This is a genomic window from Pannonibacter phragmitetus DSM 14782, from assembly GCF_000382365.1.
Lineage (GTDB): Bacteria > Pseudomonadota > Alphaproteobacteria > Rhizobiales > Stappiaceae > Pannonibacter > Pannonibacter phragmitetus.
This window is the reverse complement of the sequence record NZ_KB908215.1, coordinates 1020494-1064432: the sequence shown is the minus strand read 5'-3', so window position 1 is coordinate 1064432 and position 43939 is coordinate 1020494. Positions and strand designations below refer to the sequence as shown.

Annotated in this window: 42 protein-coding genes and 1 pseudogene (1 of these 43 only partly in view); 17 read left to right on the top strand and 26 right to left on the bottom strand. The window is 63.9% G+C overall.

All coding sequences use genetic code 11. The features are described 5' to 3' along the window. The 8 genes and pseudogenes from H163_RS0104925 to H163_RS22230 all read right to left on the bottom strand — a co-directional run. Window positions 1-300, bottom strand: a pseudogene (locus tag H163_RS0104925) (hypothetical protein); the annotation flags it as partial. A 115-nt stretch (window positions 301-415) separates the two neighbouring features. Further along, on the bottom strand, window positions 416-1447 hold the full coding sequence (locus H163_RS0104920) for a histone deacetylase family protein (RefSeq protein ID WP_019963441.1): 1032 nt from the start codon (window positions 1445-1447) through the stop codon (window positions 416-418). 10 nt (window positions 1448-1457) lie between these two features. Then, a complete protein-coding gene (locus H163_RS0104915; protein WP_019963440.1) occupies window positions 1458-2462 on the bottom strand; it encodes an aldose epimerase family protein in 1005 nt (334 codons plus the stop codon). Between the two features lie 31 nt (window positions 2463-2493). Continuing rightward, complete coding sequence (locus H163_RS0104910; protein ID WP_019963439.1) at window positions 2494-3993, bottom strand: phosphomannomutase/phosphoglucomutase; 1500 nt, start codon at window positions 3991-3993, stop codon at window positions 2494-2496. Between the two features lie 67 nt (window positions 3994-4060). Further along, the gene (locus H163_RS0104905; protein ID WP_040678113.1) at window positions 4061-4558 is read right to left on the bottom strand and encodes a retropepsin-like aspartic protease family protein; all 498 of its coding nucleotides are present in this window, start codon (window positions 4556-4558) and stop codon (window positions 4061-4063) included. A 71-nt stretch (window positions 4559-4629) separates the two neighbouring features. Then, complete coding sequence (locus H163_RS0104900) at window positions 4630-5553, bottom strand: ribokinase (protein WP_019963437.1); 924 nt, start codon at window positions 5551-5553, stop codon at window positions 4630-4632. A 27-nt stretch (window positions 5554-5580) separates the two neighbouring features. After that, the gene (gene upp / locus H163_RS0104895; RefSeq protein ID WP_019963436.1) at window positions 5581-6210 is read right to left on the bottom strand and encodes a uracil phosphoribosyltransferase; all 630 of its coding nucleotides are present in this window, start codon (window positions 6208-6210) and stop codon (window positions 5581-5583) included. An 81-nt stretch (window positions 6211-6291) separates the two neighbouring features. Further along, complete coding sequence (locus H163_RS22230; protein WP_019963435.1) at window positions 6292-7515, bottom strand: DUF1688 family protein; 1224 nt, start codon at window positions 7513-7515, stop codon at window positions 6292-6294. A 358-nt stretch (window positions 7516-7873) separates the two neighbouring features. Here H163_RS22230 and H163_RS0104885 point away from each other — a divergent pair, with 358 nt between their 5' ends. Beyond that, the gene (locus tag H163_RS0104885) at window positions 7874-9136 is read left to right on the top strand and encodes an MFS transporter (protein ID WP_019963434.1); all 1263 of its coding nucleotides are present in this window, start codon (window positions 7874-7876) and stop codon (window positions 9134-9136) included. Window positions 9137-9189: 53 nt separating this feature from the next. On the opposite strand, the gene H163_RS0104880 is transcribed toward H163_RS0104885, so the two are convergent. The 12 genes from H163_RS0104880 to H163_RS24295 all read right to left on the bottom strand — a co-directional run bounded on the left by H163_RS0104880 (window position 9190) and on the right by H163_RS24295 (window position 21745). After that, entirely contained in the window at window positions 9190-10185 is a 996-nt protein-coding gene (locus H163_RS0104880) for an adenosine deaminase (RefSeq protein WP_019963433.1), read from the bottom strand. Window positions 10186-10321: 136 nt separating this feature from the next. Further along, entirely contained in the window at window positions 10322-11548 is a 1227-nt protein-coding gene (locus H163_RS0104875) for a phosphopentomutase (protein ID WP_019963432.1), read from the bottom strand. Between the two features lie 509 nt (window positions 11549-12057). Next, the gene (gene deoA, locus H163_RS0104870) at window positions 12058-13374 is read right to left on the bottom strand and encodes a thymidine phosphorylase (RefSeq protein ID WP_019963431.1); all 1317 of its coding nucleotides are present in this window, start codon (window positions 13372-13374) and stop codon (window positions 12058-12060) included. 1 nt (window position 13375) lies between these two features. Continuing rightward, a complete protein-coding gene (deoC, locus tag H163_RS0104865) occupies window positions 13376-14161 on the bottom strand; it encodes a deoxyribose-phosphate aldolase (protein ID WP_019963430.1) in 786 nt (261 codons plus the stop codon). Beyond that, the gene (locus H163_RS0104860; protein ID WP_019963429.1) at window positions 14154-14966 is read right to left on the bottom strand and encodes a purine-nucleoside phosphorylase; all 813 of its coding nucleotides are present in this window, start codon (window positions 14964-14966) and stop codon (window positions 14154-14156) included. The genes deoC and H163_RS0104860 overlap by 8 nt, the downstream gene beginning before the upstream one ends. A gap of 46 nt (window positions 14967-15012) precedes the next feature. Next, the gene (gene cdd / locus H163_RS0104855; RefSeq protein ID WP_019963428.1) at window positions 15013-15402 is read right to left on the bottom strand and encodes a cytidine deaminase; all 390 of its coding nucleotides are present in this window, start codon (window positions 15400-15402) and stop codon (window positions 15013-15015) included. Then, window positions 15399-16367 carry an ABC transporter permease gene (locus H163_RS0104850; protein WP_019963427.1) on the bottom strand — a complete coding sequence of 323 codons (969 nt, stop codon included), beginning with the start codon at window positions 16365-16367 and terminating at the stop codon, window positions 15399-15401. Before H163_RS0104850 ends, cdd begins: the two co-directional genes overlap by 4 nt. A 14-nt stretch (window positions 16368-16381) precedes the next feature. Beyond that, window positions 16382-17497: an ABC transporter permease gene (locus H163_RS0104845; RefSeq protein ID WP_019963426.1), complete on the bottom strand. Its 1116-nt coding sequence runs from the start codon at window positions 17495-17497 to the stop codon at window positions 16382-16384. Continuing rightward, complete coding sequence (locus tag H163_RS22225) at window positions 17494-19047, bottom strand: ABC transporter ATP-binding protein (protein WP_019963425.1); 1554 nt, start codon at window positions 19045-19047, stop codon at window positions 17494-17496. The genes H163_RS0104845 and H163_RS22225 overlap by 4 nt, the downstream gene beginning before the upstream one ends. 134 nt (window positions 19048-19181) lie before the next feature. Continuing rightward, the gene (locus H163_RS0104835; RefSeq protein ID WP_019963424.1) at window positions 19182-20162 is read right to left on the bottom strand and encodes a BMP family lipoprotein; all 981 of its coding nucleotides are present in this window, start codon (window positions 20160-20162) and stop codon (window positions 19182-19184) included. 61 nt (window positions 20163-20223) lie between these two features. Continuing rightward, window positions 20224-21153: a sugar-binding transcriptional regulator gene (locus H163_RS24685; protein WP_247643335.1), complete on the bottom strand. Its 930-nt coding sequence runs from the start codon at window positions 21151-21153 to the stop codon at window positions 20224-20226. A 151-nt stretch (window positions 21154-21304) separates the two neighbouring features. Continuing rightward, a complete protein-coding gene (locus H163_RS24295; protein ID WP_147290384.1) occupies window positions 21305-21745 on the bottom strand; it encodes a hypothetical protein in 441 nt (146 codons plus the stop codon). Between the two features lie 10 nt (window positions 21746-21755). On the opposite strand from H163_RS24295, the gene H163_RS0104825 reads away from it, so the two are divergent. The 7 genes from H163_RS0104825 to H163_RS0104795 all read left to right on the top strand — a co-directional run bounded on the left by H163_RS0104825 (window position 21756) and on the right by H163_RS0104795 (window position 30106). Further along, on the top strand, window positions 21756-22592 hold the full coding sequence (locus H163_RS0104825; protein ID WP_081625959.1) for a DUF1194 domain-containing protein: 837 nt from the start codon (window positions 21756-21758) through the stop codon (window positions 22590-22592). A gap of 280 nt (window positions 22593-22872) precedes the next feature. Beyond that, complete coding sequence (locus H163_RS0104820; RefSeq protein WP_019963421.1) at window positions 22873-23745, top strand: DUF1194 domain-containing protein; 873 nt, start codon at window positions 22873-22875, stop codon at window positions 23743-23745. A gap of 129 nt (window positions 23746-23874) precedes the next feature. Then, window positions 23875-24318 (top strand): methylglyoxal synthase, encoded by a 444-nt coding sequence (locus tag H163_RS0104815; protein ID WP_019963420.1) that lies wholly within the window; start codon window positions 23875-23877, stop codon window positions 24316-24318. Beyond that, on the top strand, window positions 24315-25343 hold the full coding sequence (gene glk, locus H163_RS0104810) for a glucokinase (protein WP_019963419.1): 1029 nt from the start codon (window positions 24315-24317) through the stop codon (window positions 25341-25343). Before H163_RS0104815 ends, glk begins: the two co-directional genes overlap by 4 nt. Window positions 25344-25610: 267 nt before the next feature. Beyond that, window positions 25611-28097, top strand: a complete 2487-nt coding sequence (gene hrpB, locus H163_RS0104805; RefSeq protein WP_019963418.1) for an ATP-dependent helicase HrpB — start codon at window positions 25611-25613, stop codon at window positions 28095-28097. A 142-nt stretch (window positions 28098-28239) separates the two neighbouring features. Next, entirely contained in the window at window positions 28240-29100 is an 861-nt protein-coding gene (locus tag H163_RS0104800) for a DUF1186 domain-containing protein (protein ID WP_019963417.1), read from the top strand. Further along, window positions 29030-30106: a phosphate/phosphite/phosphonate ABC transporter substrate-binding protein gene (locus H163_RS0104795; protein ID WP_160118246.1), complete on the top strand. Its 1077-nt coding sequence runs from the start codon at window positions 29030-29032 to the stop codon at window positions 30104-30106. Before H163_RS0104800 ends, H163_RS0104795 begins: the two co-directional genes overlap by 71 nt. 13 nt (window positions 30107-30119) lie before the next feature. Here H163_RS0104795 and H163_RS0104790 read toward each other — a convergent pair whose 3' ends face one another. The 5 genes from H163_RS0104790 to H163_RS0104765 all read right to left on the bottom strand — a co-directional run bounded on the left by H163_RS0104790 (window position 30120) and on the right by H163_RS0104765 (window position 34617). Beyond that, complete coding sequence (locus H163_RS0104790; protein WP_019963415.1) at window positions 30120-31319, bottom strand: acetate/propionate family kinase; 1200 nt, start codon at window positions 31317-31319, stop codon at window positions 30120-30122. Then, window positions 31316-32728, bottom strand: a complete 1413-nt coding sequence (locus tag H163_RS0104785) for a bifunctional enoyl-CoA hydratase/phosphate acetyltransferase (RefSeq protein WP_019963414.1) — start codon at window positions 32726-32728, stop codon at window positions 31316-31318. Before H163_RS0104785 ends, H163_RS0104790 begins: the two co-directional genes overlap by 4 nt. Window positions 32729-32848: 120 nt before the next feature. Then, entirely contained in the window at window positions 32849-33454 is a 606-nt protein-coding gene (locus H163_RS0104780) for a TadE/TadG family type IV pilus assembly protein (RefSeq protein ID WP_019963413.1), read from the bottom strand. Continuing rightward, window positions 33448-33960 carry a TadE/TadG family type IV pilus assembly protein gene (locus H163_RS0104775; RefSeq protein WP_208975303.1) on the bottom strand — a complete coding sequence of 171 codons (513 nt, stop codon included), beginning with the start codon at window positions 33958-33960 and terminating at the stop codon, window positions 33448-33450. Before H163_RS0104775 ends, H163_RS0104780 begins: the two co-directional genes overlap by 7 nt. Window positions 33961-34116: 156 nt before the next feature. After that, window positions 34117-34617, bottom strand: a complete 501-nt coding sequence (locus tag H163_RS0104765) for a pilus assembly protein N-terminal domain-containing protein (protein WP_019963410.1) — start codon at window positions 34615-34617, stop codon at window positions 34117-34119. A gap of 333 nt (window positions 34618-34950) precedes the next feature. On the opposite strand from H163_RS0104765, the gene H163_RS0104760 reads away from it, so the two are divergent. The 9 genes from H163_RS0104760 (at window position 34951) to H163_RS0104720 (ending at window position 43797) form a co-directional block, all read left to right on the top strand. After that, a complete protein-coding gene (locus H163_RS0104760) occupies window positions 34951-35133 on the top strand; it encodes a Flp family type IVb pilin (protein ID WP_019963409.1) in 183 nt (60 codons plus the stop codon). 152 nt (window positions 35134-35285) lie between these two features. After that, a complete protein-coding gene (locus H163_RS0104755) occupies window positions 35286-35792 on the top strand; it encodes an A24 family peptidase (RefSeq protein ID WP_019963408.1) in 507 nt (168 codons plus the stop codon). Between the two features lie 184 nt (window positions 35793-35976). After that, window positions 35977-36759 (top strand): Flp pilus assembly protein CpaB, encoded by a 783-nt coding sequence (gene cpaB, locus H163_RS0104750; protein WP_019963407.1) that lies wholly within the window; start codon window positions 35977-35979, stop codon window positions 36757-36759. 49 nt (window positions 36760-36808) lie between these two features. Beyond that, window positions 36809-38239, top strand: a complete 1431-nt coding sequence (locus H163_RS0104745; protein WP_115336526.1) for a type II and III secretion system protein family protein — start codon at window positions 36809-36811, stop codon at window positions 38237-38239. Beyond that, entirely contained in the window at window positions 38232-38948 is a 717-nt protein-coding gene (locus H163_RS0104740; protein ID WP_081625954.1) for a CpaD family pilus assembly protein, read from the top strand. Before H163_RS0104745 ends, H163_RS0104740 begins: the two co-directional genes overlap by 8 nt. Before the next feature lie 21 nt (window positions 38949-38969). Beyond that, window positions 38970-40262 (top strand): CpaE/TadZ family protein, encoded by a 1293-nt coding sequence (locus H163_RS0104735; RefSeq protein WP_019963404.1) that lies wholly within the window; start codon window positions 38970-38972, stop codon window positions 40260-40262. Between the two features lie 32 nt (window positions 40263-40294). After that, entirely contained in the window at window positions 40295-41785 is a 1491-nt protein-coding gene (locus tag H163_RS0104730) for a TadA family conjugal transfer-associated ATPase (protein WP_026355462.1), read from the top strand. After that, window positions 41785-42807, top strand: coding sequence for a type II secretion system F family protein (locus H163_RS0104725; RefSeq protein ID WP_019963402.1), 1023 nt, complete (start codon window positions 41785-41787; stop codon window positions 42805-42807). Before H163_RS0104730 ends, H163_RS0104725 begins: the two co-directional genes overlap by 1 nt. Window positions 42808-42816: 9 nt before the next feature. After that, the gene (locus tag H163_RS0104720; RefSeq protein WP_019963401.1) at window positions 42817-43797 is read left to right on the top strand and encodes a type II secretion system F family protein; all 981 of its coding nucleotides are present in this window, start codon (window positions 42817-42819) and stop codon (window positions 43795-43797) included. Window positions 43798-43809: 12 nt separating this feature from the next. Here H163_RS0104720 and H163_RS0104715 read toward each other — a convergent pair whose 3' ends face one another. After that, a protein-coding gene (locus tag H163_RS0104715; protein ID WP_115336392.1) for a tetratricopeptide repeat protein crosses the window boundary here: on the bottom strand, window positions 43810-43939 show its 3' portion. 677 nt of this gene lie beyond the right edge of the window; the window shows 130 of its 807 coding nt (coding positions 678-807); the start codon falls outside the window, past its right edge; its stop codon occupies window positions 43810-43812.

The window sequence follows — 43939 nt, the reverse complement described above, 5'->3', positions numbered from 1 at the left end:
CTGGGTGAAGAGGGCCTTGCCTGCCTCTCCGGTTCTGGAGGCGGTGCCGCCCTTCTGTGCCGTGAGGATTTCCTGCAGCTTGTCGGCCACTTCCTTGTCGGAGCCCATCCGGGACAGGGCTTCCTGTGCCTGCCGGGACAGGTCGACAATGGCGGCCGGGTTGCCGGCGGCGCCGCCAGCCTGTTCTGTGCCAGAGCGCCCGCCCGGCTGCCGCCCTTCCGCCTCCGCCGCGCCGGACTTGCGCAGCGAACTCAGCAGATCTGACCCCGAACGCGGGAGACCGGAAGCAATCTGTGTCATGGTATCACCTTGTTGAGGTGTTGGGGAGAATCGTAATCACAGGTTGCATATTGGGGCGGCAAAAGTTAACAGCTGATTAACATTTACCGGGAAAGCGCGGGCCGCAGATCCCCCCTCACCCCCCGAGAAATCCTTCGAGCACGTTGACGCAGTTGGAGCCGAGGGCGTCGACGGCGTAGCCGCCTTCCATGACGAAGAGGGTGGGCTTGCCGAGGCGGGCGAGCCTGGCGCCGAGGCGCAGGAAGTCTTCCGGCACGAAGCGGAATTGGGAGATCGGGTCCTTCTCGTAGGTGTCGAGACCCAGCGAGACGATCAGCACGTCCGGGGAGTAGACCGTCAGCCAGCGGCAGGCTTCTTCCAGCGCTTGGGCGTAACGGGCCCAATCGGTGCCGGGCGGCAGCGGCCAGTTCTGGGTGAAGCCCTTGCCTGCCTTTTCGCCCGTCTCGTCCGCATGGCCGAGGAAATAGGGGTATTCTTCCTTTGGGTCGGCGTGGATGGACAGGAACATCACATCGGCGCGCTCGTAGAAGATCGCCTGCGTGCCGTTGCCGTGGTGATAGTCCACGTCAAGGATGGCGACGCGCGCGGTGCCCTGATCACGCAGCCACTGGGCGGCGATGGCGGCATTGTTGAGGAAACAATAGCCGCCGAAGTAATCGGCTGCCGCGTGGTGCCCCGGCGGGCGGCAGAGGGCGAAGGCCGAGCGGTCGCCCTCGCGCAGGAAGCGGGCGGCGGTCAGCGCCGAATTGGCGCTGGCGGTGGCTGCAGCCCATGTGTGCTCGCCCAGCGGCGTGCCCGCATCAAAGGAGAAGCGGCCCAGCAGCCCGTCGATGTGGGTGGGTGTGGGCGAGGAACGCAGCTGGCGCACGGGCCAGACGAAGGGGAAAGCCTCGCCCTGCCGCCCGGCAGCCGTCCAGCGGCTCCAGAAGCTTTCGAGGAAGTCGAGATATTCGCCTGTGTGCACCCGTTCCAGCGGGGCGCGGCCAAAGTCCTGCGGAGTCCACAGCGGGCCGATCTTGCGGGCAAGGATTTCGTTGCGGACCATCTCGGCCCGGCTGGGAATTTCCACGGCGGGTTTCAGCATCCCGTCCGAGATTTCCATCTTCGGGTCATGGGTCAGCTGGACGGGCGAAAAAACGGTCTTCATGCGGTGCGGCTCACGGCTGGAAGCGGAACTCGGTCACCTGACTATAGGTTGTTCCGGGCCGCAGCACAGCCCCCGCAAACTCCGTATGGTTAGGGCTGTCGGGCCAGCGCTGCGGCTCGAGGCACAGCCCGGCATGCGGGCCGTAGCGGCGCCCCTCCAGCCCCTCGTAAGGCAGGCCCAGGCCGGAGGCATCATAGAACTGGACGCCCGGTTCGGTGGTCCAGAGTTCCATGGAAATGCCGGAGGTCTCGCCTTCCAGCACGGCCGCAAGGCGCAAGGCTTCCGAGGGTGTGTCCGCCACGCAGAAATTGTGGTCGTACAGCACCCGTGCATGGTCCGCGCCGGTCTGGCGGATCGGCCGCTTGGTGCGGAAATCAAAGGCGGTGCCCTCGACAGGCAGGATCTCGCCGGTGGGGATGCAGTCTGCATCGACCGGCAGATAGCGGCCGGCAAGGATCTGCAGCCGGTGGCCGCTGATATCGCCGGAACTGTCGAGATTGAAATAGCTGTGGTGGGCAAGGTTGACCAGCGTCGGCTGGTCCGTCTCTGCGTTCATCTCAAGGCGCAGCGTGCCGTTTTCCAGCAGCGTATAGCGGCAGCGCAGATCCACGTTGCCCGGATAGCCTTCCTCGCCATCGGGCGAGGTCAGCGTCAGAAGCAGGCTGGAGGCGGAGAGTTCGGCAATCTGCCAAAGCTTCTTGTCATAGCCGCACTGGCCGCCATGCAGATGATTGCGGCCTTTCTCGTTGCAGGTGACCTGACGGGAAACGCCATCCAGCGTGAAGCGGCCAGCGGCGATGCGGTTGGCATAGCGCCCGCAGGTTCCGCCGAAATAGGCACCGTGGGCCTGATAGTCCTCAAGCGTGTTGAGCCCGAGAACCAGCGGGCGGCCATGCAGGCGCAGATCCCGGAGGGTTGCGCCGTAGGTCAGGACGGCGGCTTCGAGGGAACCGGCCCTCAGCGTGACTTCATTGACGGTTTCACCGCCGGGAAGGGTGCCAAAGGGCCGGATCATGTTGTTGCCGTCCGTTCAGATCTGGTCAGGGTTAGAGGGTCTGGTTGTAAGCACCCACTTCCGGGTTCTCGCGCAGCACCGCATCCACGGCCTTGAACATCTCGTGCAGGCGGGCTTCGGAAGCGGGGCTTTCCACCACCACCACAAGCTCCGGCTTGTTGGAGGAGGCGCGGACGAGGCCCCAGGTGCCGTCTTCCGTGACGACGCGCACGCCATTGACGGTGATGAGATCGGTGATGGCCTGTCCGGCCACCTTCTCACCTGCGGCCTGCATGGCCTGGAAGCGGGCGACCACCTTGTCGACGATGCCGTATTTGATCTCGTCCTCGCAGTGCGGCGCCATGGTGGGCGAGCCCCAGGTCTTCGGCAGGGCACGGCGCAGGTCGGCCATGGACTTGCCGGGGTTGCGGTCCATCATGTCGAGGATGGCGATGGCCGAGACGAGGCCGTCGTCATAGCCGCGGCCAATCGGGGCGTTGAAGAAATAGTGGCCGGACTTTTCAAAGCCGACGATGGCTCCCAGCTCCGTCACGCGGCGCTTGATGTAGGAGTGGCCGGTCTTGTAGTAGTCGGTCACCGCGCCATTGGCCTTCAGCACCGGGTCGGTGTGGAACAGGCCGGTGGACTTCACGTCCACCACGAACTTCGAGTTCGGGTAGAGCGAGGAAATGTCGCGGGCGAGCATCACGCCCACCTTGTCGGCGAAGATCTCTTCACCCTCGTTGTCCACCACGCCGCAGCGGTCGCCGTCGCCGTCAAAGCCGAGGCCAACGTCTGCACCGGTTTCCAGAACCTTGTCGCGCAGGGCATGAAGCATCTTCATGTCCTCCGGGTTCGGATTGTAGTTCGGGAAGGTGTGGTCGAGTTCGGCGTCGAGCGGAATGACTTCCGCGCCCAGCATTTCCAGAACGCGCGGGGCGAAGGCGCCGGCTGTGCCGTTGCCGCAGGCGGCCACAACCTTGATCGGGCGCTTCAGCTTGGCACGGTCCGTCAGGTCCTTGATGTAGACATCCGCGAAATTGTCGACATAGCGGTAGGAGCCGGAGCCCTTGGCGACAAAGGCGGAGTTCAGTACGATGTCCTTCAGGCGGCCCATTTCTTCCGGGCCGAAGGTCAGCGGGCGGTTGACGCCCATCTTCACGCCGGTCCAGCCATTGTCATTGTGCGAGGCGGTGATCATGGCAACGGCCGGCACGTCCAGTGCGAACTGGGCGAAATAGGCCATCGGCGACAGGGCAAGGCCGATGTCATGCACGTTGATGCCCACAGCCATCAGCCCGTTGATGACCGCCATCTTGATGGAAGCGGAATAGCCGCGGAAGTCATGGCCGACGACGATATCCGGACGGATGCCGCGCTCATGCATCAGGGTGCCGATCCCCATGCCGAGGGCCTGCATGCCCATCAGGTTGATTTCCTTCTCGAACAGCCAGCGCGCGTCATACTCGCGGAAACCGGTGGGCTTGACCATCGGCTTGGATTCGTAGGCGTAGGTATTCGACTTCAGAAATGCTTCGGGTTTGGGAAACATGAGCAACCTCACAAGAGCTTTTGCCGGAAAAGACTAACGAAATGAGCGGTATCCGAGCGGCTGGACATTATTGAACCAGAAGCATCGTGTCACCAGAAATATCAAATCGTTTGAACCGGCGCAGCGCTGACATGCCAAGCAGTGGTGTCGACAATGAGGCATCCGGAATGACCACTGCATCCACATCCCGAAGATAGAGAGGGCCCAGCTCCAGGGTTTCGATCTTCACCGGTGCAGCGGCAATGATGCCATTGGCGGTGTTGACCCGGGCGGTGAAGTCCTTGTCCTCCGGCTGGATACCGGCGCGGCGGGCGTCAGACTGAGGCAGGGCGACGAGCGTTGCGCCCGTGTCCACCATCATCTTCAACGTTCTGCCGTTGATGCGGGTTCCCGCGATAAAGTGGCCGTTCTGCTCCGCCTTCAGTTTCAGGCTGCCACCTGTGGCTTGTGCGGCTTGCTCTGCTGTGGGGGAGAGGTCTTGCGCTTCCGTCCAGCGCTCCACCAGCCCCGGCACGAAAGGCACCAGAGCTGCAAGCAGAACGAGGATGACGAGATAACGCAGCATGACCTTGCCGGACACACGGAGGATGGACGGGAAATCCTTGTCACATCCGGCTTAGCATCCGGTGAACGGGATCAGCTTCGGGTGGTGGGGAGCGTTGCGGCAAGCTGGCTGATGGCAGCGGCATCCGGTGCGCTGCCCTGCGCGCCATTGGCCGTGCAGGCAAGGCTTCCGGCGGCAACACCAAAGGCCAGCGCTGCCCCCAGTTCGTCCCCCCGGTCGAGTGCGGCTGCGAATGCCCCGCAGAAGGCATCGCCCGCACCGGTGGTATCCACCACGTTCACCTTCGGCACCGGCACACTGTAGAGCGCCTTGCCGTCATGGGCGATGACGCCCTTTGCGCCCAGCGTCACGACGGCGAGACGTGCAGTGCCCAAGCGGCCTTTCGCAACTGTGCGCACGAAGGCCTCGGGTTCACCCGGCAGGCCAAGCTTTCCGGCAATTTCCATCGCCTCGCTCTCATTGGCGATGACGATATCGCTGAGGCTGGCAAGCTCGCTGACGGCCGGGTCTCCGGCCGGGGCGGTGTTGAGGATCACCGTTGCGCCAGCCTCACGTGCAGCGGCGATGGCTGCGCGGATCTCAGCGGCAAGCGTTTCCATCTGCATCAGCAGGATCGAGCCCTTGGGCAGCTTGCCCTTGAGCCAGTTGGCAGATACGCGGGCATTGACGCCGCTGGCGACGATGATGAGGTTCTCGCCGCTGGCCTCGACGCCGATCATGGCAATGCCGGTCGCCCCATCGAGGCGGCGCACGCCGGACAGATCGACACCGGCGGCTTCCAGATTGGCAAGGGCAGGGGCGGCGAAGACATCCGTTCCCACCGCAGCGGTCATGGCCACGTCCGCTCCAGCGCGGCGGGCGGCCAGCGCCTGGTTGGCGCCCTTGCCGCCGGGAAAGTTCTGATGGTCCGGCCCGGCTGCGGTCTCACCCGGCAGGGGCAGGCGCTCGACCGCCGCCACGAGATCAAGATTGATGGACCCGAAGACGGTGATCATGCGGGGCTGCTCCTGCCGGTGTCTGTCTTACTTCGTGCCGTACATGCGGTCGCCCGCATCGCCAAGGCCGGGGACGATGTAGCCGTGGTCGTTCAGCTTGGCATCGATGGAGGCGGTGTAGACCGGAACGTCCGGATGGGCGGCATTGAACTTGGCAACGCCTTCCGGGGCTGCCAGCAGGCAGAGGAAGCGGATGTTGTTGGCGCCGCGCCCCTTGAGCTTCTCGATTGCGGCAATGGCCGAATTGGCGGTGGCCAGCATCGGGTCGACGACGATCACGAGGCGCTCGCCCAGATCTTCCGGGGCCTTGAAGTAGTATTCCACCGGCGTCAGGGTTTCCGGGTCGCGGTAGAGGCCGACATGGGCAACGCGGGCGGAGGGCACCAGATCCAGCATGCCTTCCAGCAGGCCGTTGCCGGCGCGCAGGATCGAGGCAAAGACCAGCTTCTTGCCCGCCAGCGTCGGGGCCTGCATCTCGCAGATCGGCGTTTCGATGGTGATCTGCGTCAGCGGCAGGTCGCGGGTCACCTCATAGCACAGCAGGGTCGAGATTTCGCGCAGCAGGCGGCGAAAGCCCTGGGTGGAGGTGGCCTTGTTGCGCATGATCGTGAGCTTGTGCTGGACCAGCGGATGATCAACTACGATGGCTCCGGACATGTCTGCCTGTCTCCTGTTCTTGCGGCTTTTGGCCGTTATGTCTTCTGGTATCTCTGTCTTTTCCTATGCACCGAAGAGCGCTCAAAAAACAGTCCCGGCGGCGGCAATTTTGCCGAAGTCCTCAACAGCTGCCGGGTTTTCCCGCAAAAGCATGGCAGCAAGCGGCAAGGTGCCCGCTTCCTCGATGCAGGTCAGCGGCAGGTCTCCGGCCTCCGTTTCCAGAATGTCCCGGACCTTGTTTGCCAGCTCAAGCGTCAGCGCTCCGGCAAGGCCGCGCAGCATGGCCGCCTGCACCCGGGCATCGCCGTCCTGCAGGGCGAAGGAAATAACGCCGCCTGCCAGCATCAGCTGCACATGCGCGGTGTCCGTCGGCCCGCCGGGGCCATCAAGGTCCAGCGGGGCAATGCCGGCCCAGGCCAGCGGCTCGACGAGGGAGAGCGCCAGAAACCTTGCCCGCTCATGCAGCGGCAGCAGAGGCTCGCCAGCCACGCAGCCCTCGAGCGCCGGCACGCGAACCGTATCGCCCAGCGGCACACCGTTGAGGCTTTCGGAGCCCTCCCACAGCGGCACCAGCCCTTCCAGCACGAGCGCGAAAATCCGCGCGAGGCTCAGGCTGCCGTCTTCCTGCCCTTCATCGAACAGCACGTCGAACAGCCCGCCGGGCCTTGGTTCGTCATCACGGGCAAAGAGATCGGGCCGCATGCCTGCGAGTTCCCCCAGCCGGTGCAGGCGGGCGGCGAGAGTAGCCGCATGGTCCTCATCCACCTGTAGGGCCCGGGCAAGCTCTTCCGTTTCCACCCGGATCAGCGCATGGGCATCGGCGCGGATGGGATCGGCGGGCACGGCGGAGAAAAGCCCGCTGGCGAAAGCGGACAGGGTGGCTGCCGTCATGCCTTCAGCGCCTGCAAGCCTCTCCCCGGCGAAAGGGTCATCGAACCGCCAGCCCGGATCCGCAGGCGGCGTCATCAGCACTGTGGTTATGGCCGCATCAAAGGCGGCGCGTCCCATCATCCGCACATCGGGAAAGGCACGGGCACCGGCAATCATGCCCCAGCGGTCTTCTCCGCCTGCCTCTGCCAGCCGCCACAGGGTGTGCGGGGCAAGCCCGGCTTCCGGCGCCGCAGCGCGCAGGATCGAAGCCACCTGCTGGGCCAGCGGCTCCAGCTTGCCCTCATCCAGACGGATGCCGGCAAGCGCAGTCTGCCTGGCGAGATCCAGCAGGCGGGCGGCACCTTCGCGCAAGGCTTGCGCAGTAAGCAGGCTGATGGCCTCGGAGGGTGTTTCGGTGGCGGCGGGCGTTGTCATCGGCTTTGCGTCCTTTCAGTGGAACGCACTGCTCATACCAGTTCCCGATGAGATTTGCTTATCGGGAACTGGTCAAGCCCGAGCGGTGTTTGAGCATTTTCAAGGCGTGATGCGTCAGCATCAAAAGCCTTGGTATCATGATGCCGTTGGACCTTCAGGTCATGTCAGATTGTGCGGGAGGGGGGCTGCCATGTTGCTGCCGTGAAATCATGAACGGTTGATAAACCAGCATCATGCACGATCCGTGGCAAGCTTGTCCTGTTGTCTGATGTCCGTTTCGGGCAGCATGAGTTGCGTCCTTCATGCAATACGTGCTGCTGCGCCATAACAAAATCACTGCTGCTTTCCGGGTTTTTTCATGTCGACCGTCTTCTCCATCGCCGCCCTTCTTCTCGGTTCCGGCCTGCTGCTGATGGCAGGCGGGCTGCATGGCCTGCTGCTGCCGGTGCGCGGCCTTGCCGAAGGGTTTTCCGATACGTCCCTCGGCATGCTGGGGGCAGGATGGGCGGTGGGCTATATCGCCGGCTGCCTGCTGGTGCCGATGATCGTGAAGCGCGTCGGGCATATCCGCACCTTTGGCGTGATGGCTTCCATAGCCGCCATCTCCATGCTGCTGAACCTGTTGTTCATGATGCCGGAAGTCTGGATTCCGCTGCGCGCGCTCACCGGCTTCTGCTTCGCAGGCGGCGCCATGATCGTGGAAAGCTGGCTCAACGAGCGCGCCAACAACAAGACGCGCGGCCGCGTGTTCGGCATCTACACCATGATCAACCTGGGCTCGACCACCATCGGCCAGATGCTGCTGACGCTGGGCGATCCCACCGGCTTCGTCTTCTTCGTGGTGGGCTCCATCATCTATTCCCTGTCGCTGCTGCCCACGGCCCTTTCCACCGCCGCGACTCCCACGCCCCTGACGCAGGCAAGGCTGGACCCGCGCCAGCTCTGGAAGAATTCGCCGGTCGCAGTGGTCGCCGTGGTTCTCACCGGCATTTCCAACGGCGCCTTCGGCACGCTGGGCGCAGTTTATGGACGGCGCATCGGCCTTGAGGTGGGGGATGTCGCCATCATGATGTCGCTGTCGCTGCTGATCGGGGCTCTCATTCAGGTGCCGGTGGGCATGATCTCCGACCGCATCGACCGCCGCCTCGTGCTGATCGGCATGGGACTGGTCGCCATGGTGGTGGAAATTGTCCTGTCGCTGCTCTCCGCCCCCGGCAGCACCACGGTGATCATCTTTGTCTCGCTGTTCGGCGGCATGATCTATTCCATGTATCCGGTCATCGTCGCCCATGCCAATGACCATGCGGCACAGGGGGAGTTCCTGAAAACCAGCGGCGGGCTGTTGTTGCTATATGGTGCCGGCACCATGATCGGACCGATCGCGGCGGCGGCTCTGATGACGGCCAGCTCACCCTCCGCCCTGTTCCAGGTGACAGCGGCGTCGCATCTGCTGATGGTGCTGTTCACCATCTGGCGCATGACCCAGCGGGCCAGCCTCAGTGTTGCGGAGAAGTCGGACTTCGTGCCGGTTCTGACCACCGGCCGCCTGTCCACCCCGGAAACCGCCGCCATGGACCCGCGCTCGGACGAAGAGCAGCAGAAAAAGGAAGCTGCGGCCTGAGGGGGAAGGCCGCAGTTTGTTTTCCGGCTGCAATCCCCTATGCCCGCAATCAATTAGCTGAGCTTCTGGTTGTCCACTTTGGCCAGCAGCCGTTCCTTGGTCGCCTTGTCGCAGAAGGCGGCTTCGATGGCGGTGCGGGTGAAGACGCGCTGGTCTTCCTGCGTCCAGTTGAAGGTCTTGGCGGTCAGGCTGTATTCCCGGCCCAGCGTGGTGCGGAAGAAGGGGGGATCATCCGAATTGAGGGTGATGCGCACGCCCGCCCGGCGCAACAGGTTGACCGGGTGGAAGCGCAGCACCGGGTAAAGCCCCAGCGCCGCATTCGAGCCGGGGCAGACCTCCAGCACGATCCGCTCTGCCGCCAGCCGGTCCACCAGTGCCGGGCTTTCGATGGCCCGCACCCCATGGCCGATGCGCCGCACGCGCAGGAAATCGAGGGCAGCGCTGATGCTCTCCGGCCCGCCGAACTCGCCCGCATGGGCGGTCAGGCCCAGCCCGGCCTCGCCCGCCATGCGGAAGGCGCGGGCGAAATTGGCCGGATGGCCCTCGCGCTCGTCGCCAGCAAGGCCAAAGCCGGTGACCAGCGGATGCGGATTGGAGACAACCTCTTTCGCGGCCCGCTCCACCGAGGCCGCACCGAAGTGGCGCACGCCAACGGCGATCATCCGGCCTTCGATGCCGGTCTCCGCCTTGGCCCGCTCAAGGCCTGCCGCCAATCCTTCCACATAGGAGCGGTAGGAGAGGCCCGCCGATGTGGCATGATCGGGAGAGATGAAGATCTCGCCGTAAATGGCCCCTTCGGCGGCCAGCATGCGGAAGTAGGTTTCGCTCAGCTGCGCATAGTCGCCGGGGCGGCGGAAGACGGAACTGGCAAGGTCATAGGCCGAGAGGAATGTGGTGAAGTCGCTCCAGCGGTACTGGCCCTTGGCGTCGATGATCGACGAAACGTCGATCTCCTCGCGCTTTGCGATCTTCTGAACCAGTGCGGGCGGGGCTGCCCCTTCGATATGGCAGTGCAATTCCGCCTTGAGCACCTGCTCCTGCACTGCCATGGGCCGCCCGTCCTTCCTTGAAAGCTGCCTGCCGGGTCCATTTCATGACCCGGCTCAATCACTGACAAAGTTGTTCCCGCCGCCGCACGCTGCGTCAAGAAGAAGCGGCGCATGGAGGCCGCTTCCCGGTGGAAAGTCAGGCGCTCAGGAAGCTGCGGCCATGGCGCCCGGCGGCAATGCCCAGATGCTCGGCGATGGTCTCGCCGATATCCGCATAGGTGCTGCGTCCGCCGATGCTGCGGCCAGCGATGCCAGGAGCAAAGCCCAGAACCGGCACATGCTCGCGCGTGTGGTCCGTACCGCGCCAGGTGGGGTCGCAGCCATGGTCGGCAGTCAGCAGCAGCAGGTCGCCGGGCTTGAGCTTCGCCATCAGCTCCGGCAGGCGCCGGTCAAATTCTTCCAGCGCCGCCGCATAGCCCGGCACATCGCGCCGGTGGCCATAAAGGGAATCGAAGTCGATCAGGTTGGTGAACACGAGATCGCCGTCTTCCGCCATGTCCATGGCTTCCAGCGTCTTGTCGAGAAGCTGGCCGTTGCCGGCGCCCTTCAGCACCCTGGTGACGCCCTGATGGGCGAAGATGTCGGAGATCTTGCCAACACCGATGACCTTGCGCCCTTCGGCGGTCAGCCGGTCCAGAAGGGTGGGCTCGGGCGGCAGCACCGAGTAGTCGCGCCGGTTGGCGGTGCGCACAAAGTCTGCCGCAGTCTTGCCCGTGAAAGGCCGGGCGATGACGCGCCCGATGTTGTAAGGGTCCGCATGCTTGCGGGCGGCTTCGCACAGGGCATAGAGCTTTTCGAGGCCGAAGGCCTCCTCATGAGCTGCGATCTGCACGACGGAATCTGCTGATGTGTAGAAGATCGGCTTGCCGGTGCGCAGGTGCTCCTCACCCAGTTCTGCAATCACTTCGGTGCCGGAGGCATGCTTGTCGCCGATGATGCCGGGAATGCCCGTCTCCGCCACGATGGCGGCGATCATCTCCGCCGGGAAGGTGGGGATGGTGGCCGGGAAATAGCCCCAGTCGAACGCGACGGGCACGCCCGCGATTTCCCAGTGGCCGGACGGCGTGTCCTTGCCGTTGGACACTTCCGCCGCATAGCCCCAGAGGCCCGTGGGGGCAGGATCCGGCGCAAGGCCGGGCAGGGTCTTGCCGGTGGAAAGCGTGGCGGCGGCGCCAAGGCCGAGGCGGTTCATGTTGGGCAGATGCAGTGGCCCGCTGCGCAGGCCTGGCTTGTCACCTTCTCCTGCCGCGCAGTGTTCCGCGATATGGCCCAGCGTGTCGGAGCCCTCATCGCCGAAGCGCGCGGCATCCTGCGCACCGCCGATGCCAAAACTGTCGAGCACAACGAGAATGGCGCGAGGCATGCTCTGTTTCCTTTTGTCCCGAGGCCAAAGCCTCTCATCTCATTTCACGGCAGCTCTTGCGGCTGCTTGTCGTTTGGCTTGAGGGAGGTGATGATCCGTAGCAAGTATCCGGCGCTTCAGCCTCACCCCCACCCCTAACCCCTCCCCACGAGGGGGAGGGGGACTTTGCTTCCGAACCGGCCCCGGTTCCTCTCCCCCCTTGAGGGGGAGATGCCCCCGGAAGGGGGCAGAGGGGGGTATGCAGCCTCTCCAGTCTGCCTAGAGGCTGTCATGTGTGGTGGCGCTGACACCCCCCTCTGTCTGCTGACGCAGACATCTCCCCCTCAAGGGGGGAGAGGGGCGCTGCGGCCACTATGAAACACCTCAGACGAACCAGTCCGGATCTTCCACTCACACCGCCCCTTACGGCGCGATCCCATTTTCGCCCTGTATCGCGCCTCATGGCGCGATGTCATTCTTGCCCTGTATCGCGCCTCATGGCGCGATGTCATTCATGCTTTGTATCGCGCTCAAGGCGCAATACGGGCAGCCACGATCGGGTGGTCCTCGACGCTGCCGGAATCGCCGGTGCGATAGGCGGCGTTGAGGGCCTCGGTTGCGCGGCGGGCGGCGTCTTCGGTGGCGGCATGGACGATGGCGAGCGGCGCATCGGCATCCACCCGGTGACCAATACCGGCCAGTTCCGTGAAGCCAACCGACGGGTCGATCACATCGGCAGCGACACGGCGGCCGCCGCCCAGTTCCACCACGGCAACGCCGATGGCGCGGGCGTCAACGCCGGTGACCACGCCCGGCTCTTTCGCATAGACCGGAGCAATGACGGGCGCCTTGGCGAGATAGAGCTCGCTCTTTTCCATGAAGTCCGCCGGGCCGCCGAGGGCGGTGACCATTTCAGCGAATTTCTCTGCCGCACGGCCGCTTTCAAAGGCGGCGCGCATCAGATTGCAGCCTTCCTGGGCGCTTTCGGCAATGCCGCCGGTCGCCAGCAGCTCGCCGCCCTGCGCCACGGTCACGTCCCACAGGCGGCTGTCGATGGAGGCGCCCTTCAGGAAGTCCACGGCATTCTGCATTTCCACCGCATTGCCTGCGGCAGAGGCGAGGGATTCGTTCATGTCCGTCAGCAGGGCGGTGGTTTTGAGGCCGGCGCCATTGGCGACGCGCACGAGGCTTTCGGCGAGCGCCTTGGCGTCCTCGAAGCTCTGCATGAAGGCGCCCGTGCCCCACTTCACGTCGAGCACGAGGCCCTGCAGACCCGCCGCCAGCTTCTTGGACAGGATCGAGGCGGTGATGAGGTCGATGCTCTCCACCGTGCCCGTCACATCGCGGATGGCGTAGAAGCGCTTGTCGGCAGGAGCAAGGTCACTGGTCTGGCCGATGACGGCGCAGCCCACTTCCTTCACCACCTTGCGGAACAGGGCATTGTCCGGCTGGGTCTTGTAGCCGGGGATGCTGTCGAACTTGTCGAGCGTGCCGCCGGTGTGGCCAAGGCCGCGTCCGGAGATCATCGGCACGGCCGCGCCGCAGGCGGCAAGGGCAGGGGCCAGCATCAGCGAGACGTTGTCGCCAACGCCGCCAGTAGAGTGCTTGTCCAGCACCGGTGCGTCCACATCGGACCAGTCCAGCACGGTGCCGCTGTCACGCATGGCCAGCGTCAGGGAGACGCGCTCGTCAATGGTCAGGCGGCGGAAGAAGATGGCCATGGCCAGCGCCGAAACCTGCCCCTCGCTGACGCTGCCATCGGCAAGGCCCTTGACGAAGAAGGCGATTTCTTCCCGCGTCAGCTGGCCGCCGTCCCGCTTTTTGCGGATGAGTTCCTGTGCCAGCATGTCAGTATCCCTCGCGTGCGCTGCCTGCGCCGCCCTTGATGACGTCGATAAGCGCATCCAGCAGCCCGCTGGCGCCAAAGCGGAACGTGGCCGCCGATGCCCAGTTGTGCCCCAGAATCCGGTCGGCCAGCGCCAGATAGGCAGCAGCCTCGTCCAGCGTGCGGATGCCTCCGGCAGGCTTGAAACCCACCTGACGGCCGGGCTGTTCGGTGCGCACTTCGTCGATCACCGTCAGCATGATTTCGGCAGCTTCCAGCGTGGCGTTGACCTTCACCTTGCCGGTGGAGGTCTTGATGAAATCGGCACCGGCGGCAATGGCCACGAGCGAGGCCTGATGAATCAGCAGCGGATCGCCGATCTCGCCGGTTTCCAGAATGACCTTCAGCTGGGCCGGCGCCGGAATGGCGGCCTTGACGCGGATGATCATCTCTTCGGCAAAGCCGCGGCGGCCTTCCACGAAGGCGCGGTAGGGCATCACGAGGTCGATCTCGTCCGCGCCATCGGCAATGGCCCGGGCTGTCTCTTCCACCACGGCGCGGGTGTCCACGCCGCCTGCGGGGAAGTTGACGACAGTTGCGACCTTCACCGGCGTTCCAGCCAGCTTTGCCTTCGCCTGCGCCACGAAGGCGGGATAGACGCAGACGGCGGCCACATGGCCATGCTCCGTCACGGCGCGGGCGCAGAGCGCATCGATGTCGGCGGCGGTGCAGCCGTCATTCAGGTTCGTCAGATCGACAAGGGCGAGAGCACGGGCAGCAAGTTCCGCCCTGGTGGCTGCATCAGCCATGGGAAATCTCCTTCACGAAGCCGCGCACAAGTTGCTTCATGCGCGCAAGGCCGAGTTTGGCGACGGACTTGGTCTCGTCGTGGGACAGGCCATGGGCCTGCATGCCTGCGCCCAGATTGGTGATGATCGACATGGCGGCCACGCGCATGCCGAGGAACCGTGCAAGGATCACCTCCGGCACAGTGGACATGCCGACGGCATCAGCACCCAGAATGCGCGCCATGCGGATCTCTGCCGGGGTCTCGAAAGACGGGCCGGAGAACCACATGTAGACGCCCTCTGCCAGCGCATGACCATCGGCCTTCGCGGCGCGGTGCATGGCGGCCTGCAGGTCCTTGTCATAGGCGGCGGTCATGTCGAGGAAGCGCTTTTCGTCTTCCTCGCCGATCAGCGGATTGAGGCCGGACCAGTTGATGTGGTCGGTGATCAGCATCGGGCTGCCCGGCTGCACCTCTTCGCGCAGGGACCCGGCGGCGTTGGTCGCCAGCAGGATCTCGCAGCCTAGCGCCTTCAGCGTTTCGACCGGCGTGCGCATGATGGAGGGATTGCCGCTCTCATAATAGTGGGCGCGGCCCGAGAGGATCACCACCGGCACGCCTTCCAGCTCGCCCGCCACCAGCTCGCTGCCGTGGGAGGAAACGGTGGAGACTGGAAAGCCCGGAAGCTTGCTGTAGGGAATGCGCACCGCATTCTCCATTTCGCCCGCCAGTTCACCGAGCCCGGAGCCCAGGATCATGCCGATGCGGTAGCTGCCCGGACGGGCGGCGCGGACGATTTCCGCGCAGTCATTGCCATAGCTGCTCATGGCGTTCGTCCCTTGTGTTGTTCTGTTTCAGCCTCAACGGTCCGCTTCAGTCGAGAAGCTGGAAACCGGCGGGCAGCAATTCGTCGATGGTGAAGGTGCGGCGGATGCCGTCGAGATTGGCGATATGGACCTTGACGGAACCGGCCGCGAATTCCTTCAGCTTCTGCCGGCAGCCGCCGCAGGGAGTGCAGAGGGCGGCGTCGGCGATGACGACCACTTCCTCGATCTGCTGCTGACCGGCCAGAACCATGGCGGAGATGGCGCCGGCTTCGGCGCAGACGCCCTGCGGATAGGCAGCGTTTTCCACGTTGCAGCCCGGATAGATCTTGCCATCGGCGGCAAGGATCGCCGCGCCGACCTTGAAGTCCGAGTACCGGGCATAGGCGTTTTCGCGGGCAGCTTTTGCCGCCTCGAAGAGCTTGTCCACCGCGCTCATGTGCGCTCCTTCAGATAGGGGATGCCGCTGGCCTTGGGCGGAATGGCCTTGCCGATGAAGCCCGCCAGCAGGATGACAGTGAGAATGTAGGGAAGGGCCTGGAACACCTGCACCGGCACCTCACCGATGCCCGGAACCTGCTGGCCCTGAAGCCGGATGGCCATGGCATCGAGGAAGCCGAAGAGGAGGCAGGCGTAGAGTGCGTTCACCGGCTTCCACTTGGCAAAGATCAGGGCCGCCAGCGCGATGTAGCCGCGCCCGGCGGTCATGTCCTTGATGAAGCCGGAGGACTGGGCAATCGCCAGATAGCTGCCAGCCAGGCCGCAGAGAATGCCGCACATGATCACGGCACGGTAGCGCAGGAAGGTGACGGAGATGCCCGCCGTATCCACCGCCGCCGGGTTCTCGCCAACGGCGCGCAGACGCAGGCCGAAGCGGGTGCGGTAGAGCACCCACCATGTGGCCGGAACGGCAAGGAAGGCGAGGTAGACGAGAATGTTGTGGCCCGAAATCAGCTCGAAATAGAGATAGCCGATGACCGGCACGTCCTTGAGGGCGGCGGCAAAGGGCAGTTCGATGTCGAGAAAACGCCCGCCAGCCGACAGGGACGGTGTGCGTCCGCCCTGATTGAACCAGGCTTGCCCCAGAAGGGCGGTCAGCCCGGCCGCCAGGAAGTTGATGGCAACGCCGGAGACGATCTGGTTGCCCCGGTTGGTGATCGAGGCAAAGCCGTGGATCAGCGCAAGGCCGACCGCGACCACAATGCCCGCGCCAAGCCCGGCCCATGCATTGCCGGTGATGAAGGCAACGGAGGCTGCGCCAAAGGCGGCGCCCAGCATCTTGCCCTCAAGGCCGATGTCGACGATGCCCGAGCGTTCCGAATAAAGTCCGGCAAGGCAGGCCAGCAGCAGCGGCGCTGACAGGCGGACGGTGGAGTCGAGGATGAGGATCAGGGTCTCGAACATGGCTCGTTCTCCCGTCAGGCCGTCTTGCCGGCAGCAGCGGCCGGCTTGGCGGAGAAGCTGAACAGACGCACCAGCGCCGGGCGGAACATGTATTCCAGCGCCCCGGCGAACAGGATGACGAGGCCCTGGATGACCACGATCATGTCACGGGTGATGGCCGGCATTTCGAAGGCGAGTTCTGCCCCGCCCTGATAGAGCATGCCGAACAGGATGGCTGCCAGCATGATGCCCACCGGATGCGCCCTGCCCATCAGCGCCACGGCGATGCCGACAAAGCCGTAGCCGGCAACATATTCGATCAGCAGCCGGTGCTGCGAGCCGACAAGCTCGTTGATGGCCATCAGCCCGGCGAGCCCGCCGGAAATCAGCATGGTGATGATGGTGATGCGCACCGGCGAAATGCCGGCATAGACGGCGGCAGCGGGATTGGCACCGAAGGTGCGGATCTCATAGCCAAGCCGCGTGCGCCAGATCAGCAGCCACACCAGCACAAGGGCCGCCAGCGCCAGAAAGACCGCAAGGTTGACCTGCGACGAGCCGAAGAAGCTGGTGCCGAAAAAATCCCCCAGCAGCGGCAGCTGCCCGCCTTCAGCAAAGGTGCGGGTTTCCGGCTGCATGGAGCCGGACTTGTTGATCACCTTCACCAGCAGATAACCCATCAGCGCGGTGCCGATGAAGTTGAACATGATGGTGGTGATGACGATATGGCTGCCGCGCTTGGCCTGCAGCCATGCTGGGATGGATGCCCAGGCTGCGCCAAAGAAGGCTGCCGCCAGCACCGCGACCGGAACAGTGATCCACCACGGCGCATACTGGTCCAGCGCAAGGCAGGCAAGGGCAGCGCCGAGGCCGCCGAGATAGGCCTGACCCTCGCCGCCAATGTTGAAGAGCCCCGCATGGAAGGCCACGGCCACGGCAAGACCGGTGAAAATGAAGTTCGTGGCATAAAACAGGGTGAAGCCAATCCCCTCGCCATAGCCGATCGAGCCCCAGATCAGCACTTGAACCGCATCCAGCGGGTTCTCGCCGATCAGCAGCACCACAAGGCCGGAGACGAGGAAGGCTGCAGTGAGGTTGAGAAGCGGGATCAGGCCAAAGTCGATCCAGCGCGGCAGGGAACCGGCACTCATGCTCTGCCTCCATGCGCGGCGCGGGCGGGTACGTCATCCGTGACACCGGCCATCAGCAGGCCGCATTCGTTTTCGGTGGCATCCGGTCCGCGCTCGCCGACAAGGCGGCCGTCGAACATGACCAGGATGCGGTCGGAGAGGGAGCGGATCTCGTCCAGCTCCACGGAGACGAGCAGCAGGCCCTTGCCCGCATCACGCAGCTCGATCAGCCGCTTGTGAATGAATTCGATGGCGCCGATATCGACGCCGCGCGTCGGCTGGCCGACCAGCAGCACATTCGGGTCCCGCTCGATCTCGCGGGCCAGAACCACCTTTTGCTGGTTGCCGCCGGAGAAATTGGCCGTTTTCAGCAGCGGATTGGGCGGGCGGATGTCGTATTTGGCGATTTCCGCTTCGGCCGCCTTGCGGATGGCCCGCATGTCGAGCAGGGGGCCCTTCGAATAGGCCGGATCGTTGTGATAGCCCAGGATGGCGTTCTCATATTCGGCAAAGGACGTGACAAGCCCCATGCGGTGCCGGTCTTCGGGCACATGGCCCATGCTCATTGCACGGATTTCCGCCGGATTTTTCGGATTGGCCGCAAGATCGATGGTTTCGCCATTCAGCCACATGCGGCCCTTGCGGGCACGGCGGATCCCCGCCAGCGTCTCCAGCAGCTCCGACTGGCCGTTGCCCGAGACACCGGCAATGCCGACGATCTCGCCGGCGCGGATCTCGAAGGACACGTCCTTCACCACATCGACGCCCCGGCTGTCGGTGACGGTGAGGTTCTCGACGGCCAGCACCCGCTCGCCGGGCCTGGCAGCCTGCTTGTTGACCTTCAGCAGCACGCTGCGGCCCACCATCAGCTCGGCCAGTTCCTCCATGGAGGTGTCTGCCGTCTTGCGGGTCGCCACCATTTCGCCGCGGCGCATGACGGACACCGTGTCGGTGATGGCCATGATCTCGCGCAGCTTGTGGGTGATGAGCAGGACCGTCTTGCCCTGCGCCTTCAGAACTTTCAGAATTTCAAAGAGATGGTCGGCCTCCGCCGGGGTCAGTACGCCCGTCGGCTCATCGAGGATGAGCACCTCTGCGCCACGGCAGAGTGCCTTCAGGATCTCGACACGCTGCTGCAGGCCGACCGGCAGGTCACCGACAACCGCATCCGGATCGATCTTCAGATCATATTCGCGCTCCAGCCGGGCAAGTTCCGCCCGCACCTTGCCCGCACCGCCCGCCAGCAGGCTGCCGCCTTCGGCGCCCAGCATGACGTTTTCCAGCACGGTGAAAGGGTCCACCAGCATGAAGTGCTGATGCACCATGCCGATGCCAAGGCCGATGGCATGGCGGGAATCGCGGATGGTCACGGCCTTGCCATCCACCAGAATGTCGCCGCTGTCGGCATTGTAGAAGCCGTAGAGGATCGACATCAGCGTCGACTTGCCGGCACCGTTCTCGCCGATGATGCCGTGGATCGATCCCTTGCCCACCACAAGATCGATGTTCTTGTTGGCATGCACAGGCCCGAAGGACTTGTTGATCTTGCGAAGCTCGATGGCGGCGGTCATGGATGCTCCCGCGCGTCTGGCCACAGGGCCGGCGTCAGTCGGTGAAGGGGCCGGGCGCATGGCCCGGCGTCACAAGGAAAGAGCCCTTGCCCTGGCCTTCCGGCACAGGGCAAGGGCCGCAGTCCCTCAGGGTGTTACGGGCAGGTCTTGTCCGTCATGTAGTCGTGGACGGCGATCTTGCCCGAGATGATGCCGGCCTTGGCCTGCTCAGCCGCCGCCTTCATGTCGTCGGTGACCAGGGACGCATTGTATTCGTCCAGAGCGTAGTCCACGCCGCCTTCGGCTAGGCCCAGAACCTCGATGCCGCTGGTCCACTGGCCGTTCTTGGCGTCGGTGAAGGTCTTGTCCACGGCGACGTCCACGCGCTTCAGCATGGAGGTCAGAACCTTGCCCGGATGCAGGGCGTTCTGGTTGCTGTCGACGCCGATGCCGAGCTTGCCCGCGTCAGCGGCCGCCTGCAGCACGCCAATGCCGGTGGCGCCGGCTGCGTGATAGACAACGTCTGCACCACGGTCGAACTGGGACTTGGCCAGCTCGCCGCCCTTCACCGGGTCATTCCAGGCAGCACCGGTGGTGCCGGTCATGTTCTGGAAGACTTCGGCCTGCGGGTTGGTGGCCATCACGCCCTGCTTGTAGCCGCAGGCGAACTTGTGGATCAGGTCGATGTCCATGCCGCCGACGAAGCCGACCTTGCCGGTCTGCGAAGCCTTGGCTGCCAGCAGGCCGACGAGGTAGGAGCCTTCATGCTCCTTGAAGACGATGGAGCGGACGTTCGGCAGGTCCACGACCATGTCGATGATGGCAAACTGGATGTCCGGGAATTCCTTGGCGACCTTCTCCACGGCATTGGCATGGGAGAAGCCGATGGCGACGATCGGGCTCATGCCGCGCCGGGCGAAGTTGCGCAGGGCCTGCTCGCGCTGGCTGTCGTTCTGGATCTCGAAGTCGCGGTATTCGACGCCCGTGTCCTTCTTGAACTTCTCGGCGCCCGTGTAGGCGGACTCGTTGAACGACTTGTCGAACTTTCCGCCAAGGTCATAGACGACTGCCGGCTGGAAATCCGCTGCAAAGGCGGTGCTGGCCATCATGACGCCTGCAATGGCGGCGCCCGTCATCAGGAACTTCTTCACGTTACATCCTCCGGCACTGGACCCAGCCACCATGGCTGGTCCCGGTTTACTTCCCCTCTTGGACACTGCGGGGCAGCAAGGCTGCCGTCACAGGGCCGCTCGATCCGAGCCGCTGCTTCAGAGCCCTTGCCAGGGTCTCATCCGCGATCAGGTCGGTGATGACACCGGTGCGCAGCGCTGCAAGCGTGGCGTCTGCCTTGCTCTCCCCGCCCACCAGTGCAATGACACGAGAGCCGCGGACTTCTTCGTAGTGAAGACCCACGGCGCACTCGCCAAGACTTACGGGCACCTGCGCGCCCTCGATGCTGACAAAGCGGCCCATCAGGTCGCTGACGGCGCTGCTGCGCATCAGGCCATCCTGATCTTCCTTCTGGATGATGCCGCGCTGCACCAGATGACCGTCGTCATCGATGGAGCCGATGCCGACGACAAAGGCATCCGAGCGCCTGGCGCGGGCCAGAAGATCCTGCACGCTGCGCTGGCCGAGGAACATGTCACGCTCCTCCAGGCTTTCGGCAAAATAGGGCACCGGCAGATAGTAACCTTCCCCGCCCGTGCGCTCGATCAGCGGCTGCACGATATCGAAGGGGTTGGCCGAAAGCTTGCGCATCAGCGAGCCGGAGATGGAGATGATGGCAAGGTCCGGCCGGGACAGGCGCGGCATGGCCGCAACCGAAGCCTTCAGCGTCCGGCCCATGCCGACGCCGAGCTGACGGATTTCCGGCCCCGAGAGCAGGTTGGACAGGAAGGGGCCTGCGACGGAAGCAACGGCGCGGATGGCCGTCGTCTGGTCACCGCCGCCAAGGTCCGGCGCAATGATGCAGCTCGTCAGGGCAAAATGCCGGGTCAGCTCGTCTTCCAGCTCGAGGCATTCAATCGGGCGGCCCTCGATCTGGAAACGGACGAGGCCTTCCTTCTGGGCGTGGGCAATAAGACGGTGTACCTTGGCCGGCGAGACACCAAGACGCGCGGCAATCTCACCCTGCGTGCTGCCCCCCCACGAAGGAGAGCCACGCGGCGCGGATCGAGAGGTAGGTGGTCCAGTCCTCGTCCTGCACGGATTGCCCCGCCTGCTGCGCCCAGGTCTTTCGCCCGGATCTTGAGCCTCTGGTTGACTGAAAATTTCTTCAGCCGCTGTGAATTCTTTCAGGAAAGATGCCTGCCTGCTTGCCCGCCGTCAAGCGGATTTGGCGTGTTTTCCGGCTGAAACTTGGGCTTTTTCGTTTGGCGTATGGATGGCTGTGCGGGTGCTGCCGTGTGATGCAGTTTGCACGGTCATTGGGCAGGAATTGCCCTGCTGGCGCGCTGATCCGGCAAAATTTGCCTATTGTTGGGCAAATTTTGCCGAGTGGTTCAGGCGGGTGCATTCTGTGCGTCTTTTGATTTGCTGGCACAATTTTCGCCGCCTTACCTGTGGCATAGTGCTTGCTTGGAACAGTTCTATCCGGCGCGTGTTCAAGGCTCTGAAAATATCGGCAAATTGCTGAGATTCTCGGATTAACCGTCTGTTTAGCCGCAACAACAAAAGTAGAGAGGGAGGTGTGGGAAACCGGCTTCGGCCAAGACATGGAGAACACCATGCGTCTCACACTGTGCAAAACCGGACGTGACGTCTGCTGTGCCGCCATTGGCAGTCTTGCCATCTTGGCATTTACTTCAATAACAGCTTTCGCTGAGCGCTCACTCTCGGGCATCTTCTCCACCGCCTACTCGGCTGATGCCGAAGTGGACGTCGAGCTGGTGCTGGCCGTTGACATCTCCCAGTCGATGGACCGGGACGAGCAGGAGGTTCAGCGGGCCGGATATGTCTCCGCCCTGACCTCGCGCGAGGTTCTGGCCGCCATTCAGGACGGCCCCACCGGGCGGATTGCCATCACTTACTTCGAATGGGGAGGGGTGGGCGAGCACTTCATGGTGGCCGAATGGTCCATCATTCAGGACGAGGCCACAGCAGCGGCCTTCGCCGCCCGGATCGCCGAAGCCCCCCTGCGGCAGGTCCAGAGAACGTCCATCTTTGCCGCGCTGGAAAAATCGGCGGACATGATCGCTTCCAACGAATATCAGGGCCTCAGGAAGGTGATCGACATTTCCGGTGACGGGCCGAACAATCAGGGCGGCACTGTCACGCAGATGCGCGACAAGGTCATCGCTGCGGGCGTCACCATCAACGGCCTGCCGCTGATGATGAAGTCGGAAACCTCCGCCTGGCAGGCGATGCTCCATCTCGATCACTACTACGAGGATTGCGTCATTGGCGGGCCGGGGGCTTTTGCCATTCCGGTGCGCTCAAAGGAGGCTTTCGCCGAGGCTGTGCGGATGAAACTGGTGCTTGAGATTGCCGGGCTGATGGAAAATCAGCCTCTGATCATCCCGGCCGCAGGCCGCAAGTCAGTCAGCTGCAATCTGTTTGACTAGAGGAGTGGCGGCCAGCCGCCACCGCTCACGAAGATGCGCCCCGTGAGGCGGTGGCTTGCCGCCGCTCACGAAGTTGCGCCCCGTGAGGCGGTGGCTTGCCACCGCTCACGAAGTTGCGCCCTGTGAGGCGGTGGCTTGCCACCGCTCACGAAGTTGCGCCCTGTGAGGCGGTGGCTTGCCGCCGCTCACGAAGTTGCGATTGGGTTTTAGGTGGCAAGGCTGACAAGCTCTCCCGTGTCCGGTGGTGTATTGGCACTGCCGGAGCAAGGGGAGGTCCGGCATGACGCCCTTCAACATTCTGCGATGGTTGCGCTCGTGCGCCGGAGGTTTCCGCGCGGCGCTGGTGCTGCTGGCCTTGCCGGCCGTGACGGGCAGGGCAGATGCCCAGCAGAAGCTGCTCCAGGAAGTGGATGTGGCCCTCGTTCTGGCGGTCGATATCTCTTATTCCATGGACATCGACGAACAGCGGCTGCAGCGGCAGGGCTACATGCAGGCGATCACCTCGCCGGAGGTATTGACCGCGATCCGCAGCGGCCTGACCGGCAGCATCGCGGTGACCTACGTGGAATGGGCAGGCACCCTGTCCCGCTCGGTCCTGATTGACTGGCACGTGGTCTCGGACGGGGCCAGCGCGCAGCAGTTTGCCGATGCGCTGGGAGAAGCCCCGATCAACCGCGCCTACCGCACCGCCATCGGCGATGCGTTGCTGTTTTCGGCAGAGCAGTTTGACACGCTGCCGCATAGGGCCTTGCGCAAGGTGATCGACATTTCCGGGGACGGGCCGAACAATCAGGGCACCTATGCGCCCGTCGCCCGCGATCAGGTGGTGGCGCAAGGCATCATCATCAACGGCCTGCCGCTGCAGCTGAAGGATGTGCGGCCCGGCTGGTTCGACATGGAAGACCTCGACCGTTATTACGAAACCTGCGTCATCGGCGGTCCCGGCTCCTTCATCGTGCCGGTGCGCGGGCCGGAGCGTTTTGCCGAGGCGGTGCGCCGCAAGCTGGTGCTGGAAATCGCCATGCCGGTGCTGCCGCAGCGGCTGGATCAAGGCGCTGCCCGGCTGATCCGGGTTTCGGACGGCATCGATCCCTTCTGCCTCGAAGGCGAGCGGCGCTGGCAGCAGCGGCGGTTCATCTACGAGGAGCCATAATCAGCTCCGCTCCTTGCGGCATCTTCCTGTGACCGGGCGTCAGCTCGCGCTTTGCGTTTCCCGCGCAAGGCGCTAAAGCTGTTGCCGTGATTTTGATGGCGCTTCTGCGCCGGTGAGAGCTTGCGGGAGATGATGCGGATGGAGGCGGTACGTCCGGTGCTGGCCCTTGTGGCCCATGACGCCAAGAAAGACGCCATGGTTGCCTTCGCGCAGCGCAATGAGGAAAAGCTTGCGGCCTTCCGGCTTGTCGGCACGGGCACCACGGGCGGGCGCATCAAGGCCGCTTGCCCCAGCCTCAACCTCACGCCGCTGAAAAGCGGGCCTCTGGGCGGTGATCAGCAGATCGGTGCCATGATCGCCGAGGGCCGTCTGCACGGGCTCATCTTCTTTGCCGACCCGCTGTCGCCCATGCCGCATGATGTGGATGTGAAGGCCTTGCTGCGCCTCGCGCTGGTCTACGACATCCCCATGGCGCTCAACCTTTCGACCGCCGAAATCCTGCTGCGCTCGGCCCGCCTGACCGGCCTGCGCAGCTCCTCCGATACGCCTGAAGTGGCCGGCCCGCGCACATGAGCCTGACTGAGACCCGCCAGCGCCCGTTCGCTTTCCCCGTTCTGGTCGGGGATGTGGGCGGCACCAATGCCCGCTTTGCTCTTGTGCTGGATGAAGACGCACCTGCCATCAAGCTGCCGTCCCAGCCGACGGCCGCCCATCCGGATATCAACGCGGCCATCCGCGCCTGCCTTGCGGGGCAGGATGTGCCGGCGCCGCGCTCGGCCGTCATCGCCGTGGCCGGTCCCGTCACCGGTGACCGCATTCCGCTCACCAATGCCAGGTGGGTGGTGGAGCCGCTGCAGATGATCGCCGGCCTTGGCCTCAGGGACGTGGTGATCCTCAACGACTTCGAGGCGCAGGCGCTGGCGCTGCCCGGTCTGTCCGGTGAGGATATCGAGCAGATCGGCGGCGGCGAGCCCCTGGCGGGCGCCTCCAAGTTCGTGGTCGGCCCCGGCACCGGCCTGGGTGCGGCGGCGATGATCTATGCGGCAGACACCTGGGTGCCGGTGCCCGGTGAAGGCGGGCACGTGGAACTGGGGCCGGTGACGCCGGAAGACTACGAGATCTGGCCGCATATCCCGCGCAACGGGGGGCGCATCGGCGCCGAGGAAGTGCTGAGCGGCACCGGCCTGCCGCGTTTAGCCGGGGCTGTTGCCCGCGCCCGCAAGGCGGAGCCGCATTTCACGTCTGCGGCGGACATCACGCAAGCGGCCAATGCCGGGGACCCGGTGGCAGTGGAAACGCTTGAGATCTTCGCCCGCTGCCTTGGCCGTGTGGCAGGGGATTTCGCGCTTTCGGTTCTGGCGCGCGGCGGTGTCTATATCGCGGGCGGCGTGTCGTCCCACATTGCGCCGTTCCTGCGCAAGGGCGGCTTCCGCGCGGCTTTCGAAGCCAAGGCTCCCCATGCCAAGCTGATGGCCTCGATCCCGGTGTTCCTGATCCATCACCCCAACCCGGCGGTGGACGGACTTGCCGCCTACGCCCGCACCCCGGACCGCTTCGCCGTCGGCACCAAGGGCCGCCATTGGTCCGCACAAGGTTGATGGTTTGGGCGGTGTGATCTTTATGGGGGACCTTTCCGCCCCTCCTGATTCTGCCGTGTTTATATCTGACCGTCAGTCAGGCACCAGTTTCTCTCCCCCCTTGAGGGGGAGATGCCCCCGGCAGGGGGCAGAGGGGGGTATCGGACTGTCCGCTCATATGAGAGGTGGTTCTGTGCTGAAGCGCAGCTACCCCCCTCTGTCTGCTCACGCAGACATCTCCCCCTCAAGGGGGGAGAGGGGCGCTGCGGCAAAAGGAGAGAGCATCTGATGTCTGACTGGCGGTCGCCGCCCCTGCCCATTGATGCGGCGCTGCCGGAGTTGCTGGCGGCGCTTGAGGCGGGAAGCAATGCGGTGCTTGTGGCTGAACCGGGCGCCGGCAAGACCACCCGTGTGCCGCTGGCGCTGCTCGACGCGCCCTGGCGCGGTGATGGCCGCATTCTGCTGCTGGAGCCGCGCCGCCTTGCCGCCCGTGCTGCGGCCCGGCGCATGGCTGCAAGCCTTGGCGAGGAGGTAGGTGGCACTGTCGGCTACCGGGTGCGCATGGAAAGCCGCGTCAGCGCCCGCACCCGCATCGAGGTGATCACAGAGGGTGTCTTCACCCGGATGATTCTGGATGATCCGGAACTCACCGGCGTTGCCTGCGTGCTGTTTGACGAGTTTCACGAACGCTCGCTCGAAGGCGATCTCGGTCTTGCGCTGGCGCTCGATGTGCAGGGCGCGCTGCGCGATGACCTGAGGCTGGTGCCCATGTCGGCAACGCTGGATGCTGCCAGTGTCGCAAGGCTGCTCGGCGGAGCGCCTGTCGTCGAAAGCAAGGGCCGCAGTTTCCCCGTTGAAACCCGTTATCTAGGCCGCAAGGCGGAAGAGCGGATCGAGCCGCAGGTGGTGCGGGCGGTGCGCAAGGCGCTGGCCGAGGAGCATGGCTCGCTGCTGGTGTTCCTGCCCGGTCAGGGCGAAATCCGCCGGGTGGCCGAAGCGCTTGAGGGACAGGTGCCAGCCAATGTGCGCATCGCCCCGCTCTATGGTGCGCTGGACGGCAAGGCGCAGGATGCTGCCATCCGCCCGGCAAAGGAGGGCGAGCGCAAGGTGGTGCTGGCCACCTCCATCGCACAGACTTCGCTTACCATCGAAGGTGTGCGCACGGTGATCGACAGTGGCCTCTCCCGCGTGCCGCGCTATGAGCCGCAGACAGGGCTGACGCGGCTGGAAACCGTGCGCGTGTCCCGGGCAACGGCAGACCAGCGCCGTGGCCGTGCGGGCCGTACGGAGCCGGGCGTTTGCTACCGGCTCTGGGACGAAGCGCAGACACAGGCGCTGATGCCAGCCGAACGGCCGCAGATTCTGGAAGCGGACCTCTCCTCGCTGGTGCTGGATCTGGCGGCCTGGGGCACGGGGGACCCGGCGACGCTGTCCTTTCCCGATGCCCCGCCCTCCGGCGCCTGGGCGGAGGCGCGCAGCCTGCTGACGCAGCTTCATGCCCTTGATGCCGAAGGCCGCCTGACGCCGCATGGCCAGCGCCTTGCGCGCCTGCCCATCGAACCGCGCCTTGCGCATATGATTGTGGAAGCGCAGGCGCTGGGTCTTGGAAGGCTGGCGGGCGAGGTGGCTGCGATCCTGTCCGAGCCCGGCCTTGGCGGCATGGATGTGGACCTGCGCGAGAGGGTGAGACGCCTGCGCCGGGACAATGATCCGCGCAGCCGCGATGCCCGCGCCCTTGCTGCACGCTGGCAGAAGATGGCGGCCGAAGGTGGCGCGAAGACCGGGCAGGACAGCGATGGCGGGGCGCCGGAGCTGGCCGGCGAAGTGCTCGCGCTTGCCTTCCCCGAGCGGGTGGCGCAGGGCCGGGGCCAGCGCGGCCGCTTCCGCCTTGCCAACGGGCGCGGGGCAGAACTGCCGGAAGAACATGCGCTGGCGGGCGAGGCCTTCCTTGCCATTGCCGACATTCAGGGCAAGGCCCAGTCGGGCCGGATCATGCTGGCAGCGCCTCTTGGACTTGAAGCCATCGAGACGATGTTTGCCGCAGATATCACTGAAACCGATGACGTGCGGCTGGAGCCTTCCGGTCTGGTGCGGGCGCGCCGTGTGGTCCGGCTGGGCGCGCTGGAACTGGCCTCCCGGCAGATTACCAATCCGGATGCGGCGATGGTGGCAAAGGCGCTGCTGGGGGAAATTGCCCGGCGCGGGGTTGCCCGTCTGCCCTGGACCAATGATCAGCTGCGCCTGCGCGCCCGTGCCGGTTTCGTGCGGGCCGCTGGTGCAGAGCATCTGCCGGACCTTTCCGACGCTGCCCTTCAGGAGACGCTGGAAGACTGGCTGCTGCCCTATATGGCCGGGTTCACCCGTGTTTCGGACGTGGATGCCGCCTGCCTCGGCAATGCGCTCGCTGGGCTGCTGGGCTATGGCGGCGCGGCGGAGATTGACCGGCTGGCGCCATCGCATTTCACCGCGCCCACCGGCTCGCATGTGCCCATCGATTATGGCGCAGAAAGCGGCCCCTCCATTTCCATCCGCGTGCAGGAGCTGTTCGGCCTCGCCCGGCATCCGTCCGTCGCCGATGGCCGCATTCCGCTGACGCTGGAGCTTCTGTCGCCTGCCCACCGGCCCATCCAGATCACGCGGGATCTTCCCGGTTTCTGGGCGGGGTCCTGGGCGGATGTGAAGACGGAGATGAAGGGCCGCTATCCGCGCCACCCCTGGCCGGATGACCCTGCCTCCGCAGAGGCGACAAGACGCGCCAAACCACGTGGAACGTAAGTTCAAGCCCGTGCGGCGCCTGAGCAAGTTCAAGGCGTGATGCGTCAGCATCTCAAAGCCTTGGAATAAGAGCTTGGCGGTCGCTTATCGGCGGCCTTCGTGGTAGATCTGCGTCAACTTCAGTTCCAGGAGAGTATCTGCCATGACCGCCGCCGCCTTTGACCCCAAGGACATCATTGCCCGTTTCACTGCAGGCGAGGGCTTTCCGGAGGCTGACGTCCGCGAATGCCTGTCCACTCCGTCCGCCTCCGTTCCGGCGCTGATGGCCATCCTGGAAGACCGCGTTGCCGGTGGCACGGGTGAGCTCAGCCAGCTCGACGAGAAGGGCGATGCCTGCTTCCTCGCACTGCATATCCTTGCCGACCTCAAGGTTACCGCGGCCTTCCAGCCCTTGATGCGCCTGCTGCGCAGCACGGATCAGGACCTTGAAGCCCTGTTCGGCGACTGCCTGATCGAAACCATGGGGCCGATCCTGATCGCCCTCAATCCCGGCGGCTACAGCGTCTTCGAGGAAGGATTCTCCGATCGCAACGCTGACGATTACGCACGCGATGCCATGATGGTGGCCTGGGTCTATGGCGTGCTCTCCGGCGAAGTGCCGCGCGAGCATGCCCTCTCCGTGCTGAAAGCCTTCCCGAAGACCGTGCGCCCGGCGCCGGACAGCTATCTTTGGGGCAGCTACATCGGTGCCGCCGGTGACCTCGGCTTCGAGGAACTGGAAGAGCCGATCGCAAAGCTGTTCACCGATGGCTCGATCATGATGGACGAGGGCGGCTTCCGCCCGGTGGACCCGGAAGACTTCGCCCTTCATCTGGAAGCGGCCAGCCTGTCGGAAGAAAACGAGGAATCCCGCGAGCTCTGGATGGCGTCGAACCGTTATTTCCCCTTCGAGGACACGGTCGAGCTTCTGGGCGAATGGTCCTGGGATGGCGATGAAGACGAGTGGATGGATGTGCCCTTCCTGGAAGCTGCCGAGGACGAAGAGCCCTATCTGCCGAACTGACGGCGGCTGGCTGCCGGTCCTTGCCATCTACTGCCTTGCCGTCTGCTGCCTTGCGGTGCTTGCCCCGCTGGCCGCAGGGCAGGCACTGGCGCAAGACATGGGCAGCCGCTTCCGCATAGGCGTGGTCACGGCCGGGCGCGATGATGCCCGGTCCGAGGCCGAACCCTTCCGCGACGAGCTGGAATACCGGCTGGGCCTTCCGGCCGACCTGTTTCTCATGGACACCTTGGGCGAACTGACGGACGCCCTCATCGCCGGTCATGTGCAGTACGGCCGTCTGTCTGCCACGGCCTATGCGGCTGCACGCAAGGCCTGCGCCTGTGTCGAGCCACTGGCCGCGCCCCGTGACGGGGATGGGGCAGACGGATTTCACGCCATTCTGATGACCAAGGCCGGCGAAGTGCCCTCTCTTGAGGCGCTGGCGGGAAAGCGGCTGGCCATTGGCCCGGCCCGCTCCACGGCAGCCTTCCGTGTGCCGCTGGCCGGTCTTGCTGCTTCAGGACGCGATCCGCGCCAGTTTTTCTCCGGGCTTGTTCCCGTTTCCGGTCCTGAGGAGGGGCTTGCTGCGCTCTATGACGGCCTGGCCGAAGCTGCGCTGGGCTGGTCCACATTGCTGGGCGAGGCAGACACCGGCTACAGCTCCGGCACCCTGCTTCAGGCCTATGACAGGATGCGGCTGGATGTGGGCCGGCTGACGGTCGTCTGGCAGTCGCCGCGCATTCCCTTTGCCGTGCATGTGGTGCGCTCCGATGTGGCGCCCGAGCTGAAGGACAGGCTCCGGCAGATGCTCTCCGCTCTGCAGGACGAAGCGCCGGGCGCCTATTTCGCCATCGAGCCGGATTTCGGCGGCGGTTTCGTGCCGGTGCTGCCGGAAGACTTCTCCGCCGTGATGCTGCCGCTGGAGCCGCAATGGCAGGCGATGCTGAAGGACATCGCGGACCAGCAGGCTGCCGCCCCCGCGCCCTTGCCGGAAGACGGCGGCGAAGGGGATCTGCCGCCGCCGTGATGCCGGCTGCCGCTTATGCCCCCAGTGCCTTCACCGTATGCCGCCGGATCATTTCTTCCTCGTTGGTGGGGACCACCATGAGGGTGACGCGGGAGGCGGGGGTGGAGATGATGCGGGCGCTGCTGCGGTTGGCGTCTTCATCAAGGTCTGCACCCAGCCAGCCGAGTGGGGCGCAGACGGCGCGACGGACATTGACCGCATGCTCGCCGATACCGCCGGTGAAGACGATAGTGTCCACGCCATCGAGAATGGCCGCCATGGCGCCCATCTCCCGGCGGACGCGAAAGGTGAAATAGTCGATGGCCTTGCGGGCCGCTTCCGTTCCGGCAGCTTCCAGCTCGCGCATGTCCTGGCTGAGGCCGGACAGGCCCTTGAGGCCGGACTGCTTGTAGAGCAGATCCGATATTGCCTCTGCCGTCATGCCCTTTTCCTGCATCAGATAGAGCAGCACGCCCGGGTCCAGCTGGCCGCAGCGGGTGCCCATGGGCAGGCCGTCGAGCGCGGTGAAGCCCATGGTGGAGCCGATGCTGCGGCCATCCTGTATGGCGCACATGGAAGCGCCATTGCCGAGATGGGCGACGATCAGCCGGCCCTTTGCAGCCTCCGGTGCCGTCTCCGCCAGATGCTGCGTGATGTATTCATAGGACAGGCCGTGGAAGCCATAGCGCCGCACGCCCTCGTCATAAAGCGAGAGCGGCAGGGCGAAGGCATCATTCACCCAGGGGTGATTGCGGTGGAAGGCCGTGTCGAAACAGGCGACCTGCAGCGCATCCGGGAAGGCCTTTTGAGCGGCGCGGATACCGGCCAGATTATGCGGCTGGTGCAGCGGGGCAAGGGAAACGAGACGCTCCAGTTCCGCCGTCACGCTGTCATCAATGACGGCAGGGGCCTCGAAGCCGATGCCGCCATGCACCACCCGGTGCCCGGCCGCTGAAATTCTGAGGCCCTCGAAGGCCTCGCGGATCAGGCCCAGAACCGCAGCAAGGGCCGCTTCGTGGCCGGTTGCCGAAGCCGCCCCGGCAGGGGCTTCCAGTGTCGCGTCAAGCCGCGTGCCATCGGAGGGCCGCTGCGCCTTCAGCCGCATGGCCGTGCTGCCGATGCCTTCGACCTGGCCTTTCAAAAGCTCTGCCGTGCCCTGGTAGAGGTTGAATTTCAGCGATGAGGAGCCGGCATTCAGCACCAGCACCGCCTGACCCATCTGTGCGCTGCTCATTCGGCGGGATCCATGTCACCGGTGACGATGGATGCGCCCGTGGTCAGCCAGTGCTGATAGAGCAGGGCGAGCGCACAGGAGGCAAGGCGGGCGCGGTCATCATCGGCACGGCTGGTCAGGATCACCGGCACCTTGGCCCCGGCGACAAGACCGGCCGTTTCGGCATGGGCGAGGAAGGTCAGTTCCTTGGCCAGCATGTTGCCGGCCTCAAGGTTCGGCACGATCAGCACTTCCGCCCGGCCTGCCACCATCGAATTGATGCCCTTGGTGCGGGCGGCCTGCAGGTCGATGGCATTGTCCATGGCCAGCGGCCCGTCCACGAGCCCGCCGGTGATCTGGCCGCGCTCGGCCATCTTGGACAGGACTGCCGCGTCGAGGCTGGAGGCAATGGCGGGGTTCACCGTTTCGATGGCCGAGAGAATGCCCACCTTCGGCTCGTCCAGGCCGATGGCAAGGCCAACATTGATGGCGTTCTGGATGATGTCGACCTTGGTTTCCAGATCCGGCGCGATGTTGATCGCCGCATCGGAAATGAGCACCGGCGTCGGGTGGCCGGGCACATCCATGACGAAGACATGGCTGATGCGCCGCCGTGTGCGCAGGCCGCCGTCGCGCTTCACAACATGCTTCAGCAGAAGATCGGTGTGCAGGTGCCCCTTCATGATGGCCGAGACGCGGCCCTCATGCACCAAGGCAACGCCGCGCGCTGCGGCATCGGCTTCATCGGGCACATGCTCGATCTCGAAAGCTTCCAGCGAGGCTCCCAGCGACTGGGCCGTCTTTTCGATCTTCGCCCGGTCGCCGATCAGGATGGGGCGGATCAGGCCTTCGTTGGCGGCGAGCAGGGCACCGCCCAGCGAGTTGGCGTCTTCGGGAGAAATCACCGCAGTGACCAGCGGCGGCAAACGCCGGGCGGCGCTGATGAAGCGGTCGAAATGGCGGTGCCGCTCCAGCAGCAGCGACGGCAGGTCCGCGGTGTCGAAGGTGATCTGCTCATCAGGGGCGGTGACGATGGCGATGCCGTCCGCCACGGCCGTACCATCGGCACGGGTGACACGCGTCGCAAGCCGCACGATCCGGTCAGCTTCCTTGGCCAGAACCTGCACGCTGACATTCAGCGTGTCGCCCAGAAGGACGCGGCCGTGGAAGGAAAAGGTCTGGTTGCGGTAGATCGTGCCGGGGCCCGGCAGGATGTTGCCCAGAACGGCGGAAACAAGCGCGCCGATCCACATGGACGGGGCGAAAGGCGGCTCACCGTCGCGCTGGCTGCCCTCAGCCTTCGGCAGGTGCAGCGGGTTGGTGTTGCCGGAGGCATGGGCGAAAATATAGAGGTCGTTCGCGGTGCAGGTTCTTGAAACGGTTGCCGTTTCGCCAATGGTGATCTGGTCGTAGGTGCGGTTGCTCGCCATGCGTTCTGCCTCGGTCTTGCCTGTGCCTGCCGTCTGTCACAGCATCGCACGGCTTTTCGCAGCGATGATGACAGCTGCCCATGACACAGCTCAAAGGCGCCTGACGAAAATTTTGGCACCCTAATTAAATGTCACCTTGTCGCTCAGCCGCGGCAGCAGGAAGTAGGTGTCTTCCATGAAGATTGACGCGGCCCTCGGGAAAATGCTCTGCGCCATGCTGGCGAACAGGGGGGTGTAGGTGCTGCTGGCGCGGCCAATGACGATGCTGGTCCCCGCTCTTGCGGTCCCCGCCGGGAAGGTCACCGGAGGAGCGGAGCCCTTGCTCCAGGGAGTGCCGCCAGACTGGTTCACACTCCAGTCCACGCTTGCCTTGCCTCTGGAATCGAAGCTCACGCTTGCAATCACCACGTTGAGACCGTCAGCGGGGAAAGGCTCCATAATGGCCCGTGCTGCCACCATGATGTCGGACATGTCGCCGGATGAAAGGCTGGACGATTGCGACACAAGATCAGCCATTGAGAAAGCGACCTGTGAGATCTTGCGCTTGTAGTTGAGCGCCGACGTGGTCTCTGCCGTGCCGATCATCACAATGAGCAGGAGCGGCAGGATGAGTGCAAACTCGACAGCAGCCACGCCCCGCCGGTCGCCGGTCAGATCGCGCGCTGAAAATCCGCACGCGGCCAAAGCCTTGCGCAGGGGGGCAAGCAGGGTGCGGAGGCTCACCATGGGAAGGGCTCGTTACGGAAGACGGCGGTGGAAATCAGCAGGCGTTCCATGTTGCCGGTGTCTCCGGCATTCGTCCGCAGCAGGGAGGTGAACATCGGCCACCGGTAAATCACCCGCGCGACGACAATTTGTCCGCCTCTGCCGGCGGCATAGCTCGACCGGCCGGTCGATTTGCCGTCTGCATCGACAAGATCCGGCAAGGCAATCTGCGAGAAGCTGTTGAAGACCCGGACATCCACTTCAAGCCGGCTTTCGTTGCAAAGGGCCGTTGTAAGCTGCCGGCAGACGGCCGTCTTGAACTGAGCTTCGTTAAGACCTTGCTGCTGTGCCTGGCCTGTCTTGATCAGCCGGGTCGCATCGGCCACCGAGTTGTCCAGGATCCGGTTGACGAAGAAGGCAAGGCCAAACTCGATGATGGCAAAGACAACGGCCAGGAACGGCATCGCAACGATCGCAAATTCGATCGCTGTTGCCCCGGAACGGTCGCGCCGGAACGCGCGGAACAAGCCTCGTCCCTGTTTGCGCTGGCTTTCCTGCTGCACCTTCTACATTCCTCTGCCTAGAGCACTTCCGATGAAAGCGAAGCTGCCTGACGTGTTCCATCCATTTGGTTTCAAGCTAGTCCCGGCCCGAAACCAGTTCCTGGTTCTGCTGGACCTGCTCTAGCGCTGCACCGGCTGGCCTGCGGCTTCCTTGCCCGCAGCCTGAAGTGCCATCTGGTCGCGCTGGGTAATCTGCTCGGCAGCCGTCGAGAACGCTTCCTTTCCGTCACCCGGCACTGGTATCGCGTCGCAGTTTGGTGCGCAGCTGTAGCTGAAGCGCGTGTCTTTGCGCGTCACGGTGACGGTGTTCTGCGATCCGGCGGTCACGAAGAGGGGCTCGTCGATGATCGGCTGGGAGTTGGCATCCAGTATGATCAGGTTCGTGGTGCCCGCAGACTTGCCCGTCACAACGACCGTGTGGCGGTCATGCATCGTGACGGCTGCAAAAACCGGGTTCCCCACGATCACGGTACTTGCCGGCTGCTCGATCCGGAAGACCTTCGACTGATCCACAGGAACCGAGACGCCCTCAGCGGCAGCCAGCGCGGCCGGCAGCAGGACGGCCAGTCCAGCCAGCGGTGCAAGCGCCAGTGCTGCAAGCGAATGTGTGATGCGCGGCATGTCTCACTCCATCAGGGCCATAAAGGTCATGAATCCAGCCAATCATGACGTTGTTTGGTGAATGAAACCCTAATGCGAAGCTTCAGTTTTTCCGCGGCACAAGCGCGCGGCCAAGTATCGATACTTCTGGTTGTTTGAAAAATTATAGGAAAATTTTACCTAACAAGTCATTTTTTCATTAACCAATAAAGTAACCCAAGGTCCGTTTCTGATAAATGCGGATAATTTTAACTAGATGGAAACATCAGGGTCGTAGCGTCAGCTCAAGTTCGATCGGCCGGAAACAAGGCCGGCGGGCGGAGCTGTCAATCATGTGACTATGGAGCAAACCAGATGAAGAAGCTTTTCGCGCGTTTCGCCAAGGATGAATCCGGCGCAACCGCCATCGAATATGGCCTGATCGCAGGTCTCATTTCTGTCGTGATCATCGTCGCTGTGCAGTCGATTGGCGGCAGCGTCAAAGGCATCTTCGAGAGCATCGACACGGCGCTCAAGGGTGCGGCAGGCGGCAGCTGATCAATATCAGCCAATCGCATGCCTCGTCTTCTGGACGGGGCGGGGCATGCGTCAGCTGAAGGCTCGGGGCCCTGAGATGCCTGAGTGTGTCAGGGCCTGGCCTGCCAGCATGTCTCTAACCTGCTATTGATGCTCCAACCCGGTGGAACAGGATGATTGAAGCAGCCCTTCTCGTCGTCTTTCCGGTTCTTGCCGCCTTTGCTGCCTCGTCTGATCTGTTGACCATGACGATCCCCAACAGGGTGTCTCTCCTGCTCGCCGGTGCCTTCTGCATCCTGGCGGCCGCGACAGGCATGCCTGCTTCCGTGTTTGGCTTGCATTTCGCAGCCGGCGCGCTGGTGCTTTTCGTCTGTTTCGGGATGTTCGCCCTGGGCTGGATGGGGGGCGGTGATGCCAAGTTTGCGGCCGCTGCCGCACTCTGGTTCGGCTTTGGACAGTCCCTGACAGAGTTTGTTCTTCTCACCGCAGTCTATGGCATGGTGCTTACGCTGGGTCTCTTGCAATTGCGCCAGATGCCATTCGTTCCCGAAATGCTCGGACGTCATGACTGGTCTGCGCGGTTGCTTGATCATAAATCCGGCATTCCCTACGGAATTGCCATCGCAGCCGCGGCACTTCACGTCTATCCTTCCAGTTATTGGTTCGGCTTGATCGGTTAGTATGCCGGCCGTAACCTTTGCATGACTGAATTTACTTCTTCAGCTGAACGCAGGAGAGAGCCGCAAGCGGTTAATACGGGTTAACCAATCTTCCTCACTCTTGGTTAACTATGTTTTGACGAATTGCCTGCCACACTGTCAACAAGCCTGCGAAGGGCTGGATTGTGTTGGTGGATGAGTTGCGATGAAACATGCAAGGCTTCTGGTGCTCGGCATCGCGATCGGCGCGGGACTTCTCGCGGCGCGCATGGTGATGTCGTCGCGTGCTCCCGAACAGCCAGCACCGGTTCAGGCAGAAACTGCCGTCCAGCCAACGGTCCCTGTTCTCATCGTCTCCCGTGATGTCAAACCGGGCGAGCTCCTTCAGCCTCAGGATCTGAAATGGACCGACTGGCCGCGCGATGTGGTGCCGGCCGGTGCCATCACCCGCGACCAGCAGCCTGAAGCAGAGAGTTCGATGGCGGGGCAGATTGCCAAGGCTCCGCTGTACAACGGCGAGCCGCTGCGTGAGCAGCGCCTGATCACCGCAGCCAATGGCTACATGGCATCCGTTCTGCCCAAAGGCATGCGGGCCATTGCCGTCTCGGTCGAAACCGAGACGATGGCCGGTGGCTTCATTCTGCCGGGCAACAAGGTCGACGTCATTCTCACCAGAACGGTGCAGGGCGGTGTCACGACCGCCGTGACCGAGACGATCCTGCAGAACGTCAGAGTTCTGGCCATCGACTCGATCATTGCCGGGGAGCGGGACACCAAGACGCTGGAGCCGGACCGCACGGCCACGCTGGAACTCTCTCCCGAACAGGCCGAAGTCGTTGCCCAGGCGCAGCAGCTCGGCAAGATCTCGCTGACGCTGCGCAGTGCGCAGGATTCTGCAGATGACACTGTTGATGACGCGCCGCGCAGGGATAAGGGCGGCGTCAACTTCGTGCGCTACGGCGTTTCCAGCAATGGCGCAGGACAGTGAGGCCGCGATGCGTAGTGATGGCGGGACAGCAAACGGGAAGGAAAAGGCCATGACTGGGAGATGGCTCGCCGTCATGCTGCTGGCAGGGCAAGTGGCTTTTGGTGCTCTCCTTGGTGCTCCTGCGCCCGCCGTGGCGCAGGGCTTCCCGAAATCGGTCAGCATTGCCTCCGGCGAAAGGGCAGGTGAGCGTATCCTGCGTGTCGGCCTTGGCCGCTCCGTGGTGGTCGATGTCGCCGAAGATGTGGCCGATGTGCTGGTCTCCGAGCCGGAAATCGCCAATGCGACGGTGCGCAGCCGCAACCGCATCTATGTGGTCGGCAGCAAGGCCGGTCAGGCAAGTGTCGTGCTGTTCGGCACCACAGGCCGCGAAATTGCAAGCTTCAGCGTGCGGGTTGAGCCGGATACGTCGGACCTGAATGCCATCATCCGCAAGCTGATGCCGAACACGGACATCCGCGCCGATTCACTCAATGGCAGCGTGGTTCTGACGGGCACGGCCCAGAGCACTGGCGACGCCCAGAAGGCGGCTGATCTTGCAGCACGGTTTCTCGCGCAGTCCGGAGGCAGCGGCAGCCAGGACAGCTCCACTGCCGTGCTGAACATGATCACTGTCGGCGGCAAGGACCAGATCCAGCTCAAGGTGACGGTTGCCGAAGTCGACCGTTCGGTCATCAAGCAGCTGGGCGTCACCATGTCCGGAACGCTGTCGAGCGGCAGCTTCGGCTTTGGTATTGCCAATGCGGCCAGCTTCCCCGTCAATACCGGGATTACGTCCCAAGGCAATCTTCTGGGGGGCTTCTCCTCCGGCGGGTCCAGCTTTTCGGCGCAGCTGCGTGCCTTGCAGCGCGACGGCGTTATCCGGACACTTGCTGAACCGACGCTGACCGCTATTTCCGGCGAGAACGCCAGCTTCATCGCCGGTGGCGAGTTCCCCATTCCGGTGAGCTATGACAATGACAAGATCGGCGTCGAATTCAAGCAATTCGGTGTGGGCCTCGACTTTACACCCGTTGTGCTGAACGAGGGCAATGTCAGCCTGCGCATCAAGACGGAAGTCAGCGAGCTTTCGGATGAAGGGGCTGTGACGACCGGCGGCATCACGATCCCGGCCATCAAGGTGCGCCGGGCGGAATCGACGGTTGAGCTTCCCTCCGGCGGCACGCTGGTGATGGCGGGTCTGCTGAAGGAGAGCTACCGCCAGACCCTGAGCGGCGTGCCCGGCCTCATGCAGATCCCCGTGCTGGGGGCGCTGTTCAAGAGCCGCGACTTCCTCCGCCAGCAGACGGAGCTGGTGGTTTTTGTCACTCCCTATGTCGTCAAGCCGGTTGCGCAGAGCGCGCTTGCCCGGCCCGACAGCAACTTTGCGCCCGCCTCCGATGGCGAGACCATTTTCTTCAATCAGCTGAACCGGGTGTTCAACACCGCCGGTGCGCCGGTTCCGGGCAGCTATCAGGGCCAGGTGGGGTTCATCTATGAATAGGGAACAGACCAACCGCTCCTTGAAGGGGAAAGCTGCCCTGCTCGTCTGTGCGGCAGCGGTTCTGGCCGGGTGCCAGACCCAGCCCACACCCTCAGCCATGGCATCCAATGACTACCGGGTCAGGCACCCGATCATGATCACCGAACAGGCGGAGGTGCTCGACATTCAGCTCGCCGCCTCAGCCCGTAATCTGGGGCGCGATTATTCGGCCCGCATCGCCCAGTATGGCGCGGAAGCGCGTGCCTCGGGTGCGTCCACGGTCGAAGTGCTGGTGCCATCCGGCTCCGCCAACGAGATTGCAGCGAGCACCGTGGTGCCTCAGATCCGGGCGGCGCTTGTGCAGGGTGGTGTGCCGCAGCGGAACGTGCAGGTCCGCAGCTATGGTGTCGCGGATGCCCGGCTCTCGACGCCCGTCCGCCTGTCCTACGCCCGGGTGAAGGGGGCGGTGGGGCCTTGCGGTACCTGGCCGGACAATATTGCCAGCACCATCGGCCCGAACACCGACTATCATGATTTCGGCTGCGCAACGCAGTCCAATCTTGCCGCCATGGTCGCCAATCCGGCGGATCTCATGGGCCCGCGTGCCGTTGGAGCTTCGGATCAGAACAGGCGCGGAGTCGTGCTTGAGAAGTACCGCAAGGGCGAGCAGACGGCAGCGGAATACAAGGAAGGGACTGGTGCCAATGTCTCCGGCGTGGGCAACAACTGACGGCTTGGCAAGGAGGGCGGCATGAGCAATGCAAGCGGCCAGAACTGGGCCATGCAGGAACCGGAAGACGGGTTCGCCGGTGAGGCGCCCTACAAGCCTGTGCCGGACATCCGCCCGGTGCCGCGCATTTCCATGCAGGCCTTCTGCATGGATGCGGAGACGGCGCGCATCATCGAGGCTGCCGGCGAAGACCGCCGCATGACCAAGGCGCACCTGAAGGTGCACATGGGCGGCATCCAGGCGGCAATCGAGCATTTCTCGCAGGCCCCGACGCCCAATCTGATCGTGATCGAGTGCGGTGCAAATCAGCAGAGCCTTGTCGCGGATCTGGACCGGCTGGCCGAATATTGTGATGCTGGCACCAAGGTCATTATCATCGGCCGCATCAACGACGTGGCGCTCTACCGTGACCTGATCCAGCGTGGTGTCAGCGAGTATCTCGTGGCCCCTGTCACGATCCTGCAGGTCATCGGTGCTGTCGGCTCGCTCTACAGCGATCCCCAGTCCGAGCCGCTGGGCCGGACCATGGCCTTTTTCGGGGTCAAGGGAGGATGCGGGTCCTCGACCCTGTCTCACAATGTGGCCTGGAGCTTGGCCCGCGCCTTTGGCAGCGAGGTCGTGCTGGCAGATCTTGACCTGCCATTCGGCACGGCCGGCCTCGACTACAATCAGGACCCGCTCCAGGGTGTCTATGAAGCCGTCTCGGCACCTGAGCGGCTGGACGAGACTTTCCTCGACCGCATTCTGTCGCGCTGCACGGATCATCTCAGCCTGCTGGCGGCACCTGCATCGCTGGAGCGCGGCTACGATTATTCAGAGACCTCGTTTGACCCGCTGGTGGATGTCATGCGGCAGGGCACGCCTGCCATCGTGCTGGATCTGCCCCATGCCTGGAACAATTGGGTCCGCCATCTGCTGCAGATTTCCGACGATGTTGTGATGGTCGCCGAACCGGACCTCGCAAACCTGCGCAATGCCAAGAACCTGGTCGATACGCTGAGGCAGATGCGTCCCAACGACCATCTCCCGCATCTGGTGCTGAACCGGGTCGGCATGCCGAAGCGGCCTGAAATCAAGCCGGAAGAGTTTGCCAAGGCGCTCAATCTGCCGGTCCTGGCATCCATTCCCTTTGATCCGCATCTGTTCGGAACCGCAGCCAACAACGGCCAGATGATTGGCGAGCTGGATTCCCGCCACGCGGTGAATGACCTGATTTCGCAGATTGCCCATTCGGTTTCGGGCCGGGGTGAAATCAAGCGGGGCCGGCGCTCGCCGGTGGCGGCCCTTATGGATCTGCTCAGGAAGGGCAAGTAACGGCCTGAGAGCCGCAGGAGCAAGAGCTGCAGATGTTTGGCAGGCGCGGTACACCAACAAGCGGAACGGAGCAGGGCGGTCAGATCCGTCCGGCAGCCCCTGTTTCGCGTGCGCCGGATCAGGCATCTCAGTTGATCAACGATCTTCGGGATGCTCCGGCCGCCTCTTCAAGACCGGCTGCGCAGACCTCTGCCTCGCCGGCGGAGCAGCAGGCGGAAGACCGCCTGCGCAAGCGTTCGGCTGAATACTACGCCACGAAGGCTGCCATCTTCAGTGCGCTCGTCGAGGCGATCGACCTGTCGCAGCTGAGCCGTCTCGGGCCGGAAGATGCACGCGACGAAATCCGCGATGTGGTGAATGACATCATCGCGCTGAAGAACGTGGTCATGTCCATTTCCGAGCAGGAAGACCTGCTGGAGGACATTTGCAACGACGTTCTGGGCTATGGGCCGCTGGAGCCGTTGCTGGCACGGGACGACATTGCCGACATCATGGTCAACGGCGCCCATACGGTTTACATCGAAACCGGCGGCAAGATGCAGAAGACGGGCATTGCCTTCCGCGACAATGCGCAGCTGATGAACATCTGCCAGCGCATCGTCAGCCAGGTGGGACGCCGCGTCGATGAATCGAGCCCGATCTGCGACGCCCGCCTGCCGGATGGCTCGCGCGTCAACGTCATTGCCCCGCCGCTTGCCATTGACGGGCCGGCACTGACCATCCGCAAGTTCAAGCGCGACAAGCTCACGCTCGACCAGCTCGTCCGCTATGGGTCGATCTCGCCGGAAGGTGCCGTGGTGCTGCAGATCATCGGCCGGTCGCGCTGCAACGTGCTGGTCTCGGGGGGCACGGGCTCGGGCAAGACGACGCTGCTCAACTGCCTCACCGCCTATATCGACACCACCGAACGCATCATCACATGCGAAGATTCGGCCGAACTGCAGCTGCAGCAGCCTCATGTGGTGCGTCTGGAAACCCGGCCGCCAAACCTTGAAGGGGAAGGCGAGATCACCATGCGCGATCTCGTCAAGAACTGCCTGCGCATGCGGCCGGAACGCATCATCGTCGGCGAAGTGCGCGGACCGGAAGCCTTCGATCTGCTGCAGGCCATGAACACCGGCCATGACGGCTCGATGGGCACACTGCACGCCAACTCGCCGCGTGAGGCCCTGTCGCGCCTGGAGTCCATGATCACCATGGGCGGCTTCTCGCTGCCCTCCAAGACGCTGCGCGAGATGATCGTGTCCTCCGTTGACGTGGTCGTGCAGGCTGCGCGCCTGCGTGACGGGTCCCGCCGGATCACCCATGTCACCGAAGTGATGGGCATGGAAGGCGATGTGATCATCACGCAGGACATCTTCCTCTACGACATCCTTGGCGAAGATGCGCAGGGCCGCATTCTCGGCCGCCACCGGTCCACCGGCATTGGCCGCCCGCGGTTCTGGGACCGTGCCCGTTACTACGGTGAGGAACAGCGGCTGGCAGCGGCACTTGATGCCTCCGAAGCGCCGGAGATGGGCTGATGGAGATCTTTGGCATCACCCTGAGCCCGGAGACGGCCAACATGGCAGCAGCGCTGCTGGTTGCCCTCAGCATCGGCGGTGTTCTTTATGTGCTGCTGGAGCCGCTGCTCAACGGATCACGCAAGAGCAAGGAGCGCCTTGAGACCATCGCGGCGCGGGACGTGATTGCTGCCGACCGCCGTCCGCAGCGGGATGCGGACCGGCGCCGCAAGTCGGTGCAGGACCAGCTCAAGGAATTCGAGGACAAGCAGAAGGCGCGGCAGAAAAAAGCCAGCAGCATGCCGCTTGCCGCGCGTCTGGAGCAGGCGGGTCTCGACTGGGAACGCAAGCATTTCATGTATTTCAGCGCCGCATGTGCTGCGGTTTTGCTGTTTCTTGGGTTGATCATCTCGGGCGGGTCGTTGCTGATCACGCTGGCTCTGGGGTTCGTCGGCGCCTTGGGCGTGCCGCGCTTCTATCTCAACATGCGGCGCAAACGGCGTCTCAACAACTTCATCGACGAGCTGCCCAACGCCGTGGACATCATCGTGCGCGGCGTGCGCGCGGGGCTTCCGCTGACGGACTGCATCCGGATCGTGGCCGCAGAATCGCGGGAGCCGGTGGCAACCGAGTTCCGCAAGATCGTCGAGGCTCAGGTCATGGGCATATCCCTGACGGATGCCGTCGCCCGCATGCCGGACCGTATCCCCCTGCCGGAGGCCAACTTCTTTGCGATCGTCGTGGCCATTCAGCAGCAGGCCGGTGGTGGCCTGTCAGAGGCGCTCAGCAACCTTGCCAAGGTGCTCCGCAGCCGCAAGACGTTGAAGGGTAAAATCAAGGCGCTCAGTGCCGAGGCCAAATCTTCTGCGGCAATTATTGGTTCCTTGCCAATTATTGTATCTCTCATCCTTTATGCGATTGCTCCGAAATATATCATTCTGCTCTTTACGACGACGGGAGGGCATTACATCCTTGCGGGAAGTGCTGTGTGGATGTTCATGGGAATTCTCGTGATGCGCAAAATGATCAATTTCGATTTCTAGGGGGAAGACATGGCGTTTTTCGGCTTCTTCCTCGACACGCAGTTCCTCATCGCAGTGCTGACGATGGTCGCGGTCGCCGGCACGGTGTTCGCTTTGGTCCTGCCTGTGCTGGAGCGCGATGGCCTGAAAAGCCGGATGAAGTCGGTTGCGCTCGAGCGCGAGAAGATGCGCGCCCGCGAGAGGGCCCGCCTTGCCACGGAGAAGGCGGAGACCCGGGTCTCCTTGCGCAACCAGCCGAAGGACCGGGTCCGCAATCTGGTGGACAGGCTCAACCTCAAGACGGCGTTTGCGGACGAGCAGACGAATGACAAGCTGCGCATGGCCGGATTCCGCGGCCCTGCGCCGCTTTATACTTTCGTGCTCTCCAGGCTCGTGGTGCCTGTGGTGCTTTTCCTGCTGGTGCTTTTTTACGGTTTTGCGGTCATGCCGGCCTCTCTGCCGCCCTTGACCAAATTCTGCATTGCGCTCTTTGCCGGTGGAGTGGGCGCGTTCCTGCCCAATCTCTATGTGCAGAACCTCATCACGAAGCGTCAGCAGTCGATCCGCCGTGCCTGGCCGGATGCGCTGGATCTGATGCTCATCTGCGTGGAATCCGGCATGTCCATCGAGGCGGCTTTCCGCCGGGTGGCAGAGGAGATCGGTGTACAGTCGGTGCCGCTTGCCGAGGAACTCACCCTCACCAATGCCGAACTGTCGTTCCTGCAGGAGCGGCGGCAGGCCTATCTCAATCTGGCAGCGCGCACAGGTGTTCCGGCTGTGAAGAACGTCACCATGGCGCTTATTCAGGCCGAGCGCTACGGCACGCCGGTCGGTCAGGCCTTGCGGGTCATGTCTGATGACGTGCGCGAACAGCGCATGCAGGAGGCAGAGAAGCGGGCAGCCTCACTGCCGCCGAAGCTGACCGTGCCGATGATCATCTTCTTTCTGCCGGTTCTGTTTGCCGTGATCATGGGGCCTGCAATCATGCAGGTGATGGCAACCTTCCGCTGACTGCAGTGCCGCTCAGCCCTGTCTCTGGGGCTTGCCCTGCCGCGGGTTCTGGGCGGCGAGGACGGCACGCAGATAGGCGATGTTGGCTTCTGCCTGCTGCGGGTCCAGCTCATTGAGCGCCACCTGCTGGGCCTCGGCAAAC

Coding starts and splice junctions, on each gene's coding strand:
- H163_RS0104920 (WP_019963441.1), bottom strand. CDS start 1,447: ATGAAGACCGTTTTTTCGCCCGTCCAGCTGACCCATGACCCGAAGATG.
- H163_RS0104915 (WP_019963440.1), bottom strand. CDS start 2,462: ATGATCCGGCCCTTTGGCACCCTTCCCGGCGGTGAAACCGTCAATGAA.
- H163_RS0104910 (WP_019963439.1), bottom strand. CDS start 3,993: ATGTTTCCCAAACCCGAAGCATTTCTGAAGTCGAATACCTACGCCTAC.
- H163_RS0104905 (WP_040678113.1), bottom strand. CDS start 4,558: ATGCTGCGTTATCTCGTCATCCTCGTTCTGCTTGCAGCTCTGGTGCCT.
- H163_RS0104900 (WP_019963437.1), bottom strand. CDS start 5,553: ATGATCACCGTCTTCGGGTCCATCAATCTTGATCTCGTGGCGGCGGTC.
- upp (WP_019963436.1), bottom strand. CDS start 6,210: ATGTCCGGAGCCATCGTAGTTGATCATCCGCTGGTCCAGCACAAGCTC.
- H163_RS22230 (WP_019963435.1), bottom strand. CDS start 7,515: ATGACAACGCCCGCCGCCACCGAAACACCCTCCGAGGCCATCAGCCTG.
- H163_RS0104885 (WP_019963434.1), top strand. CDS start 7,874: ATGTCGACCGTCTTCTCCATCGCCGCCCTTCTTCTCGGTTCCGGCCTG.
- H163_RS0104880 (WP_019963433.1), bottom strand. CDS start 10,185: ATGGCAGTGCAGGAGCAGGTGCTCAAGGCGGAATTGCACTGCCATATC.
- H163_RS0104875 (WP_019963432.1), bottom strand. CDS start 11,548: ATGCCTCGCGCCATTCTCGTTGTGCTCGACAGTTTTGGCATCGGCGGT.
- deoA (WP_019963431.1), bottom strand. CDS start 13,374: ATGCTGGCACAGGAACTCATCCGCAAAAAGCGGGACGGCGGCCAGCTG.
- deoC (WP_019963430.1), bottom strand. CDS start 14,161: ATGGCTGATGCAGCCACCAGGGCGGAACTTGCTGCCCGTGCTCTCGCC.
- H163_RS0104860 (WP_019963429.1), bottom strand. CDS start 14,966: ATGAGCAGCTATGGCAATGACTGCGCGGAAATCGTCCGCGCCGCCCGT.
- cdd (WP_019963428.1), bottom strand. CDS start 15,402: ATGAGCGCGGTGGACAAGCTCTTCGAGGCGGCAAAAGCTGCCCGCGAA.
- H163_RS0104850 (WP_019963427.1), bottom strand. CDS start 16,367: ATGTTCGAGACCCTGATCCTCATCCTCGACTCCACCGTCCGCCTGTCA.
- H163_RS0104845 (WP_019963426.1), bottom strand. CDS start 17,497: ATGAGTGCCGGTTCCCTGCCGCGCTGGATCGACTTTGGCCTGATCCCG.
- H163_RS22225 (WP_019963425.1), bottom strand. CDS start 19,047: ATGACCGCCGCCATCGAGCTTCGCAAGATCAACAAGTCCTTCGGGCCT.
- H163_RS0104835 (WP_019963424.1), bottom strand. CDS start 20,162: ATGACGGGCGCCGCCATTGCAGGCGTCATGATGGCCAGCACCGCCTTT.
- H163_RS24295 (WP_147290384.1), bottom strand. CDS start 21,745: ATGTCTTGGCCGAAGCCGGTTTCCCACACCTCCCTCTCTACTTTTGTT.
- H163_RS0104825 (WP_081625959.1), top strand. CDS start 21,756: ATGCGTCTCACACTGTGCAAAACCGGACGTGACGTCTGCTGTGCCGCC.
- H163_RS0104820 (WP_019963421.1), top strand. CDS start 22,873: ATGACGCCCTTCAACATTCTGCGATGGTTGCGCTCGTGCGCCGGAGGT.
- H163_RS0104815 (WP_019963420.1), top strand. CDS start 23,875: ATGATGCGGATGGAGGCGGTACGTCCGGTGCTGGCCCTTGTGGCCCAT.
- glk (WP_019963419.1), top strand. CDS start 24,315: ATGAGCCTGACTGAGACCCGCCAGCGCCCGTTCGCTTTCCCCGTTCTG.
- hrpB (WP_019963418.1), top strand. CDS start 25,611: ATGTCTGACTGGCGGTCGCCGCCCCTGCCCATTGATGCGGCGCTGCCG.
- H163_RS0104800 (WP_019963417.1), top strand. CDS start 28,240: ATGACCGCCGCCGCCTTTGACCCCAAGGACATCATTGCCCGTTTCACT.
- H163_RS0104795 (WP_160118246.1), top strand. CDS start 29,030: ATGAAGACGAGTGGATGGATGTGCCCTTCCTGGAAGCTGCCGAGGACG.
- H163_RS0104790 (WP_019963415.1), bottom strand. CDS start 31,319: ATGAGCAGCGCACAGATGGGTCAGGCGGTGCTGGTGCTGAATGCCGGC.
- H163_RS0104785 (WP_019963414.1), bottom strand. CDS start 32,728: ATGGCGAGCAACCGCACCTACGACCAGATCACCATTGGCGAAACGGCA.
- H163_RS0104780 (WP_019963413.1), bottom strand. CDS start 33,454: ATGGTGAGCCTCCGCACCCTGCTTGCCCCCCTGCGCAAGGCTTTGGCC.
- H163_RS0104765 (WP_019963410.1), bottom strand. CDS start 34,617: ATGCCGCGCATCACACATTCGCTTGCAGCACTGGCGCTTGCACCGCTG.
- H163_RS0104760 (WP_019963409.1), top strand. CDS start 34,951: ATGAAGAAGCTTTTCGCGCGTTTCGCCAAGGATGAATCCGGCGCAACC.
- H163_RS0104755 (WP_019963408.1), top strand. CDS start 35,286: ATGATTGAAGCAGCCCTTCTCGTCGTCTTTCCGGTTCTTGCCGCCTTT.
- cpaB (WP_019963407.1), top strand. CDS start 35,977: ATGAAACATGCAAGGCTTCTGGTGCTCGGCATCGCGATCGGCGCGGGA.
- H163_RS0104745 (WP_115336526.1), top strand. CDS start 36,809: ATGACTGGGAGATGGCTCGCCGTCATGCTGCTGGCAGGGCAAGTGGCT.
- H163_RS0104740 (WP_081625954.1), top strand. CDS start 38,232: ATGAATAGGGAACAGACCAACCGCTCCTTGAAGGGGAAAGCTGCCCTG.
- H163_RS0104735 (WP_019963404.1), top strand. CDS start 38,970: ATGAGCAATGCAAGCGGCCAGAACTGGGCCATGCAGGAACCGGAAGAC.
- H163_RS0104730 (WP_026355462.1), top strand. CDS start 40,295: ATGTTTGGCAGGCGCGGTACACCAACAAGCGGAACGGAGCAGGGCGGT.
- H163_RS0104725 (WP_019963402.1), top strand. CDS start 41,785: ATGGAGATCTTTGGCATCACCCTGAGCCCGGAGACGGCCAACATGGCA.
- H163_RS0104720 (WP_019963401.1), top strand. CDS start 42,817: ATGGCGTTTTTCGGCTTCTTCCTCGACACGCAGTTCCTCATCGCAGTG.